Raw genomic sequence first — 57,671 nt, forward strand, 5'->3', positions numbered from 1 at the left:
AATGTCCAGGTAAGGCAGGATTTTCCCTGCAGCCATCAACGGAATGACCTCATCCACATGAGGATAAGGATAAACATAGTGCAGGCGTACCCATACGCCCAGCTTAGCTAACTGCTCACACAGGCTGACCATACTGGTTTTGACCGGTGCGCCATTCCAGAAGCCGGTGCGGTGCCTGACGTCCACGCCATAGGCTGATGTATCCTGTGAGATAACCAGCAATTCTTTCACCCCGGCTTCCACCAGGCGTTTGGCTTCATCCAGCACTGCGCCGATCGGACGGCTGTCCAGATCGCCACGCATCGAGGGGATGATGCAGAAAGTACAGCGATGGTTACAGCCTTCGGAAATTTTCAAATAAGCATAGTGGCGCGGCGTCAGTTTTACGCCCTGTTCCGGCACCAGACTGAGGAAGGGGTTGTGCTGAGGCTTTGGCACGTACTGATGCACGTGTGACAGCACCTGTTCGTAGCTGTGCGGCCCGGTAATTTCCAGTACGCGTGGATGCACTTCACGGATCTGGTTTTCTTTTGCTCCCAGACAGCCCGTGACAATGACTTTGCCATTTTCATTCAGTGCTTCGCCTATTGCCTCCAGCGATTCCTGCACCGCACTGTCGATAAAGCCACAGGTGTTGACGATAACCAGCTCCGCGTCATTATAGCGCGGCACCACTTCGTATCCTTCGGTACGCAACTCGGTGAGGATCCTTTCAGAGTCGACGAGATTTTTTGGGCAACCGAGCGAGACGAAACCAACGCGCGGCGCCATGGTAGTATTTTGCGACATGACTCATTTCCAGTTCAGCACAGCAATTTGCGCGGGATTTTACCGATGTCGGGGAAAAATTTATACCGCTATATGAAATGTGTCGACATTTACCTTTTCCCCGGGCGAAATGCCGGTGGAAGAAGAGAAGACGCGTGACGCAAATAGCACCGGCGTAAAGCACGCTATTAGCGGCTCCAGTGACACACTTGCCAACCACGTTGCTGCGCCAACTGATGTAATGGTTCGTCGGGGTTAATTACGTGGGGGTGATCGGCATGTTCCAGTAGGGGCAAGTCGTTCATGGAGTCACTGTAAGCCCAGGTTTGCTTGAAGCGGGTGTCTTTCTGTACTGTCAGCCAGTCATTGATCCGGGTGACCTTGCCTTGTTGATAGGTCATGGTGCCGTAAGTCCGACCGCTGTAACGGTCATCAACAATTTCCACGCCGATTGCCAGTGCGCCGTGAGCTCCCAACTGCTGGGCTATCGGTACCACAAGATGCTCTCCACTGGCGGAGACCACCATGACCGTATCGCCTCGCGTCTGATGCCAGGCGATTCTCTCCCGCGCAGCAGGGTAAACCCTTGGCATAATATCGCGGTGAATAAAGCGTCTTACCCAGCCGGAAACGGTCAGCGTACCCATGCCGGTTAACGGCGTGAGCGTGGTACTCATATAGTCTTCTATCGACAGCGCCCCCTGGTAATACTGTGCCATCAGCGCCTGTTCCTGTTCTATCAGCGCGGTTGGTGCATAGCCCTGGGATGCCAGCCAGCGTAACCACAGACTCGTACTGTCTTCACAGATCAGTGTTTCATCAAGATCGAACAGCGCTAAATCCATCGTCATGACTCCTCTGGCAACCTTTAATTCAGGTTAGCGGAGTTTTGTGATCGGCTTAACTGTTTTGCGAAAAATCAGAATTTCACCTGGTTCGACTGTGCGGGATGCTTAAAAAAAACCGATCAGAACGGCATATCCCAGATTTATCTAATAAACTCTAAAAAATTTTACGTTAATGCTGTTCTTTTTCAGTAGCAGAAGCGTTAGCGTAAGTCAGGTTGTGCTGGTAAATGCTAAAGATATTTATCTTTCAAATGGATGTTTGGGTCTCGTCATGAATAAAACTCGTCTTCCTGCCAGTATCACGTCACTGGCCGCTTCTTTTTCATTGCTGTTGATCATTATGTCTCCTGTCCGGGCGGAAGATGTTCCGGCCCCTCCACAGATTAATGCGAAAGCCTGGATCCTGATGGATTATCACAGCGGGAAAGTGCTGGCTGAATCTCATGCGGATGATCGTCTCGATCCCGCCAGTCTGACCAAAATCATGGCCAGCTATGTGATTGGTCAGGCGCTCAAGGTCGGCAAGATAAACAACAACGCCCTGGTGACGGTGGGGAAAGATGCCTGGGCAACCGGTAACCCGGTCCTGAAGGGATCGTCGCTGATGTTCCTTAAACCGGGTGATCGCATTTCGGTTTCAGACTTGAATAAAGGCATCATTATCTCGTCTGGTAACGATGCCAGTATTGCTTTGGCTGATTATGTTGCCGGTAGTCAGGACGCGTTTGTCAATATGATGAACAACTATGTGCAGGCGTGGGGACTGAAAAATACTCACTTTAAAACGGTACATGGACTGGACTCTGACGGGCAATACAGTACTGCCCGTGATATGGCAATCATCAGTCAGGCCTTGATCCGTGATGTACCGGATGAGTACGCGCTGCATCAGGAAAAAGAATTCACCTTTAACCACATTAAGCAGTACAACCGTAACCGTCTGTTGTGGAGCACGAATCTGCATGTGGACGGCATCAAAACCGGATACACCGCCGGGGCCGGGAACAATCTGGTGGCGTCGGCGATCGACGGTGATCAGCGTTTGATTTCGGTGGTGCTTGGTGCGGCGACCGATGCCATCCGTTTTCGTGAAAGTGAAAAGCTGTTGACGTGGGGTTTTCGTTTTTATGACACGGTGACGCCAATCAAAGCCGACAAGCCATTTGTCACACAACGAGTGTGGTACGGTGACAAAAAAGAGGTCAACCTTGGGGTGGCTAACGATGCCGCCATCACCTTACCCAAAGGACAGGCAAAAAACCTGAAGGCCAGTTTCACCTTGTTGCAGCCGCAACTGGCCGCTCCGTTGAAGAAAAATCAGGTGGTGGGCACTATCGATTTCCAACTGGATGGTAAGACGATCGATCAACGCCCGCTGGTGGTGATGGAAGAGGTGCATGAGGGCGGATTCTTTAGCCGAATATGGGATTTTGTAATGATGAAATTGGACGGTTGGTTCGGGAAATGGTTCTGATAACGACCCGGCACCGAGGGGGGGCGGGTCGTTGGCGCCGGGGGAACCAAACCGGTCCTCAGTGAGCATTAAATTTCATCAGAAAGGATAAACGGGCAATGTTCCACTGAAACTCAATGGATTATTATTCCAGGGGGATATTTTAATGGTTAAGATCCCCTGGGGGAAATAATCATTTTTATCGCCAGGGCGGTTTATTTAAAATTTTTATCCTGTTGCGGCGTTATTATTGGGGCGGGAATCAAACTGAAGGAAGGTGGACGTTATTCCACCTTCAAAAGGTATGTCGGTGATTTAATTCTGTACCCAGCCTTTACGAATAGGGATGGCAAACACTAATCGGTACAATGAAGAGATATTCTGTAACAGTCGACGACCACAGAAATACCAGGCAACCTGAGCAAACAGACAAGAGAGCATGCCGACCAGCAGCCCACCCAGCATATCCATTGGCCAGTGCACGCCGAGATAAACCCGGGACCAGGCGATAGCTGAACCGAACAGCATCAGCAAGGTACCAGACCAGACCCGGTGCCAGCAGAGGAATGCGATGGCGAAGGTGAAAATTACCGTGCCGTGATTGCTGGGATAAGAATTATCTGCGGTATGTGACAAAAACTGATGACCTAATCCGATGACGAATGGGCGTGGATGGGGGAATAAATGAGCGAGGCACCAGGAAATCATCAGCGCATACGCCATTGCGATGCCGGTTTTCAGCACCAGTTCCCGTTGTGATCCGAGCTGGCTTCTGGGGCCCCACAGCCACAAAGCCACAATGAGCAAGGGAACGATGGCGATCAGATCCTGGGCAAAAAAGGTTGCCAGTGAAATCAGCCAACCCGGAGATTGTTCAGTGGCGTTGATCCAAAGAAACAACTGCCGGTTCAACTCTTCCAACATAATTACTTCCTCATTCTATTCATCAGAGACGAAACGCATCCGTAGGTAAAACACTGGCTCAGCCAAACCCACCAGCCAGCCCATAAATTGTGGGAAAGAAAGTGCGCACCGCGCATTATTTGGCCATATCCCATCAACATTCCCAGTACTGCACCGAGCAGCAGGGATAACCAGGCTAACCGCGGACGCTGTGGATAAAACCAGAAAAATAATGCCATAACGCCAAAACCGCTAGAAGCATGGCCTCCGGGGAAGCATCGTCCGGGGCCGCTGTTCAGTGGAATAGCGGAAAACAACGGGTACGACACCGCTTTACCACTAAACTCAATCAAATCCCAGGGGCATGAATGGGCACTGGTTGCTTTTAGTACTCCAACGACTAACGGACCGACGCCAGTCAGCAAAGCGACCAATATCAGGCGACTATTCCGCTTGATAATCCCTGTCAACAGCGCCATTACTGCGATGACAATGATAACATCCTTAGCTATTCGGTGATTAATCAGGTCCAGCCAAAAGTTATTTTTCCAGGGGAATTGCTGAGATACAGGGTCAAACCACATGCGGGTGAGGGAAAAATCCCATACCTCATTACGTGATATCCAGCTAAAGACCAGCCCAGTCACTGTCAGTAATATCAGTTGGGTAAGATAAAAGTGACGAGGAAGAAGGTAAATGGCCTTGTTCCTGGTTGAGTGGGTGATGGTTGTTTTGTTAAGAGGTAATGATGATTTCATGGCCGCCAGATGAAGGTGAAAACGGAAAACAACGCCGCATTATGGGGGCAGGCGATTAAGGAAACATTAAGAAAGTGACAACAAAAAGAAAAAACCCGCTAATCATTTGGATTCGCGGGCTCCACAATTCGGGGATTTCAAAGAAAAGCAGTGGCACTAATTATGACTACGGACGGGTATAAAAGTTCTCAGAATTTCTAAATTATTTTCAGAGTCCGATAATCGGCCAGATGATGACAATCAATGTTCCTGCTAAGGTCAGCAAAACATTAGCAATAGCATAGGTACCCGCGTAACCGAGAGCAGGAATATTGCTGCGTGCGGTATCACTGATTATCTCCATGGCCGGTGCGCAGGTACGGGCACCCATAATGGCACCAAACAATAACGCACGGTTCATCTTCAGGACGTAAGCGCCAAACAGGAAGCACAGTACCACCGGCAGCAGGCTGACCAGCAGCCCGGCGACCAGCATCATCATCCCGGTATCACCCAACCCGTGCGACAGACCACCGCCCGCGCTGAGTCCCACACCAGCCATAAAGACCATCAGGCCAAATTCTTTCACCATTGTCAGCGCACCCTGGGGAATATAGCCAAATGTCGGATGGTTGGCGCGTAGAAAACCCAGCATAATGCCAGAAAATAATAATCCGGCCGCATTACCGATACTGAAACTGAGGTTGTTGAACTGGAAAGTTATCATCCCAACCATCAAACCGATAATAAAAAAGGAGCAGAAAGCGAGAAGGTCGGTAACCTGACTGTGGATTGAGATGAATCCGATCCGATCGGCAACGGATTTTACCCGACGGGTCTCTCCGCTGATTTGTAAAATGTCGCCTTTATTAAGGATAATATTATCATCAATGGGCATTTCAATCTGACTACGGATCACCCGGTTCAGGAAACAACCGTGGTCGGTCAATTTAAGTTGGCTGAGTTTTTTATTTACTGCATTGTTATTTTTGACCACAATCTCTTCATTGATGATCCGCATATCAAGCAGATCGCGATCGAACACTTCTCTGCCATTGCGAAAGCTGGGATCGAGACGCGAATGTGCATCTGGATAGCCAACGAGTGAAATTTCATCACCCAGTTGCAACACAGCATCGCCGTCCGGATTCGCCAAAATGCCGTTACGGCGGATACGCTCAATATAGCAGCCAGTCTGGCGATAGATGCCCAGTTCCCGCAGGTTTTTCCCATCGGCCCAGGCGACCAACTCCGGACCAACGCGGTAGGCGCGAATGACCGGCAGATAGACTTTACGTTGACTGTCCGGGTCCAGACCGCGTTCGCGGGCGATCTGTTGCGCACTGGTGGGCAGATCCTGATGCTGTAATTTAGGTAAGTAACGCGCGCCGAAAATCAGGCTTACCAGGCCAATCAGATAAGTCAGCGCATAGCCGAGGCTGAGATTAGACTGAGCGGTACTGAGCACCGCGCCGGAAGGATAAGTTTGCCGCAGTGTATCTCCTGCACCCACCAGCACTGGGGTGGAAGTCATTGAACCCGCCAGCATGCCTGCGGTCAGGCCAATATCCCAACCCAAAAATTTGCCCAATCCAAGCGCAATAATGACCGCGCTGCCAACCATTACCGAAGCCAGCAACAGATAATTCTTACCATCACGAAAGAAAATAGAGAAAAAATTTGGTCCGGCTTCAACACCCACACAAAAAATAAATAACATAAAACCCAAATTAAGGGCGTTGGGATTAATGGCAAAATGTTGTTGGCCTAACAGGAGAGATATGACTAAAACGCCAATGGAATTACCCAGTTGGACAGAACCCAGTCGTAATTTACCTAAGCATAGCCCGAGAGCGAGCACGACAAATAATAACAGAATGTCATTTCCACTTAACAAATTTGCGACGTTTATATTCACGGTTTAACTTCTTGTTTACCAGTAACGTATTGAAGTAAAGGGGCTTTTGCGCTAAATTTGCCTCACTGCCAGCAGAGCAGCGGCAACATTCAGGTTTATCCGCGAATTACAGCCCAGGCCAGTTAAAACGGCCGTCATTCTAATCGCTTCATTCTTTTTCCGCCAGTAGATGCCGTAAACAGTTATAGCGGTTTTTTATTTATCATCAGGGGAAAATGGACCGGATTTTGTCTGTCCAGATGACTGGATTAATTACCGAGAGAAGCTCCTATGATGTTTAAGGGTCTGTCCTGGACTGTTATGACAGGTAGTGTTGTCATGTATAGCATTGTTTTTCTGGTGGTGCGTTATGGCATGTTCCTTGGAGGTGATGCCACAATGCAGGCATGTCCCACACTGCTGATGTTGACCATTCCCGGTGCACTGGCTGCACTGACGTCGAAAGAGTCTCCGTTGACAGTGGCGGTACTGGGAGCTTTGCTGGCGACGCCAATATGTTTGGTGATTATCCATTGTTACCCAGAATGGTGTTACGATCTGGTTCAGGAGCTGGCTTTTGATACCAGTGCGGTTTTCTGGTGTGGATCTGGCGCACTGTTGGTGATGTTGCTAAGAACGATTTTCTGGCATTCGCATAATAGATGAAGCGTTGCGGTGAAGAGGCGTATGACGGGTGGTGAACTCAGTGACTCGTCCTCAATAGCGTTGACACATTTAACTCGCACACTGAGGAAAATGTGATGAATCCAATATCAGGACGGGTCAGCCACCACCAGACTTTAACGGCTTGTCGTGTCGGAAAGAATTACTGGAACAGACCCAGGTTTTCTTTTGCATATGCTTCAAAATCCGTGCAACCACCGATGTGCTGCTGATCGAGGAAAATTTGTGGCACCGTTTCAACCGGCTTGCCAACGGTTTTTTCCAGATCCGCCTTAGTGATGCCTTCCGCATGAATATCCACATACCGGAAATTGAAATCATCGCGCTCTGCCGTCAACTTTTCCGCCAGTTCTTTGGCCCGGACACAGTAAGGACAGCCCGGACGCCCAAAAATTACTGCAAACATAAGTTTCTCCTCAAAGGTCACACATTTTGTGTGATATGAATCACAGAATAGTCTTAACTGGTTTTTATGATGCCCGTATCAATAGGGAAAAGGAAGAAGGTATTACCTGTTGATCTGATTCGTCCAGACTATACCCGTCATACTGAACGTTCCCGATGCGTTGGCAGCATTCAGTCACCCGAATCACTTACCGGAGTAAGCTCATCGGGACGCCTTCACTTGCCGCCTTGCGGGAACCCGAATTATTTAGGGTATGGGGTCGTCATACCCATCAGCAACGTCTCAGGGAGATATTATGCGTGCATTCAGTAAAATGCCCTGGCCAGTACTGGCGCTGGAAGCTTTCGGCGGCATTACGCTGGTTCTTTCTTACTTCGTGCTTCATCAGATGTTACCTTTTACACTGCCGTTTTCCGCTCCGCTGACAGCGCAAGTCATGATTTTTACTGGTATTATCCTGATGTTGCCCGCGGCGATAATGATGATGTGGCGCACGGCAAAAGCGCTGGCGCCGAACCTTTTTAAACCTATCCCACCAGGAGATAAGCATGACGCCGACCATTGATCTGTTATGTTCTCACCGCTCTATCCGGGCCTTTACTGATCAGCCCGTTGGCGAGGCTGAACGGCAGGCAATACTGGCCGCAGCACAGTCGGCATCCAGTTCCAGCTTTCTGCAGTGTTCTTCCATTATCCGTGTGACCGACTCTCAACTGCGTGAAAAACTGGTCACCCTGAGCGGTGGGCAGTCGTATGTCGGTCAGGCGGCAGAATTCTGGGTGTTCTGTGCCGATTTCAATCGTCATCTGCAGATTTGTCCGCAAGCGCAACTGGGGCTGGCGGAGCAACTGTTGTTAGGTTGTGTTGATACGGCGCTGATGGGGCAGAATGCCATGATTGCGGCAGAATCTCTTGGGTTAGGTGGCGTATTTATTGGCGGTATCCGTAACAATATCGCTGAAGTGACGACGTCGCTGGCCTTACCAAAATTTGTTTTGCCGCTGTTTGGTCTCTGTCTGGGATGGCCAGCGCAGTCGCCACAGCACAAGCCACGTATGCCGGTAGCGATGCTGGTGCATGAAAACCGTTATCAGCCGATTGATCCTGATGTGCTGGCCAGCTATGACAGCCAGCAGGAAGTGTACTATATGACCCGCGAGAGTAACCCACGGCGTGAAAGTTGGAGCCAGCATATCCAGAAGACCATAATCAAAGAAAGTCGGCCATTTATGCTGGATTATCTGCATCAGCAGGGCTGGGCTACACGTTAAGTCTTCCGGAGGCATCTGGTGAAAATTGCGCTACTCTCCCGGGACGGTTCGCTTTATTCGTGCAAACGGCTGTTGCAGGCGGCTCGTGAGCGCGGTCACAGCGTGGAAGTGATTGACCCGCTTTCCTGTTATATGAATATCAACCCGGGTTCATCGGGGATCCATTATCGTGGCAGGCGGTTGGGCCATTTTGACGCGGTTATCCCGCGCATTGGTTCGGCTATTACCTTTTACGGTACAGCGGTGCTGCGCCAGTTTGAGGTATGTGGCAGTTACCCACTCAACGAATCGGTAGCCATCACTCGGGCTCGCGATAAGCTACGTTCGCTGCAATTGCTGGCGCGGCAGGGGATTGACATGCCGGTTACCGGTTTTGCGCATTCACCGGATGATACCAGCGATCTAATTGAGATGGTTGGCGGTGCCCCACTGGTGGTGAAATTGGTGGAAGGGACGCAAGGGATTGGTGTGGTACTGGCTGAAACGCGACAGGCAGCGAAGAGTGTGATTGATGCCTTTCGGGGGCTGAATGCGCATATTCTGGTGCAGGAATTTATTAAGGAAGCGCATGGACGGGATATTCGCTGCCTGGTCATTGGTGGCGAAGTGGTCGCCGCCATTGAGCGCGAGGCAAAGGAGGGGGATTTCCGTTCCAATCTTCATCGGGGGGGAACGGCGCGTAGCGTAGAGATTACTGAGCGTGAGCGTGAGATGGCGATCCACGCGACTGCGACCCTGGGGCTGGAGGTGGCCGGGGTGGATATTTTACGTGCCGCGCGTGGACCGCTGGTGATGGAGGTCAATGCTTCGCCAGGACTGGAAGGGATTGAAAAGACCACGGGTTTGGATATTGCGGCGATGATGATTGCCTGGATTGAAGATCAGGCGCAGCCCGGATTCTGTCTGAAAACGGGAGGATGACAATATATTTCTGTGGCAATCATGGTGTTTCAGGGCATTTTTCCGTAAGATATAGCGCAATTTTAAGGCAGTATGAGATAAATTTACATGGATTCACTCATCGTTCCAGATATTGATGTCATTCGTCGTTGGCTGGATATGCAAAATATTACCTGGTTTGAGTGTGACTCCTGTCAGGCGCTTCATCTGCCGCATATGCAGAATTTTGACGGCGTGTTCGATGCGAAGCTCGATTTGCTGGAGAATGTTATTCTGTTTTCTGCCTCAGCTGAGGTGAAGCCTACCGCGTTAATCCCGTTAGTTGGTGATCTGTCGCAGATCAACGCCAGTTCGCTGACGGTTAAGGCGTTCGTCGATATCCAGGATGACAATTTGCCTAAATTGATCGTCTGCCAGTCGTTAAGTGTGGCGGCTGGGCTGACGTATGTTCAATTTGTTCATTTTATGAAGCAAAGTGAAGAACAGATTTCAATGGTGGTAATGGAAGCCTTTGCCAATCATTTGCTGCAACTGGGAGAAGAAGAAGACCGCAGCGAGTTTATCTCTTCACAACAACCGATCCTGCATTAAACACTTTTTATGTCCGGGTCAGCTCCGCATTGGCCCGATGGATATTCTGCCTGGAACCTGTTTCTCCGCTTACCGTTTGCGGCTATTTTCCCCAACCTCACCCCGCGATGATTATTTTTTTACGCCCGGATCTGGTCAGACTCTGAGAGTGAGATTATTCTTGCGAAGCTGTTTTTCACTTGCAACATCGTTACAGATATAGGTTTTTTATATTTAACAGTAAGGCGAATAATCATTCATTGTATTGTATATCCGTCAGACTTCGTGTTGCCGTTGTGTTGGAGCCAGCGCTGGCGCTGTTCAACAATGCTTTTGGCGTTTTGCGCCTGTAACCCGAATGATGTTGGCTATATGAGGTCTTAACAGATCCGCTGTCATGACAAGGCGTAATTATCTCTTTTAGTGAGGATGGGGAACGATGTTCAACCAAAATAAAAAATGGTTGTCAGCTATGGCTGCTGGGATTCTGATGGCAATTTCCGCTGGCTCAATAGCGGCTGATAAGACGCTGCATGTTTATAACTGGTCAGATTATATATCACCGGATACCGTACCGAATTTTGAAAAACAGACCGGTATTCACGTCGTGTACGACGTATTTGATTCCAACGAAGTGTTGGAAGGCAAACTGATGGCGGGCAGCACGGGGTATGACATTGTCGTGCCATCTTCCAGTTTCCTCGCCCGACAATTGCAGTCAGGGGTATTTCAGCCGCTGGATAAGAGTAAGCTGCCTAATTACAAGAATCTTGATCCTGATCTGCTGAAAAAGTTAGAGCAGCACGATCCCGGTAATAAATATGCCATCCCGTATCTGTGGGCGACGACGGGGATCGGCTATAACGTAGATAAAGTAAAAGCCGTGCTGGGCAAAGATGCGCCGGTCAACAGTTGGGATTTGGTGCTGAAGCCGGAGAATCTTGAAAAGCTGAAGAGCTGCGGAGTGTCTTTCCTTGATGCGCCGGAAGAAATTTTTGCGACGGTACTGAATTACCTGGGCAAAGATCCTAACAGCAGCAATCCACAAGATTATTCCACTGCGGCGACTGATTTGCTGCTGAAGTTGCGTCCAAACATTCGTTATTTTCATTCTTCCCAGTACATCAACGATTTGGCTAATGGTAACATTTGTGTGGCGATCGGTTGGGCGGGGGACGTGCTACAGGCGAAGAACCGTGCGATTGAAGCAAAAAATGGCGTGAATATTGCCTACAGCATCCCGAAAGAAGGGGCACTGGCGTTCTTCGATATGTTGGCAATCCCGAAAGATGCCAAAAATGTTGATGAAGCCTATCAGTTCCTCAACTATTTGATGGAACCCAAAGTGATCGCGGATATTTCTGACAAGATGTTCTATGCCAACGGTAATAAGGCTTCATTACCTTTTATTAAGGCTGATATTCGTAACAACCCTGGCATCTTCCCGCCACCCGATACCATGGCGAAATTGTTTGTGTTGAAAGTGCAGGATCCGAAACTCGATCGGGTGCGTACACGTGCATGGACTAAAGTTAAGAGTGGCAAGTAACTGAAAAGAGTCTGACTCTTTTTTGACTGAATAACAGAGGTGCCTGACCTGGCCTCTGTTTTGTTTTTTTACGACATGGCTGACAGTTAAACGCCGGAGAGTGATGGAAGTGAGCGACGCGATCCCCCGACCGCAGCAAAAAGCAGGTAAGGCATTAACGCCGCTGCTGGAAATCCGCAATCTGACCAAGTCTTTTGATGGGCAGCATGCGGTTGATGATGTCAACCTGACCATCTATAAAGGTGAGATTTTTGCGTTGCTGGGCGCTTCTGGCTGTGGGAAATCTACCCTACTGCGGATGCTGGCTGGTTTTGAACCACCGACATCAGGACAGATTATGCTTGATGGCCAGGATCTTGCCCACGTGCCGCCTTACCAGCGTCCAATTAATATGATGTTTCAGTCCTACGCTCTGTTTCCGCATCTGACGGTTGAGCAGAATATCGCGTTTGGTTTGAAACAGGACCGTTTGTCGAAAAGTGAGATTAGCAGCCGCGTAGCAGAGATGCTGGCCCTGGTCCACATGCAGGAATATGCCAAACGTAAGCCGCATCAGCTTTCAGGCGGTCAACGTCAACGTGTGGCGCTGGCGCGTAGTCTGGCCAAGCGGCCAAAGCTGCTGCTACTGGATGAGCCCATGGGCGCGCTGGATAAAAAACTGCGTGACCGGATGCAACTGGAAGTGGTCGATATCCTTGAACGAGTGGGGGCCACCTGTGTGATGGTGACGCATGACCAGGAGGAGGCAATGACCATGGCTGGCCGTATTGCTATCATGAATCGCGGTAAGTTTGTGCAGATTGGCGAACCGGAAGAAATTTACGAACACCCGACGACGCGCTACAGCGCTGAATTTATTGGTTCGGTGAATCTGTTTGAAGGCCTGCTGCGTGAACGTCAGGCCGATGGGCTGATCGTCGACAGCCCGGGACTTATTCATCCGCTGAAGGTGGATGCTGATACCTCCGTCATCGATGGCGTGCCGGTGCATGTGGCGCTGCGTCCGGAAAAGGTCATGTTGTGCACAGACAAGCCGGCTGATGGCTGTAATTTTGCGGTAGGAGAAGTGGTGCATATTGCCTATCTCGGCGATTTGTCGATTTATCATGTGCGTCTGCCCAGCGGTCTGATGATCAGCGCTCAGTTGCAGAATGCCCATCGCTTTCGCAAGGGGACGCCGACCTGGGGAGATGAAGTTCGTCTCTGTTGGGACGCGGACAGTTGCGTGGTGTTGACGGTGTAGTGGAGGCGTTATGAACCCGCATTCTTCAAATACGACTGAACCGCCAGGCCGTCTGTCGGGGCCGCTTCACTCTTTCCTGCGGCGGTTACAGCGTAGACATGGCCGTAAACTGGTCATCGCGTTACCTTATCTCTGGTTGATCCTGTTGTTCCTGCTGCCGTTTTTGATCGTGCTGAAAATCAGCTTTGCTGATATCGCCCGCGCTATCCCGCCTTATACTGATTTGCTCAAATGGGCGGATGGCGAGCTGACGATGGTGGTTAATCTGGGCAATTATCTGACGCTGACCGACGATCCACTGTATATCGATGCGTATCTGCATTCGTTGCAGGTGGCGGCTATTTCAACGGTGATTTGTCTGTTGATTGGTTATCCGCTGGCATGGGCGATAGCGCATAGTCCCCCCTCTACGCGCAATATCTTGCTGCTGTTGGTTATCCTGCCATCGTGGACATCCTTCCTGGTGCGCGTTTACGCGTGGATGGGGATCCTCAATGATAATGGGGTGCTTAATCGTTTTCTGTTGTGGACGGGGATAATCGATCATCCGGTAACGATTCTGTATACCAATCTGGCGGTGTATATCGGCATTGTGTACTGCTATCTACCGTTTATGGTATTGCCCATTTACACCGCCCTGACACGTATTGATTATTCGTTAGTGGAAGCCTCGCTGGATTTGGGCGCGCGTCCGTTGAAAACGTTCTTTCGGGTGATTGTGCCACTGACCAAAGGGGGGATTATCGCGGGGTCTATGTTGGTGTTTATTCCGGCGGTTGGGGAGTACGTTATACCTGAATTACTGGGCGGTCCGGACAGTATTATGATTGGCCGTGTGTTATGGCAGGAGTTCTTCAATAACCGTGACTGGCCGGTCGCCTCAGCACTGGCGGTGATTATCCTGCTGATCCTGATCCTGCCGATTATCTGGTTCCATAAGTATCAGAATAAAACGATAGGGGAGAAGGAATGACCTCGTTGCCGACTATTCGTTCGCCGTGGCGTATGGCTATTTTGGTGGTGTGTTTTTTCTTTTTGTATGCGCCCATGGTGTTACTGGTGTTTTACTCCTTTAACGCATCGCAACTGGCGGCATGGGAGCATTTCTCCCTGCACTGGTATAACGTGCTGTTCCATGATGATGCGATGATAAGCGCAGTGACGCTGAGTCTGAGTATCGCGGCGCTGGCGGCTACGGCAGCCTCCGTACTCGGCACTATCGCCGCGGTGGCGATGGTGCGTTTTGGCCGTTTTAAAGGTTCGACCGGTTTTGCCTTTATGCTGACCGCGCCGCTGGTGATGCCGGATGTAATAACCGGTTTGTCGCTGTTGCTGTTATTTGTGGCGATGGGGAATGCTCTGGGCTGGCCAGCAGATCGCGGCATGTTAACCATCTGGCTGGCGCATGTGACCTTCTGCACGGCGTATGTCGCGGTAGTGATTAACGCCAGATTACGCGAGCTGGATAACTCGATTGAAGAAGCGGCGATGGATCTGGGCGCGACGCCGCTGAAGGTGTTCTTTGTTATCACCGTACCAATGATTGCTCCCGCGATGGTGACGGGGTGGTTGCTGGCCTTCACGCTGTCGCTGGATGATCTGGTGATTGCCAGCTTTGTCACCGGACCTGGCGCGACGACCTTGCCAATGCAGATCTTCGCTACCGTGCGACGAGGGGTGAATCCGGAGATTAACGCGTTGGCTTCGCTGATTTTGTTTGTGGTAGGCATCGTTGGGTTTATTGCCTGGCGGTTGATGGCCCACGAGGAGAAACAGCGGCTGAAGGACCGGCAGAAGGTTTGGAGCGGGCACTGAGGGTAGGGCGTTGGTCACACGGACGAGGTTAAATCCACTTTATGGCGCGGTGGCGGTGAAGTGAAAACCGGCGCAGTAGATCGGCGCCGGTAAGGTAGACCTGATCAGGGACGCTGTGCATTTGGGGATCTGGGAGGGGGCTCCATACTGCAAGCACCCATCTTGCTGCGCCAAAGGGGACAACAGCGTCCAGGGGAAGACGATTATCCCAGCACCTTCACTACGCAGGCTTTGAATATCTTAATGCCTATTGGCAGCGAGTTCAGATCAAAATGCATATCCGGGTGATGCAGGCCTGGCACCAGACCGGTTCCCAACCCCCAGAACCCTGATTTGATCTGTGGACGCTGCACGGCATAGTGGAAGAAGTCTTCGCTGCCTGGTGTGGAACGTACCGGCATTACGGCGGCTTCCCCCAGAACGTCTTTGATCGAATCAGCGATCAGCGTGGTCATTTCATCATCAATTTCCGCCGCCGGCATTGACTTCAGCACCTGGATTTCCGCGTTTGCGCCGTAGGCCGCGACGCTGTGCCGGATCGCCTGCTCCACTTTCGCCTGCAAGATGTCCATATCCTGATTTTCCGCTGCGCGCAGATCGAACACCACGCGTGCTTCATCGGGAATTGAGTTGGTTACGCCGGCATCGCACAGGAAGCGCGTCGCTTTGGCGCTCCAGCTCTTACCCGGCGCCATATGCACCGCATTCACGGCCTGGACCGCACTGCTTGCCGCATCCAGGGCGTTAATCCCCAAGTGTGGACGCGCGCCATGCGCAGTCTGTCCGCGAACGGTGGCTTCAATGGTTACGCAGGCTGAGTAATACACGGCGGGAATGGCGGTCCCCACCGCGCACTCTTCCGCTGGGCGGAGGTGGAAGCCGAGGATCATATCGACATCATCAATTGCCTCGCCGGCAATCATCGCCAGCGCACCGGTGCCTAACTCTTCTGCTGGCTGGAAAATTAACTTCAGGCGGCCTTTTTTCACTGCCCCTTCGGCGATCAGTTCCTGCGCGGCGGTCAGGACCACCGAAGCGTGGCCATCGTGTCCGCAGGTGTGGCGGGCGCAAGGTTCGCCGTTGATAATATGGCCCAGCGCGTCCATATCGGCCCGTAGCGCCAGTGTTGGGCCAGCAACGCCGCTGTCGAGTACGGCTACGATCCCCGTGGTGGCGTTAAAATTATCCTGCACCTGATAACCGGCGGCTTTTAGCTGCTGGCTGATATAGGCGGAGGTTTTAAATTCCTGGAAACCCAGTTCCGGGATAGTGTGCAGGTAAGCGTAATGTTCCAAAACGTTTAACACGTTAAGCTCTCCATTTAGCCGTTATCAGGCAATAAAGCGCATCACCAGCATGGCGATAATCGCGTTGAGGATGCTGGTCAACATCAGTAGCGGCCAGTATTTCTTTGGGACATCCGACACACCGAGCAGGCGACCCATATACTGCAACTGGGCTCCCATCAAAAAAATCGCGGGTGTCAGGATAGTAATATCAGTACCGGTTAGTGCGCCTCTGGCCAGCAGGCTCACCGCTACGCCAGTGCCGGCGGAGGAAGAGAGCCAGGCGGTGAGCAGCACGGTGATGGCCTCTCCCGGCAGGCCAAACACCCCCATCACCGGGGCAAAGATTTTTCCTACCCAAGACATCACACCCAGCAAATTTAGCATTTCGGCGATGACATACGCCATCACCACATTTGGCATTAAATTATGAATGGCAATATGGAAACCTTTACGTGCCCCGATGACAAAAATATCGAAAGGATTTTGGGACAACACACCCTGAGGTTTATTCTGCATGCTGGAAATCTCCTTTATAGAAGGTATTCAGCATCAATCGGACAAACGCGGCACCGACAAATTTCAGCACGAACATGACCAGCAGAGGAATCAATACGGGTAATGAAAGTGAAATAAATAAGGCGGATCCAATCGCAAAGTAGTTATTGATTAGCCCCGCGCCGGAATATTGCCAGGCAGCCATAATGATGACATCTTTTTTGCTGATCTGTTTCTCGTCGTACAACTCTTTCGTTAATGCCGCGCCAGCATCAGTACTTTGCAGATCGGTTATTAAGGCCAGACCACAGTGGCCGGGGATCCCTAACAGGGGTTTCAGTAGTGGCGTGAGTAATTTATGCGCGGCGCGGATCGCGCCATAATGGGTGAAAATTTCCAGAAGCCCCAGTGCCAGCATGACCGTCGGAACCAGCGACAGGGCAAACAAAAACCCCCCTTTAGCCCCCACTCCGCCTTCACCGACAAAGGTGCTGTGCGCAGCATCTTTCAGACTGCCAAATTTCCCGGCCAGGGTAGTGAAATCGAAGGCTCCCAGCCATTTGAAACCATCAACCTTAAAGAATAAACCGGAGAAAAACAACAGAGCCACAATAAGCGCGAGCCAGGCGCCAATGCCTGTGGTGTGATGTTCAGTGGGGACGAATTTTTCTTTTTGCATCATGTAAAACTCCCTGAATAAAGCTGAATGCTAATAACGTTGATAAAAATTTCCGGATAGTGGAAATATTCTCCACAATACGCTAAAAATAATGTATTGCTATTGCAAAGAGTGATTAGCAGGGATCGTGCCAGAACAGGGAAATAAAGTGATAGTGCTGAGAATGAACGGAATAAACCTGTATTGACGGTTTGTAAGGTGCCCAAAAAAAATTATCGTTTCATTTTACTGCTTATTTATTATCCTGGCCTTTCTTTCATGGTGGCGGAAGCCGGGAGCAAAAATGCCATGGCAGCGCAGTTGCACTACCATAGGGCATTAGCAGGAGGAAGCCATGTCAGAGATGCTGCGAGAACATAAAGTGGTCCTGTCCTCATCCCCGGCTATTCCAGTACCCGTTATGGTTGCGGGGATTGGTATCATTGCTGTTCGCTGTATCGGGGTTGGCTTGCAGATGCACGAGCTGGGATTAAGTGAACTGATGAGCTTTGTCTATCGCAGCGCCCGGGCCTGGGACTCGACGTTGATCTTTATTGCCAGCCAGTTGCTGTTCTTTGTTCAATTACGCTGTGCACTGGCCCTGATGCAGGGTCACCGTTGGGGACGGTTGGGCTATGCTTTCGCGCAGGCGATCGTGGTGTTTTATCTGTTTATGGCTTCAATGGGCTGGGTTTATCCGGAATTGTTCAATATTAGTAGCGGCAATAACGCCCGTATTATTCCCCGGCTTGTTTCCCTGACATTACCCGATTTGCTGATTCTGTTATTACTGTTTGTTCCTGCCAGTAGCCGGGAATTTTTTCGGCAACGTTAAACGCACAGTGATACAATCGCCGCCCGCTTTTGGAAAACGGAACAATCATCTGTCACATGTACTGCGCCCTCTATGATGCCAACCGCTGTCGTTCCTGCCAGTGGCTGGATATTCCTTATTCCCGTCAGCTTGAAAATAAGCAGGAACAGCTTCGTCAACTGCTGGCGGAGCAGGCTGTTGGGCAGTGGTTTTCCCCGGTGACATCGCCTGAGCAGGCGTTTCGCAACAAGGCTAAAATGGTGGTTAGTGGCAGCGTTGAGCGCCCGGTACTGGGCATCATGCACCGTGATGGTCATCCGGTCGATCTCTGTGACTGTCCACTTTATCCCGCCAGTTTCGCTGATGTTTTTGCCCGGCTGAAGCCCTTTATTGCCCAGGCCGGTTTGACGCCGTATAACGTCGCCCGCCAGCGGGGTGAGCTGAAATTTATCCTGTTGACAGAAAGTACCCGTAACGGCGAGCTGATGTTGCGTTTCGTGCTGCGCTCAAAACAGAAGCTGGCACAATTGATACGGGCGTTGCCAACTTTACAGCAGCAGTTACCTCAACTGAGCGTCGTATCCGCCAATATCCAGCCGGTTCATATGGCGATTCTTGAAGGGGAAGAAGAGATCCCGCTGACGGAAAATCAGGCGTTGCCCGAACAGTTGAATGATGTGCCGCTGTGGATCCGTCCGCAAAGTTTCTTCCAGACCAATCCTGTGGTGGCGGCAGCGTTGTATGCGACCGCGCGTCAGTGGGTTAGCGAACTTGGTGTAAACAGCATGTGGGATTTGTTCTGTGGCGTAGGAGGCTTCGGTTTGCATTGCGCCACTAAAGAAATCAGTTTAACCGGTATCGAAATCAATGCTGAAGCGATTGCTTGTGCCAGACGATCGGCAGCGGCGATGGGGAAGGATAAGGTACATTTTGCCGCCCTGGATTCGACCATGTTTGCCACGGGTGAAACTACGGTACCCGATTTGGTGCTGGTCAATCCTCCTCGGCGGGGCATTGGCGCCCAGCTTTGCCACTACCTCAGCAACATGTCGCCCGCGTGGATCCTCTATTCCAGTTGCAATGCGCAAACCATGGCCAGTGATATCGCCCGAATGGCGGATTACACCGTGGAAAAAGTACAACTGTTCGATATGTTTCCGCACACTGCCCACAGTGAAGTACTGACGTTGTTAAGGCGCCGCTAAGCGGCGCTATTTTCGCGGGTTTATCAGTGGCGACGTTCGAAAGCCAGCGCACGACGTTCAATTAAGCGCATGATCAGCGTCAACAGGCCATTAACGCACAGGTAAATCAGCCCGGCGGCGGCAAACACCGTGACGTCATAGGTCCGCCCATACAGCAACTGCCCATGTCCCATCACTTCCATCAGCGTGATGGTATAAGCCAGCGAGGTGCTTTTAAACACCAGTACCACCTCGTTTGAATAGGAGGAGAGGGCGCGTTTGAACGCATACGGCAGCAGAATGCTTAAGGTGTCTTTACGGTTCATCCCCAGCGCGGCACAGGATTGCCACTGGCCGGCAGGGATTGCCCGTACCGCACCATAAAATAGCTGTGTGGTATAGGCCGCGCTGTTCAGCGCCAGCGCCAACAGCGCGCACAGCCACGGTTGGGAGAGAAAATGCCACAGCCATGGGATCGACTGAATTGACGGGAATTGTCCCGGCCCGTAGTAGATCAGGAAGATTTGCACCAGCAGGGGGGTGCCGGTAAACAGGGTGATATAACCGCGTACGATCAGTCTCAACACCGGAACTTTAAGCGCCAGGAGCACTGTAAACAGCAGCGAGAGCAATAACGCCAAAATCAATGAAGCGCCGGTCAACGTCAGACTGGTATGCAGCCCTTTCAGTAGTTCAGGTAAATAGCTCAGCATCCGTTATTTCCCTGCTCAAATCGGGTGGTATGCGCATCAATCCGTTTCAGAACCTGCTGACTGAGCAAGGTAATCACCAGGTAAATTGCTGCGGCAATCATGTACCAGGTAAACGGTTCCTGGGTACGGGTGGCGATACTTTTGGTCTGCAGCATGATGTCGTTAACGCTAATCAGTGAAACCAGCGCTGTATCTTTCAGCAACACCAGCCACTGATTACCGAGACCGGGCAACGCATGGCGCCACATCTGCGGTAGGATCAGGCGAAAGAAAATCGCCGGGGTCTTCATTCCCAGCGCCTGGCCCGACTCCCACTGCCCCATTGGTACGGCTTTCAGCGCGCCGCGTAGTGTCTGCGAAGCATAAGACGCATAGAGGAGCGACAGCGCGATAACCCCGCAAAGAAACGGACTGACGTCAAAATTCTCGATGGTCATTTTTATCGGGATTGTCACCAGCCCCAGGTTAATCGTGAATCCATCGGACAGAGTCAGCAGCAGCTGCGAGGCGCCGAAATAGACAAAAAGCACCACGAGGATTTCCGGCAGGCCGCGAAATAGCGTCACCAGAGCGGTGGCAAGCCACGCGACAGGTCGCCAGCGAGCTGATTCCATGACGGCAAAAACCATTGCCAGTATCAGGCCCACGACCAGGGCCGAAACGGCAAGGCCGACGGTCATCCCAGCGGCGCTTGCAAGAGGATAAAATTCGCTCATTCAGAATTTACTGCTGGAACCATTTTTTATAGATGGTTTGGTAGGTACCATCCGCTTTCACTTTGTCCAGCGCCGCATTGAACTGGCTCTGTAGCTCGCTGTTACCCTGACGAACGGCAATACCCAGACCGGTGCCAAAGTAGGATTTGTCGGTCACTTTCTCACCGACAGGGGCCAGACTGGCGTTCTGTTTTAACCATTCATTGACGACGGCGGTGTCGCCGAAGACCGCATCGATTCGGCCGTTTTTCAAATCAAGGATCGCGTTCTGGTAGCTGTCATAAGGCACGATACTGACCCCGCTCATTTTGTCCGTCAGGTATTTCTGGTGTGTGGTGCCGTTCTGTACGCCAACACGTTTGCCTTTCAGCGCCTCAACCGAGTCTACTTTGCCTTTCTGGGCGATAAACAGCGCGGAATTGTCGTAGTAGGCCTTGGTGAACAGAACCTGCTTTTCGCGTTCAGGCGTGATGTCCATTCCGGCCATCACCGCGTCGAAGCGGCGGAATTTCAGACTGGGGATCAGGCTGTCAAAAGACTGGTTGGTAAAGGTGCAGGAGGCGTTCATTTCGTGGCACAAGGCATTAGCCAGATCGACATCAAACCCCTGAATTTTGTTGTCAGCGCCAACAAACTCAAACGGCGGATAAGAGGCCTCAGTAGCGAAACGGATCGTCTGCGCGGCGCTGACGCTCAAACTTAAGCCGGCTAACAACGCAGCAAGTACGAATTTTTTCATCATTATATCCTGCAATTAGTGCGATAAATAATTGGCAAACGCGTCGGTTTGCGGCTGTGTAAAGTGGCTGGCGTCGCCCTGTTCGACAACATAACCGTTTTCCATGTATACCACGCGGCTGGCGGTTTTTCGTGCCACTTCCACTTCATGGGTCACGATAACCTGAGTGATATGAGTCTGGGCGAGTTCCTGAATAATTGACACGATCTGCGCAGTGATTTCCGGATCCAGTGCAGCAGTGGGTTCATCGAACAGCAATACGGCCGGTTCCATCATCAGCGCACGGGCGATAGCGACACGTTGCTGTTGACCACCGGAAAGATGCAGTGGAAAACGATCGGCAAAGGTGGTCAGGCGCAGGCGATCAAGCAATTTTTCCGCGCGAGCGTACGCCAGGTCTTTATTCAGCCCCAGCACACGGCAAGGCGCTTCAATCAGGTTTTGCATGACGCTCAGGTGCGGCCAGAGATTATATTGCTGAAAGACCATGCCAACGTTCTGACGCAGTTCGCGGATCGCGGGAGCGGAAGGGGGTTGGCTGAAATCAAAATGATGACCAGCGATAGCCAGTGTGCCGGAACGCGGCATCTCCAGCAGGTTCAGCACGCGCAGGAGAGAGCTTTTACCGGCACCACTTGGACCCAGCAACACCAACGTTTCACCCTCAGGGCACGCCAGTTGAATATCGAACAACGCCTGGTGGGCGCCATAAAAGCAATTAATAGCGTTAAGTTGAATACTCATGCGCAAATATTGAATAGTAATTAGTGCTGCGAATTTTAACGTTGGCGACATAGTTATGCAATCATCGCCATGAAAATTCATGAAAGCATGGTTGATAACGTGAAGAGCAGCATAATATCGTGGAAGTTGGACGGTATAGCCACAGGAGAGCCGTGGAAATGCTGGTTCGTGGCCTCAGCTGAGAGCACGAACCTGAACATTACTTCAGCAGACGCTGGCTAAGAGAACCGCCATCAATGTGCGGGGTGGGAGCGAGGTAGCGGACATCGTCCACAGCCCAACACGTTCCTTCCCGTACCATTAACACTTCATCCTGCCATTTAACTGACGAGCTACCATCCCGGCTTAGACTGACCCGCAGCGGAATATTTCGCGCGTCGGTATTCGGGATCGTTGACGCGTCTGCCACTTTGGCGGAGGAGGGACCGGCCGGCAGGCTGGAAAACAGGTCACCTTGCGACAGCGCGACCTCTTTGTTGTGTTCGCTGCTGGCTTTCAACAAGGTCTGATACAGTTTGTCGCTCAGATAAGGGCGATATTTTGCCAACAGTTGGGCATTCGGCAGACCCTGAGAAGGTTGATTGATGCGCAGATCATAAAACTGTTGTGCGACAGTATCCGGACCGCCATCTATACATGGACTCGCACGGGTACCGATGTCCTTATAGGCAGGTTGAACAGTGGTACAGGCACTGAGCAATAGCGCTAATGGTGCCAGTGCAGCAATCGCTTGGTATTTCATCTTGATATCCTTATTGTTTCTGGATGGCGTTTTTTAGCATAAAGTATAGCCGCCCAGCTTAACCACAAGGGCTCCCCCTGGAAAGAACCATTTAAGGAGAAAAATCGATGCAATTTTCAACCACTCCGACCCTCGAAGGCCAGCCCATCACTGAATACTGTGGTGTGGTGACTGGTGAGGCTATCCTTGGTGCCAATATTTTCCGCGATTTTTTTGCCGGTATTCGTGACATTGTCGGTGGCCGCTCGGGGGCTTATGAGAAAGAACTGCGCAAGGCGCGGCAGATTGCTTTTGCTGAGCTGGAAGAGCAGGCAAAAGCGTTGGGGGCTAATGCGGTAGTTGGTATTGATATCGACTATGAAACCGTAGGTAAAGACAGCAGTATGCTGATGGTCAGCGTCAGCGGCACCGCAGTTAAAACCCAACGCTGATGCGTCTGCTGCTCGCTCTGGCAGTGGCGATACTGCTCAGTGGTTGTGTGTCATCCGGGCTGGAGAAGTATGATGGCTACGTGGTGGATACACGCCATCCGGCGTATGGTGCGCGGCCACGGGTCAAGGTGCTGGTGATTCACTACACTTCTGAGGATTTACCCCATTCGCTGGCGATCCTGACGGGGCGTGAGGTCAGCGCGCATTATTTGATCCCGGCGAAACCGCAGGGGCAGGGCAATAAGCCGGTCGTGCTGCGTCTGGTGCCGGAATCTCAACTTGCCTGGCATGCCGGGTTCAGTTTCTGGCGAGGTGCGACACGGTTGAATGATACTTCAATAGGTATTGAACTGGAAAATCAGGGCTACAGGCATACGGCGACCGGGGTCATGTGGTATCCGTTTAATTCACAGCAGATGGCCGCGTTGTTGCCGCTGATGCGCGATATCGTCACGCGTTACAATATTCAACCGCAGGATGTGGTTGGGCACAGTGATATTGCGCCGCAGCGTAAGCAGGATCCGGGACCGATGTTTCCGTGGTACTGGTTGTATGAGCATGGGATTGGCGCCTGGCCAGATACGGACCGCGTGAGGTATTTTCTGGCCGGGAGAGCGCCAGATCAACGAACTGACCCTACTCATTTGCTTAATTTGCTGGCGCGCTATGGCTATGAAGTTACGCCGGGGATGACGCCAAAGCAGCAACAACAAGTGATTGCAGCATTTCAGATGCACTTTCGCCCGGCGGATTATCGCGGCCTGGCGGATGCGCAAAGCGAAGCCATTGCCGGGGCGTTGCTTGAGAAATATGGCGCGGCTTTCTGACTTTACTGATTGGCTAAAAACGACCGCCATTCAGCCACCAGGGTTTCCAGCGCCTGACGATCAACATCCAGATGCGTGACCAGCCGGGTGACGCGAGCGGTATTGAGCAGAATACCTTTTTCATGCATCCACTTTTTCAGCGGGGCGGTTTGATCCTCCGGTAAGCGCACAAAAACCATGTTGGTATTCTGACTGATAACGTCCATACCAATCATTTTTAGTTGGCTGGCTAACCAGGCGGCGTTGTCGTGGTCGTCCTGGAGTCGGGCTACATGGTTATCCAGCGCATAAAGACCTGCGGCGGCGAGAATGCCCGACTGACGCATCGCGCCTCCGGTCATTTTCCGCCAGCGCCGTGCACGCTGGATATATTCCGCACTGCCGCACAGCATTGAGCCCACCGGCGTCCCCAGGCCTTTTGACAGACAGAGGGTCAGTGTGTCGCAATAGCGGGTGAGCGCATCCAGATTGACGCTCAGTGCCACGGCAGCATTGAAAATTCGTGCGCCATCGATGTGTAACGCCAGTTGGCGTTCCCGGGTGAAATGCCAGGCCTGTTCCAGGTAACTCAGCGGCAGGACTTTACCCTGATGGGTATTTTCAAGGCTGAGTAGGCGGGTCATGGCGAAGTGGAAATCGTCGGGCTTGATAAACTGCGCGATAACATCCAGTGGCAGGGTGCCGTCTGCGTCCGCATCGACAGGTTGCGGTTGAATACTGCCTAATACCGCGGCACCGCCGGCTTCATATTTGTAGTTATGCGCCTGCTGACCGACAATGTATTCTTCACCACGCTGGCAGTGACTGAGCAGGGCAACCAGATTAGCCTGGGTCCCTGTCGGCAGAAACAGCGCCGCTTCTTTGGCGCTGAGTCTGGCTACTTTCGCTTCAAGGGCGTTGACCGTGGGATCATCGCCATACACGTCATCGCCGGTTTCAGCCGCCATCATAGCAGACAACATGGCGGCACTCGGACGGGTTACTGTATCACTGCGTAAATCGATCACGGTCATGCCCTCTGAAGAAAACGGACGCAGGGGCGTCCGTAAAATAAAAAAGACTGCAACATGTTTTACCGCAGCCAGTTGGTTTTTGCCAGTTCGACGACTTCATCGCCGCGTCCATTAATAATGGCGCGCAGCATATAGAGGCTGAAGCCTCTGGCTTGCTCCATTTTTATTTGCGGCGGCATCGCCAGTTCTGTTCCGGCTGTCACCACATCTATCAGCGCCGGGCCATCGTACGCCAGGGCCTGCTGGAGAGCGGAATCCAGTTCAGAAGCTCGCTCAACACGAATGCCTTTTACGCCACAAGCGTTAGCGATATCGGCAAAGTTCGGGTTCTGGAGCTCAGTACCATCGGTCAGATATCCCCCCGCTTTCATTTCCATCGCCACGAAACCCAGCACGCTATTGTTAAACACCACCAGCTTAACCGGCAGTTTCAACTGGGCGACGGAGAGAAAATCTCCCATCAACATACTGAACCCGCCATCGCCACACATGGCGATAACTTGTCGCTGGCGGTCAATTGCTTGTGCGCCCAGCGCCTGAGGCATGGCGTTAGCCATTGAACCATGATTGAACGAACCAAGCAGGCGACGTCTGCCGTTCATTTTCAGGTAACGTGCGGCCCAGACCGTCGGTGTTCCCACGTCGCAGGTAAAGATTGCGTCATCGTCAGCATACAGACTGAGTCGTTGTGCGAGATACTGTGGATGAATGGGTTGTTTGTCATTGGCGGTCGCCAGTTCATCAAGGCCTTTGCGGGCATCCGCGTAATGTTCCAGTGCTTTATCGAGAAAGTCGCGTTCCTGTTTTACTGCTAATAACGGCAACAGGGCGGCCAGTGTGGCTTTGATATCGCCAATCAGTGCCATATCGACATGACAGTGGGCTGCAATACTGACGGGATTGAGATCGATTTGGATGATTTTTGCCCCTGTCGGGTAAAACGCGCGATATGGGAAGCGTGTCCCCAGCAACACCAGAGTACTGGCATTCAGCATGGCGTGATAGCCAGAAGAGAAGCCGATCAGGCCGGTCATACCAACGTCATAAGGGTTATCGTATTCAACATATTCTTTGCCGCGTAAAGCATGAACCACTGGCGCTTTCAGGGTTTGCGCCAACCTGACCACTTCGTCATGCGCACCGGCACAACCACTGCCACACATCAGGGTGATATTCTGTGATTCATTCAGGAGCGCGGCCAGCTTTGCCAGCTCAGCGGTCGTTGGCTGAATCACCGGAAACTGAGGGGGATACCAGTCAGCGCGGGCTTCTTCCGGTGCGGGCTTCAGAGCCACATCACCGGGTAAAACCACCACCGACACGCCGCGATGCAGGATTGCGCTACGCATGGCTATCCCCAATACTTGCGGCAGTTGTTCAGGATTGGAAACCAGCTCGCAGTAGTGGCTGCATTCCTTAAACAATGTTTGTGGATGAGTCTCCTGGAAGTAGCCGCTGCCAATCTCACTGGAAGGAATATGTGCAGCAATGGCCAGCACCGGAACGTTATTGCGGTGGCAGTCAAACAGTCCGTTAATCAGATGCAGGTTACCTGGCCCGCAGGACCCCGCGCATACCGCCAGTTCGCCGCTGATTTGCGCTTCCGCACCGGCGGCGAAAGCGGCGACTTCTTCGTGTCGGGTCGGCATCCATTCGATAGTCCCCATGCGATTTAAACTGTCACTCAGGCCGTTAAGTGAGTCACCGGTTACACCCCAAATGCGCTTGACGCCTGCATTTTCTAATGTTTTCGCCACCAGAGTGGCTACGGTTTGCTTCATGTTGTACTCCTTTTTCCATTCTTATCCCAATTTAAAACTAACGGGGAAAGCATAGTCGAAGGCGGCGAGAAGACCGGGAATAGCCGTGGTGAAAAATGCGGTGACGGGCAGCGCGCAGTGGCTGCCGGGGCATTCAGGAGGAGAATAGCGCGATAAGGAGAGGTGCAGCCAGACTGAGCAGAAAGCCATGCACGATAGCTGCAGGGACCATCTCCATGCCGCCGCTGCGTTGCAACACGGGCAACGTGAAGTCCATCGAGGTTGCACCACACAGGCCGAGTGCACTGGAGCGGTGGTGAGTAATCAGCGCCGGGATCAGCATAATCGCCAGCAACTCGCGTAACAGATCGTTAAAAAAGGCGGCACTGCCGATCACCGGGCCAAACGATTCGCTCATCAGAATGCCTGAAAGGGAATACCAGCCAAAGCCCGAAGCCAGCGCCAGCCCGGTTTTCAGCGGAAAATCCAGCACCAGTGCGGCGATTATTCCGCCGAACAACGCACTCATCAGAACCACCAGTGAGACCATCAGGCCACGGCGGTTGAGGATTATCTGCTGTAACGTCATGCGACTGCCGCGCAATTGCAGCCCGACCAGAAAAAGCAGTAATAGCAGTGCGTAATTGCTGGCTTCAGAGGCGTGTTTCAGTGGGGGCCAGTGGCTGAGACCCGTTACAAAACCAGCAACCACCACGCCACAAAGCTTGAGGGATTCCAGTGCCATATGCAGCCGGGAAGGCAGCGACTCCTGGTGGTGATTATGATGCCATGGGTGGCGGCATTCCAGCAGACGCAGAGCCAGCAGATTACAGATCAGTATGCAGGCAGCGCTGATCAGACAATAATAGAAGATCGCCTGCAGGTTGGTAGCCAGATTGTCGAGAAAAGCCAGGCTGATCCCCATAAAAAACAGGATCACATACACCATCCAACTGAGTAATTTATTCACCAACTTTTGTAGAAAGCGGCTTTTGGCCGGTAACGAATAGCCGACAATAAGCGGCACAAGAATGATCAGTAATCCTGAATACATGAAACGGTTCGTCCGTGGAAAAAGGGAAGACGTTATCCTGACGAAAATTTCACTTTGAGTAAAGCGATGTTCAGGCCGGGATTTAGCGGGTAAGACGAGGGGGAGCTTATCTCCCGGGACTTCCTGGAGTTTGAACATCCAGACAAGGATTTTCAGGGGGTTATCAGCGTACTAACCGGTAAAGTCTGCCCATTCCAATGAATACGCAGCATATTAATGACACATTCAATTGACTTGAAAAATGACAAGGCAACCCAATCTTACTATTGTTAATAAAAATGCCAGTTGGGACGACTGGCATTTTACACCAGGGTTGGTCAGAATGAGTGCAGGAAAGGTCAGGCACTGACTGCCATTGTGGTTCCCACTGGAACAATAAGGCTGGCATGATTGCCTTTTGGTCCCTGGTGCACATCAAACTGGACTTGCTGCCCGGCTTTCAGCGTTCTGTAACCTTCCATCTGGATGGTAGAGTAGTGGGCGAAGATGTCCTCGCCGCCACCGACAGGACAGATAAAGCCGAAACCCTTGGCATTATTGAACCATTTAACAGTACCCGTCTTCATGCTTTTATATCCCTCGCAATCTGTTCGAATGAGTGAGGTGAATTTAAGCTGGTTAAAACGTATTCAGCTTAATGTCTGTACTGTAGAGAAATGGTATAGAGCGTCAAGTGATTGAGCGTCAGGGCGGAGAAAAAAACGGCAAAATTTGAGGTAGTTAACGCTATTGCCAATTTTGTGATGGAAGTCTCATGGCTGCGATTTGTAGCAAAAATTCATCGGCGCTGACCAGTATTTATAGGGCGTGTTAAACTTAACTCTCAGTAATGTTAGCTGATGCGGGTAAGCAACGTTTTCATATAGCGGATACGTATGGGAAACACTAACGATTGGCTTAACTTTGAACATCTTGCAGATGATAAACTCCGTGAAGAGCTCAAGCCACCTTCGATGTATAAGGTCATTTTGAACAATGATGACTATACACCCATGGAATTTGTTATTGACGTATTGCAAAAGTTCTTTTCTTATGATGTTGAACGTGCAACGCAACTGATGCTTGCGGTCCACTACCAGGGAAAGGCGGTCTGCGGTGTTTTCACTGCCGAAGTGGCAGAGACCAAAGTCGCTCATGTAAATAAGTACGCTCGGGAGAATGAGCATCCGTTGCTGTGTACGCTAGAAAAAGCCTGAATGAGGGCGATTTATTGGGGGAGGTGCCTATGCTCAATCAAGAACTGGAACTCAGTTTAAACATGGCTTTCGCCAGAGCGCGTGAGCACCGACATGAGTTTATGACCGTCGAGCATTTGTTACTGGCATTGCTCAGTAACCCATCGGCCAGAGAGGCACTGGAAGCCTGCACGGTTGATATCGTGGTTCTTCGACAGGAGCTCGAAGCCTTCATCGAACAAACTACCCCGGTCTTGCCGGTCAGTGAAGAAGAGCGCGACACTCAGCCAACACTTAGCTTTCAACGCGTTTTGCAACGTGCCGTGTTCCATGTGCAGTCATCGGGGCGCAGTGAAGTGGCGGGCGCCAATGTGCTGGTCGCTATTTTCAGTGAGCAGGAATCACAGGCGGCTTATCTGCTGCGTAAGCATGAAGTCAGCCGTCTTGACGTGGTGAATTTCATTTCCCACGGCACACGCAAAGATGAGCCGGGCCAGGCGCCAGGTGCAGAAAACCCAGTTAACGAAGAGCAAGCCGGCGGGGAGGAACGTATGGAGAACTTCACCACCAATCTGAATCAGCTTGCTCGCGTGGGCGGCATTGACCCGCTGATCGGGCGCGATAAAGAGTTGGAGCGAACTATTCAGGTGCTGTGTCGCCGCCGTAAGAACAATCCGTTGCTGGTTGGTGAGTCCGGCGTGGGAAAAACCGCGATTGCGGAGGGGTTGGCCTGGCGTATCGTCCAGGGTGACGTGCCTGAGGTGATGCAGGATGCGACGATTTATGCGTTAGACATCGGTTCACTGCTGGCTGGCACCAAATACCGCGGTGATTTCGAAAAACGTTTTAAGGCGTTGCTCAAACAACTGGAGCAGGACAGCAGCAGCATTCTGTTTATTGATGAAATCCATACGATCATCGGTGCAGGCGCCGCTTCCGGCGGTCAGGTGGATGCCGCTAATCTGATTAAGCCACTGCTCTCCAGTGGGAAAATCCGGGTGATGGGGTCCACCACCTATCAGGAGTTCAGTAATATCTTTGAGAAAGATCGCGCGCTGGCGCGCCGTTTCCAGAAGATTGATATCACGGAGCCTTCCGTCGACGAAACGGTGCAGATCCTTAACGGTCTGAAGCCGAAATACGAAGCGCATCACGATGTGCGTTATACCGCGAAAGCGGTGCGTGCCGCCGTAGAGCTGGCGGTAAAATACATCAATGATCGTCATCTGCCGGATAAGGCGATTGATGTCATTGATGAGGCGGGGGCTCGTGCGCGTCTGATGCCGGTCAGCAAGCGTAAGAAAACGGTGAATGTGGCTGATATCGAATCTGTGGTGGCCCGCATTGCGCGTATTCCAGAGAAGAGCGTATCCGCGACTGATCGTGATACGCTGAAAACCCTCGGCGATCGTCTGAAAATGCTGGTGTTTGGTCAGGATAATGCGATCGAGGCATTAACTGAAGCGATTAAGATGAGCCGTGCTGGTCTGGGACAGGAGCGTAAACCTGTCGGTTCTTTTCTGTTTGCCGGGCCTACCGGTGTCGGGAAAACCGAGGTGACTGTCCAACTGGCGAAAGCGTTGGGTATTGAACTGCTGCGCTTTGATATGTCCGAGTATATGGAACGCCACACCGTGAGCCGTCTGATTGGCGCACCTCCAGGCTATGTTGGTTTTGATCAGGGTGGGTTGTTGACCGATGCGGTGATAAAACACCCGCATGCTGTGGTGTTGCTTGATGAGATTGAGAAAGCGCATCCGGACGTGTTTAACCTTCTGCTACAGGTGATGGATAACGGTATGCTGACGGATAATAACGGTCGTAAAGCCGATTTCCGTAATGTGGTCGTGGTGATGACCACTAACGCCGGCGTGCGGGAAACCGAGCGAAAATCGATTGGTTTGATCCAGCAGGATAACAGCACTGATGCCATGGAAGAGATCAAGAAGATCTTTACGCCGGAGTTCCGTAACCGACTCGATAATATTATCTGGTTCAAACACCTTGATACCGAGGTGATTCATCAGGTGGTGGACAAGTTTATTGTCGAACTGCAGGCACAGCTGGATGCGAAGGGCGTGTCGCTGGAAGTCAGCGATGAAGCCCGCGACTGGCTGGCAGATAAAGGTTATGACAAGGCGATGGGAGCCCGCCCAATGGCGCGAACGGTGCAGGAAAACCTGAAGAAACCGCTGGCGAACGAACTATTGTTTGGTTCCTTGGTGGATGGCGGATCGGTTTCGGTCGCTCTTGATAAAGAGAAGAACGAGCTGGTCTACCATTTCCTCAGCGCCGAGAAACGTAAAACCGCAGGCACAGTCCATTAATAAAATCAACGGATGTCCAGCAGATTCCTCCCTTTAAGGGGCTGGAAGATGATGGACAGAAAGAAACGCGAAAGGCCGCATAGTCATCTTATGCGGCCTTTTTTATGGGACTGCGCGGTATCAGCGGCAGCACAATTAATTGATAATCATACCCTGATTCATTCAAGTTACAGGACAAAAATGCAGGAAGCATTTCTGAACAGCAACCTGAGCCAGCTTCGACGAGCGGACCATGCGGCAAGTGGCAGGCGCTCGATGAGCTTACTCAGGTAAGTGATTCGGGTGACTGAACACAGCCAGCGTACCTGCAACTTGAAGGATGATGGGTATAATTAGCGACTACGGAAGACAATGCGGCCTTTGCTCAGGTCGTACGGGGTCAGCTCTACAGTGACTTTGTCGCCCGTCAGGATGCGGATATAGTTTTTGCGCATTTTACCGGAGATGTGAGCGGTAACCACGTGTCCATTTTCTAACTCAACGCGGAACATGGTGTTAGGCAACGTATCCAGTACGGTACCTTGCATTTCAATATTGTCTTCTTTGGCCATCGAATCCTCTGGGGGTTACAACCTTAGTTTTGAACCGGCAAGATAATGCCGAATTTCAAGTATTATGTAAAGAATTGTTGGTGATTTCACCAGCATCAACACCTCTGTACGCGCTCTGCGCAGAGGTGCTCTAACTTAAAACTGAGTAGAGTAATGACGTCAGCGTGGGGATAAGCGGGCTAAGAGCGGGTCTGCATTCGCTCCTGCGCGTAATGAAAACCGAAAGACGAAGTGCGTTAATATTCCCAGCCAGGCCAATCCCGGCTCGCCAGTAACCAGAGGCGAAGGGCGGACGACATACCAAACGCGCATATTATACCATTGTTATTCACGGTTGCGTGGAAAACATCGTTAAATCGCCTCAAAAAGGATCTGTTGCCGCCAGCAGCCTGTCGCCAGTGGTTGATGTGCCAGTGAATCTATCTGTTGCAGATAATCAGATCTGGCAATTTCTTCCGCGCCAAGTGAGGCGGTATGTGGATTCAGTATCTGACAATCGATTAACTTGCCGCCCTGCTGCTGAAAATAACGGCTGAATACCAGCAGTGCCGTCTTTGAGGCATTTTCGCGGCGGCTGAACATCGACTCGCCACAGAAAATTTGTCCCAGTGCTAACCCGTACATGCCACCGACCAGCTCGTTGCCAAACCAGACTTCGATTGATTGCGCATGACCTGCCTCAAACAACGTTAGCCAGGCGCGTTTAACTTCATGGGTTATCCAGGTGCCTTCCTGGCGATCGCTGGCGCAGCCTTCGATCACCTGATAAAAGTTCTGATTCATGGTGACGACATAGGGTGAACGCTGATGAAAGCGCCTCATGCTGCGACTAAGATGAAATTTCTGCGGATAGAGTACCGCACGAGGATCGGGAGACCACCAAAGGATCGGGTCGCCGGGAGAAAACCACGGGAATATACCACGGTAATAGGCCGCGAGTAGTCGCGGAGGACTGAGGTCACCGCCCATTGCCAGCAACCCATTAGGTTCCCGTAGCGCCATTTCTGGCGGGGGGAAATTCAGTGATTCGGAAAGCTGGACCAGACGCATGGCGAATATCTCTGGCAAATGTGTGCCTTTGCACTATAGCGCAAGCTGCTGGTGAAAATACCAGTAACGGCCTCGTTTGGCGATTAATTCAGCGTGATTTCCCTGCTCGATAATGCTGCCGTTGTCCATTATGCAGATTTTATCAAAGTAATGCAGCCCTTGCAGACGATGCGTCACCATCACCAGCGTTCTGTTCTGTGCCACTTGCTGTAACAGCGCGAGGATTTGCTGTTCGGTTTCGGCATCCAACCCTTCCGTTGGTTCATCCAGCAACAGCAAGGATCCCCCATGAAGCAGGGCGCGAGCCAGCCCCAGGCGCCGTAACTCGCCTCCTGAGAGCTGACGGCCACCTTCACCTAACCAGGCGTTCAATCCCTGATCGTTGTCCAGCAATCCTTCCAGCCCAACCTGGTGCAGGACGGCAACCAATTGTTCATCATCGCTCTCCGCTGAGGCCAGGCGCAGGTTTTCTCTTAGCGTATTGCTGAATAAATGCACTCGTTGAGTCACCACGCTGGTCATGGCCCGTAATGACGGTTCATCCCAGTGTTTTATCGGCTGACCGTTCAGGATGATTTCACCGCTATCAACATCCCAGGCGCGGGTTAACAGTTGGAGCAGGGTGGACTTGCCGCAACCGGTTCGTCCGAGCAGCGCGATATGTTCACCGGCATTGAGGGTCAGTGAGATCTTCTGCAACGTGGTTCTGCCGCGTTCATAGCTGAATGTTACATCACGCAAGGTCAGTTGAGCCCCCTGAGCGATGGGGGGCATCGCACTGGGAAAGCTGACGGCAGGTTGTTGACTCATGATTTGGCTCACCCGTTGTGCGGAAGCCATCACCTGTCCGAGGTGTAGAAATGCGCCGCCCACTGGCGCCAGAGCTTCAAAAGCGGCAAGGGTGCAGAATACGAACAGGGCAATCAATGCGTCGGGCTGTGTTTCGCTGCCTGTTCCGCCCGTACAGAGCCAGAGTATGAGCACCAAAGTAAAACCGCTGATCAGCAGCAGTAAAGCCTGAGAAAGCCCGCCAAGGCTTGCCTGAGCGCGTTGAGCCTCTTGCCATTGCGTTTCAGTATCGTCCAGACAATGTCGAAAGCGGGATGCGGCGCCATACAGTTTCAGCTCGGTCTGACCTTGCAACCAGCCGGTAAGCTGGTCGCGATACTGCGCCTGCAGTCGGCTCAGCGCCGCACCAGTTGGACGCCCCATGCCATAAAAGAACGGAGGTAGCAGCAACAGCGTCAGGAGCAGCAACCCTCCCAGGGCCAGGGCCAGTTGCCAGTCGAGCCAACTGAGGCCGACTGACACCGCCAGAATAACGGCCAGAGCCCCGATCAACGGCGAAATGATGCGCAGATACAGATGATCAAGGGTATCCACATCCGCCACCAGTCTGTTGAGCAGGTCGCCCTGGCGAAAGCCAGCCAGTCCGGCAGGAGAAAGCGGCATTAGCTTGCTGAAGGTAAATACGCGCAGATGTTCAAGTACCCGGAAGGTACCGTCATGGCTGACCAGGCGCTCAAAATAACGAGCAACGGTACGGATGATCGCCGCGCCGCGGACACCTGCCGCGGGCAACATATAGTTGAAGCTGTATAAACCCGCGATACCGGCCAGCGACGAAGCCGCCAGGAACCAGCCGGATAACGTCAGCAGCCCGATACTGGCCAGTAAGGTCATTACCGCCAGTATCACTCCTAACGTCAGGCGCCAGAAATGACGACGGTAAAGAGCTAAAAAGGGCAGTAGTATTTTCATTCAACCACCTCCTGACGCCGGGAGACCAGCTCAGCAAAAGCGCCTGTAGTGTGCAAAAGCTGCTGATAGCTGCCTTGCTGAATAATGTTACCGTTACGCATCAACCAGATCTCATCCCACTGAGCGAGTTGGCTGAGCTGGTGGGTGATGAGGAGTGTACTTTGCTGGTGAGAGGCCGTCTGCAATGCCTGATTGACATGATGTTCGCTGTGGCTGTCCAGACTTGCACCGGGCTCATCCAGCAACAGCAGTTTGCAGGGTTTATATAACGCCCTGGCGACAGCAATACGTTGAGCCTGTCCTACCGAGAGGTTGGCTGCCTGTTCGCCAATGTCACTTTCCAGTCCCTGGGGCAGTAATGGCAGGAATTCAGAGACGCCAGCAGTCTCGCAAATCTGCTGTAATTTTTCCGTATCGCGGCTACCGTTCAGGGCGATATTTTCACCCAGCGTGGGCGCCGGCAGATGAGGGTTTTGCCCGACCCAGGCCAACTGCTGTTGCCAGTATTCTTGCTGAATATCACGGAGTTCCACCCCGTTCACCTGCAGTGAACCCTGATAGGGCAGGTTACCCAGGATAACATTGAGCAGCGACGTTTTCCCTGCGCCGCTTTGACCCACCAAAGCAATCCTCTGACCGGGTCTCACGCTAAAGTTCAATGGGCCAGCCAGCACAGTTCCCTGAGGAGAGACAATTCGCAACTCTTCGGCGATAAGGGTCAGACCGTTGTGGAAATCCGGCTTTTGTTCGCCATGCTGTACTGTCAACTCGGTGGTTTCAGTCAGAAAGACTTCCAGTGCATCCGCTCCCCCGACAGCCTGTGCTTTCGCGTGATAAAAGGTGCCAAGATCCCGCAGTGGCAGGAAAAATTCAGGGGCGAGGATCAGCGCAAGGAAACCGGCAAATAGGGTGATGCCGCTGCCGTAATGACCGAAGTTCAATTCGCCGAGATAGGAGAAACCAAAGTAAACAGCGACGACTGCAATGGAAAGCGAGGCGAAAAATTCCAGGACGGCGGAGGAAAGGAAAGCGAGTCGTAACACCTCCATAGTGCGTTGACGAAAATCGGTCGAGGCTGCGCGGATTTGACCCGTTTCAGCTTCCGCACGGTGAAACAGTCGCAGTGTATCCAGCCCACGCAGACGATCGAGGAAATGCCCGCTGAGTCGCGCCAGCGCCTGAAAATTACGGCGATTGGCATCGGCAGCGCCCATACCGACCAGGGCCATAAACAGCGGGATCAGCGGCGCCGTAGCCAGCAGAATCAGTGCGGCTGCCCAGTTCACCGGAAACAGGGCTAACAGGATAACGCAGGGGATAATAACCGCCAGCAGCATCTGGGGCTGATAGCGTGAGTAATAATCCTGCATGTCTTCAATTTGTTCCAGTAGCAAAGTGGCCCAACTTCCGGCTGGTTTTCCCTGGATCCACGCCGCGCCGAGAACCTCAAGTCGGTCAAGCACTGTCCGGCGCAGTGTCTGCCTGATGGTTTTACCATACTCGAAGCCGGCTTTTTCGCGCAGCCAGACCAGTAGCGCACGCAGAACAAAACAGCCGAAGAGCAGCATAAATTGAGGGATCAACATGGTGCGAGAAAGGTGCTCAACAATCAGTGACTGTAACAGACTGGCCAGTAGCCAGGCCTGGAGGAGGATCAGCAGCGCACTGCATAGCCCCAGAAACAGTGAAATCCGTAACCAGCGTTTGCCAGGCCCGCTCTGACTTTTCAGCCAGCGAAGTAATTGTTGCTGCCGTGATTTATCCATGCCTTACCAGAGACTCGGGCGTTCCGCATACGGAACCGAAACAGCCCTGTATATTCAGGGGAATTATTGGCAATGTTACAATGCAGAACGCAAAAAGGCGACCAGTGAGGGTCGCCTTTGGTTATATTGATGCAAGGATTTAACAATTTACTGTGAGTTTTTAACTAAACCATCCAGATAACGTTCTGCATCCAGTGCCGCCATACAGCCAGTGCCAGCAGAGGTGATGGCCTGGCGGTAGGTGTGATCCATGACATCGCCTGCGGCGAACACGCCCGGGATGCTGGTCTGGGTGGCGTTGCCTTGCAAACCGGACTGGACTTTTATGTAGCCATTCTCGAGTTCAAGCTGATCTTTGAAGATGGCGGTGTTAGGGATATGGCCGATGGCCACGAACAGGCCAGCAACGTTCAGCTCTTCCGTCTGGGTTCCATCCAATGCCGAGCGCAGGCGCAGAGCATTAACCCCCATCTGATCACCCATTACTTCATCCAGGGTTTGATTAGTGTGCAGCACGATATTGCCGTTGCGCACTTTTTCCATTAGCCGGTCGATAAGGATTTTTTCCGCACGGAAGCTGTCACGGCGGTGAATCAGATGCACTTCAGCAGCAATGTTTGCCAGGTACAGCGCTTCTTCCACCGCGGTGTTGCCCCCGCCGATCACCGCCACTTTTTGGTTACGATAGAAAAAGCCGTCGCAGGTGGCGCAGGCAGAAACACCGCGCCCCTTAAACGCTTCTTCTGACGGCAATCCCAGATAGCGGGCAGAGGCGCCGGTCGCAATAATCAGTGCATCGGCAGTATATTCACCGCTGTCTCCCGTCAGACGAAATGGGCGGTTTTGCAGATCGACACGGTGGATGTGGTCGACAATGATCTCGGTGTTGAATTTCTCCGCATGCTCCTGCATACGTTCCATCAGCAGTGGACCGGTAAGGTCGTGCGGATCGCCAGGCCAGTTTTCCACTTCAGTGGTGGTGGTCAACTGACCGCCTTTTTCCAATCCGGTAATCAGAACCGGATTTAAATTCGCCCGTGCCGCATAGATGGCGGCGGTATAACCTGCTGGGCCTGAACCCAGGATAAGCAATTTACTGTGTTTGGCGGTGCTCATGAGACCCTCAATTGTTGACTGGCAACCCTGTTCCGATTGTAGGGAATTTAACGGAGCAAAAAAAGCATTCTGCAATTTTGTTAACAATAGCTGTGAAAGGTTTAGCCAATTTACGCTGAACCTGGAGTAAGAGAAACGTGCGCTAAAATGAGGCGAATATTGACTCATTACGGTGCAAAATAATAAAAATACCCATTAAAAAACAGTCATGCAGAGATACATTTGGCATGTTGTACTGATTTTAGTTGTTTTGCTTTGACAATCGGCTGCTCTTTTGCGAAAACAGTGTAGGAAGCAAAGGGTTTTTCGGCGTGCAAAGCAGGTTTCCATTCCGGTTTTTTGTCTTTTTCGCCCGATAAGCCCAGCCTGTCATTGGTCATGACGCATGGTGTGGACAGACAGCATACGTCATACGGATGTGCGTTTAACATCGCAGCAGGCCTCAGTCTTCACTTATAACACCCTTGCAACAGTGAACACGTTCCAGGGTATGGCAGGTTAAAGGGAAGGTATTAAGAGAGACAATAATAATGGTAGACAATAAAAAACGACCCGGTAAAGATCTCGATAGAATTGATCGCAACATCCTGAATGAACTGCAAAAGGATGGACGTATCTCGAACGTTGAGCTTTCCAAACGCGTAGGTTTATCACCGACACCTTGCCTTGAGCGGGTTCGCCGTCTTGAACGACAGGGCTTCATTCTTGGCTATACCGCCCAGTTGAATCCACATTATCTGGATGCTTCGCTATTGGTATTTGTTGAGATTACTCTGAATCGTGGTGCGCCCGATGTGTTTGAGCAATTTAACGCTGCGGTGCAAAAACTTGAGGAAACTCAAGAGTGTCATTTGGTTTCAGGCGATTTCGATTATCTGCTAAAAACCCGGGTGCCGGATATGTCAGCTTACCGTAAACTGCTGGGTGAGACCTTATTACGCCTGCCGGGCGTGAATGATACGCGGACCTATGTGGTGATGGAAGAAGTGAAACAAAGTAACCGTTTGGTGATTAAAACGCGGTAACACAGGGCAGGTGCAAAACCTGAAAGATTTCGGTACACTCCTGTGAATTCATACAGGTTCAGCGTCGGGCTTGCCCGGCGCTGTTGCCTTCATAAGTTTACAGGCACCTGGAGATGCGCTTGAGCCAGGAATACACAGAAGATAAAGACGTTTCGTTACAACCGCTGAGCAGTGGACGTCGGCTGCTGGAAGCGTTGCTGATTATTGTTGCTCTTTTCGCCGTCTATCTGATGATGGCGCTGATGAGCTTCAATCCTTCCGATCCCAGTTGGTCGCAAACCGCCTGGCACGAACCCATCCATAATTTGGGGGGGAGTGTGGGAGCGTGGCTGGCCGATACACTGTTTTTCATTTTTGGTGTGATGGCCTATGCCATTCCGCCAGTTATTTTAGGCCTGTGCTGGATAACGTTCCGCCAGCGTCATGCTCAGGATTATATCGACTACTTTGCCGTTGCACTGCGTCTGATTGGTGTTCTTGCGCTGGTGGTGACTTCCTGTGGGCTGGCCGCGTTGAATGCCGATGATATCTGGTATTTTGCCTCGGGCGGGGTGATTGGTAGCCTGCTAAGTAGTGCCATGTCACCCTGGTTCAGTGGAGCCGGAGGCACCCTGGCGCTGTTGTTTATCTGGGCGGCTGGCCTCACCTTATACACTGGCTGGTCGTGGCTGACTATTGCTGAGAAAATCGGCGGTGCCGTGATGGGTGTGCTGATGTTTGCCAGTAATCGTTCGCGTGATGATCAGCGTTGGCATGAAGAAGAGGATGATGACGAAGAGTTGCCGGTTCCGGAGCGCAAGCAAAGCGTGCATCGTGATGATGACGATGATGTGTTACTGGTCGCGCCGAAGCACATAGCAAAAGAGCGTGAGGAATACGATGATGATGAAGAGGAAAGCGATCCCCTGCTGAGTAAGACCGAGGTTGCCACAACAACTGCTGTTGGTGCAGTGGAACCGATAGCTGAAGCCTCGCAACCGGCTATAGCCTCTGATACTGCGGTGACCTCAGCGCCGGTATTTTCTCAGCCGACTCATGAGATATCTCCTTCTGTGACGCCTCCGCCAGTCGCGACGCCTGAATTATATCGTTTTGAGATTCCGGAAGAAACGCCCCCCCCTACAGTGCCAGTGGTCGACGAAGAAGATGACGGTCCGCAAATGGGCAACTGGCGTGAAGTGTCGTCATCGCCATCTGATTTATCCTCCCCACCTCAGACCCAGCCGCTCTCGCCATCGATTGTGGCGGCAAAAGGCCTGACCGATGCGGCAAAAGTAGCGGCGACAGCTTCAATTGCCGCACCATTGATGTCAGGTCTCAGTGCCACCAGCGAAGCGGCTAATACCCAGGTGAAGCAGGGGATTGGTCCCGCATTGCCGCGTCCTAATCCGGTGAAGCTGCCTACGCGGCGTGAGTTGGCTTCTTACGGTATCAAACTGCCATCGCAGCGTATGGCAGAAGAAAAAGCGAAAAGAGAACAACAACTGCGTCAGCAAAATACATTAGCACCGTCTACTGACGCGGGGCATGAAGATGACGCGCTGGAGCAGACGAAATTGCGTGAGGCCTTTATGACTCAGCAACGGGATCGTTACGGCGAGACGTATGCTGAAGATGACGAAGACGCTCTGCAGCAAGCAATACTGGCCCGGCAATTCGCGGAGCAGCAGAGTCAACGTTACGCGCAGAAAGCGGAACTGGATGGTGGTCCGACTTTCCGCCTGGATACCTCCGGGGCGTTTGATTTTTCACCGATGGATGATCTGGTGGACGACGGCCCTGGCGAGCCTCTGTTTACATTATCAGCGATGCCGGAACCTGATGCGCGGGTCGAACAGCTGCAGCATCAGCCACAGCCGACCTCCTCGCAGCAGCCAACTGCGCCAGCATGGCAAACGCCTCCTCCTGCCCAGCCGGAGCCGACCGTAATTGTTCCTCCAGCGTCTGACGTTCCTGCTCAACCTATGGCTGACAGCCTGTTCCACCCATTCCTGGTGCGCCATGAGCAGCCATTGGAAAAACCGACCACGCCGTTGCCGACATTAGATCTGCTGACTGCACCTCCTGCGGAAGCGGAACCGGTGGATATGTTTGCTCTGGAGCAGACCGCCCGTCTGGTGGAAGCCCGTCTGGCGGACTATCGGGTTAAAGCGGAAGTGGTGGGGATTTCGCCGGGTCCGGTTATTACTCGTTTCGAGCTGGATTTGGCACCGGGTGTTAAAGCGGCACGCATTTCCAACCTGTCGCGGGATCTGGCCCGTTCACTTTCCGCTGTCGCGGTACGTGTGGTGGAGGTTATCCCGGGTAAACCGTATGTGGGCCTGGAACTGCCTAACAAGCATCGCCAGACCGTTTATATGCGTGAAGTGCTGGAGTGTGACAAATTCCGCGACAACCCTTCACCGCTGGCTGTGGTGTTGGGTAAAGACATTGCGGGTCAGCCAGTGGTGGCTGATTTGGCGAAAATGCCGCATCTGCTGGTTGCCGGGACGACCGGTTCTGGTAAGTCGGTTGGTGTGAACGCGATGATCATCAGTATGCTGTATAAAGCCACGCCAGAAGAAGTGCGCTTTATCATGATCGACCCGAAAATGCTTGAACTGTCGGTTTACGAAGGTATTCCGCACTTGCTGACAGAAGTCGTCACCGATATGAAGGATGCCGCTAACGCGTTGCGCTGGAGCGTCGGTGAGATGGAGCGTCGTTATAAGCTGATGTCGGCGTTGGGTGTGCGTAACCTGGCGGGTTACAATGAGAAGGTTGAGCAGGCCGACGCGATGGGACGGCCAATACCCGATCCATTCTGGAAACCAGGCGACAGCATGGATACCACGCCGCCGGTACTGGAAAAACTGCCGTATATCGTGGTTATGGTCGATGAATTTGCCGATCTGATGATGGCGGTAGGTAAGAAAGTTGAAGAGTTGATTGCCCGACTGGCGCAGAAAGCGCGTGCGGCAGGTATTCACCTCGTTCTGGCCACTCAGCGTCCATCGGTGGATGTGATAACCGGCCTGATCAAGGCTAACATTCCAACCCGTATCGCTTTCACCGTATCAAGTAAGATTGATTCCCGTACTATTCTCGATCAGGGAGGGGCGGAATCGTTGCTGGGGATGGGGGATATGCTGTATATGCCGCCTAACTCCTCCATGCCGGTGCGTGTACATGGTGCCTTTGTCCGCGATCAGGAAGTCCATGCTGTGGTTCAGGACTGGAAAGCGCGCGGGCGTCCACAGTACATCGACAGTATTACCGCCGGTGAAGAAAGTGAAGGTGGTGGGCTGGGGCTGGATGGTGATGAAGAGTTGGATCCGTTGTTCGATCAGGCGGTGGCGTTCGTGGTTGAAAAACGTCGGGCGTCCATTTCCGGTGTACAGCGTCAGTTCCGCATTGGCTATAACCGTGCAGCGCGCATTATTGAGCAGATGGAAGTGCAGGGGATTGTTTCTTCACCGGGTCATAACGGTAACCGTGAGGTGCTTTCTCCACCGCCACATGAGATGTGATGTCGTCACCTTCTGTGATTTCACCGTTACAGCGGGCTGGGGTGACCCGGCCCGTTGAGTTTTCAGGGGAAATCCCCATATCCAGCAGACAGGCCGGTCTCTCATTCAGGCTAATCTTCTGTTGCTATTGTTCCAGCCTGGCTACAGTTATTCACGTAAGCTTCCCTGATGGCAGGGATCTAAAAGTTTCAATAAGGATGCCGTGATGAAAAGATTAATGATCTCCTGCTGCCTGCTGGCGGTTTTCTCTTCCGCCAGCGTATTGGCCGATGCTTCTGCCGATTTGCAGCAGCGTCTGGATAAAGTGAAAAGTTTCCATGCGACCTTTACGCAGAAAGTGACTGATGGCAGTGGTCAGTCAGTACAGGATGGTGAAGGTGAACTGTGGGTCAAACGTCCTAATCTGTTTAACTGGCATATGACGGCGCCGGATGAAAGCATATTGATTTCCGATGGTAAAACCTTATGGTTTTATAATCCGTTTGTTGAACAGGTCAGTGCGACCTGGCTGAAAGACGCCACCAGCAACACGCCCTTCATGCTGATAGCCCGTAACCAGCACAGCGACTGGCAGCAGTACAATATCAAGCAGCAGGGGGACAGCTTTGAGCTGACGCCTAAATCAGCTGATGGCAATCTGAAGCAGTTCACTATTAATGTTTCCACCAACGGTACGATCAATCAGTTCAGTGCCGTTGAGCAGGACGGTCAGCGTAGTCGCTATGTGCTGAAAAGTCAGCAGAATGGCGCGATCAGCGCCGATAAATTCCAGTTTACGCCGCCAAAAGGTGTGACGGTGGACGATCAACGTCAGTGAGGTCAATGTGAGTAATCTGTCTCTGGATTTCTCCCACAATGCGTTTCAGCCGCTGGCCGCGCGTATGCGTCCGCGTTCGCTGGCAGAATATATCGGACAGCAGCACTTGTTAGCCGCCGGTAAGCCTTTGCCACGGGCGATAGAAGCGGGGCATCTGCATTCAATGATTTTGTGGGGGCCGCCAGGAACAGGTAAAACCACTCTGGCTGAGATCATTGCTCGCTATGCGCAGGCGGATGTTGAGCGTATTTCCGCCGTGACTTCGGGTGTCAAAGAGATCCGTGAGGCGATTGAACGTGCGCGACAAAATCGTCATGCCGGGCATCGTACTATCCTGTTTGTTGATGAGGTGCATCGTTTTAACAAAAGCCAGCAGGATGCTTTTTTGCCGCATATCGAAGATGGCACCATTACCTTTATTGGCGCCACGACGGAAAATCCCTCCTTTGAACTAAATTCTGCTTTGCTTTCTCGCGCCCGCGTTTATTTACTGAAATCCCTGACCAGCCAGGATATTGAGACGGTACTGGATCAGGCAATGAAGGACAGTGAAAGAGGCTATGGCGCTGATAACATCGTGTTACCTGATAATACCCGCCGGATGGTGGCTGAACTGGTCAATGGTGATGCCCGCCGTGCGTTGAATACCCTGGAAATGATGGCTGATATGGCCGAAGTAAACCGCCAGGGAAAGCGTGAATTGACGGCGCAACTGCTGAGTGAGGTATCAGGTGAACGCAGTGCGAGGTTCGATAATAAAGGTGATCGTTATTATGACCTGATATCCGCCTTGCATAAATCGGTGCGTGGCTCAGCGCCGGATGCGGCATTATATTGGTATGCACGGATCATCACTGCCGGAGGGGATCCCCTGTACGTGGCGCGTCGTCTACTGGCTATTGCTTCAGAAGATGTGGGTAATGCGGATCCACGAGGGATGCAGGTGGCTATTTCGGCCTGGGATTGTTTCACGCGTGTTGGTCCTGCGGAAGGTGAGCGCGCTATCGCGCAGGCGATAGTCTATCTGGCCTGTGCGCCGAAAAGTAATGCTGTTTATACCGCTTTCAAAGCGGCGATGCGCGATGCGCGTGAAAATCCGGATTACGACGTACCGGATCATCTGCGCAACGCGCCCACTAAGCTCATGCAGGAAATGGGCGTGGGGGACGGGTACCGTTATGCTCACGATGAACCCAATGCTTATGCCGCAGGAGAGGACTACTTCCCATCACCGATGGCGCAAACACGCTACTATCAGCCCACTTCACGGGGACTTGAAGGGAAGATTGGTGAAAAGCTGGCCTGGCTTGCTGAACTGGATCAAAATAGCCCGATAAAACGCTATCGCTGAAACGGACGTTGCGGTAAGGTTAGCAAGGAATTCAACGCATTCGCCTGTCGGATGCGTTTCTCTTTATTACTCTATAAATATTCACAGGACAAGCATGCTCGATCCCAATCTGCTGCGTAATGAGCCAGACGCAGTCGCTGAAAAACTGGCACGCCGGGGCTTTAAGCTGGACGTTGAAACGCTGCGCTCACAGGAAGAACGCCGTAAAGTTCTGCAGGTTGAAACGGAAACCCTGCAGGCTGAACGTAACGCCCGATCCAAAACTATCGGGCAGGCTAAGGCGCGTGGGGAAGATATTGAGCCATTACGTCAGGAAGTGAACGCGCTGGGTGAACGCCTGGATGCGGCCAAAGCGGAACTGGACGCACTGCAGAATGAAATTCGTAATGTCGCATTAGCGATACCGAATATCCCGGTAGACGAAGTACCTTCAGGCAAAGATGACAGTGAAAATCTGGAAGTCAGCCGATGGGGAGAACCACGTAAATTTGATTTCGCAGTGCGCGATCATGTTGAACTGGGTGAAATGGCCTCTGGGTTGGATTTTGCCATGGGGGCTAAGCTAACCGGTTCCCGCTTTGTGGTGATGCAGGGACACATTGCCCTGATGCATCGTGCGCTAAGCCAGTTCATGCTGGATTTGCACAGTGAACAGCATGGCTATCTGGAAACCAGCGTACCATATTTGGTCAACCACGCGTCTTTGTATGGCACGGGGCAATTGCCTAAGTTTAGTGAAGATCTGTTTCATACCCGCCCACTGGAAGAAGAAGCCTCCAGTAGCGACTATGCGCTGATCCCTACGTCAGAAGTGCCTCTGACTAACATGGTACGCGACGAAATCCTTGAAGAAGAATCACTGCCGTTGAAGTTCACTGCCCATACTCCTTGTTTTCGTTCTGAAGCTGGGGCTTATGGACGAGACACGCGTGGTCTGATCCGTATGCATCAGTTCGACAAGGTTGAATTGGTACAAATTACCCGCCCGGAAGACTCGATGCAGGCGCTGGAAGAGTTGGTTGGTCACGCAGAAAAAGTGTTGCAGTTGCTAAACCTGCCATACCGTAAAGTGTTGTTATGCACGGGGGATATGGGGTTCGGTTCCTGCAAGACTTACGATCTGGAAGTGTGGTTACCTGCACAGAACACTTACCGTGAAATTTCTTCCTGTTCCAACATGGGTGATTTTCAGGCTCGTCGCATGCAGGCTCGTTGCCGCAGTAAGACCGAGAAAAAGCCGCGTCTGGTTCATACTTTGAATGGTTCCGGATTGGCCGTTGGCCGCACTCTGGTTGCGGTTCTGGAAAACTACCAGCAGGCCGATGGTCGTATTGCGGTACCTGATGTGTTGCGTCCTTATATGAAAGGCCTGGCGTTTATCGGGTGATTTTCAGGTAATTATGGCGCTGAAAAACCTGCTGGCTATTCGCCCGCAGGTTTTTTGCTTCTGGCGAACGATAAATGATAAAACAGTGCTGAACTTACACAGATATTCCGTCAATGTCGTGTTAAAAGACCAAAAATAAAAATTATCGACGGGTTTTCGAAGCATATCGATAAAATCGTAATTTATCATAGAGATAATCTGTCTTTTCTGCGGAAAGACAGTTCCGCTAAGCTATTGTAGATAAAAAAATTAAATCGCTATCAGGCAAATTGTGCGGTGGCCGATTTCGGGTCGTTGACAATTAATTAGCGAATGGCATTATGCGCGCAAAATCCTCCGCCGTTTTGGTTGTTTCTGACAATGTCCATTTGCTCCCGCCCTGTTATTTTGCTGCTCTGTGGTCTGCTGATGCTGACGATCTCTATCGCCGTGCTAAATACCCTGGTACCGCTGTGGCTCACGCATGATTCACTGCCGACCTGGCAGGTCGGCATAGTGAGTTCTTCCTACTATACGGGCAATCTGGTTGGAACATTACTGGCCGGCAGGATAATCAAACACTTTGCTTTTAATTGTAGTTACTATATCGCCTCGATAATATTTGCTGTGGCTACCGCAGCCCTGGGTTTTGAACACGGTTTTTGGGCATGGTCTGTATGGCGATTTATTGCTGGTATTGGTTGTGCATTAATTTGGGTAGTAGTGGAAAGCGCCTTGTTGCGTAGTGGCACCATACATAACCGTGGTCAACTGTTGGCTGCTTATATGATTTTCTATTATGTCGGAACCGTTGTAGGACAACTGCTGGTTAGTAAGGTTTCTACTGAACTGTTGCACGTACTGCCGTGGGTCACGGGGATGGTGCTGGCTGCGATCCTGCCGCTGGTTTTCACCAAAGTGACTGCGAACGAGCATGATGAGGAGTCTGCCGCGGGACGGATGTGGCCGATGTTGCGGCGTCGCAGCGCACGCCTGGGGATTCACGGTTGTATTATTTCCGGTATCTTGTTGGGGTCTCTTTACGGCCTGATGCCGCTGTATCTTTCGCATCAGGGAATGAGTGACGCGACAGTCGGCTATTGGATGGCACTGTTGGTGAGCTCCGGAATCGTTGGTCAGTGGCCGGTTGGACGTCTGGCCGATCGTTATGGTCGTTTATTGGTGCTGCGGGTGCAGGTCTTTGTTGTTATTATCGGGGCACTGGCGATGCTGAGCAATACCGTCATGGCACCTGCGTTGTTTGTACTGGGTGGGGCCGGTTTTACACTGTATCCGGTAGCGATGTCCTGGGCGTGTGAGAAAGTTGCCCACCATGAACTGGTAGCAATGAATCAGGCGTTGCTGCTGAGTTATACCATTGGCAGCCTGATTGGCCCAGCCATGACCTCAATGCTGATGCAGAATTATTCCGATCGGGTGCTGTTTGTGATGATTGCCGCTGTCGCGCTGGTTTACCTGATGATGCTATTACGTAAAGCCGACCAGCATGCCACGCCTGTCGCTCACGCATAGTCCTTCAAATGATTCAAGGGACTCGTTACCCACATTTTCATGACTGATAACACAATAGCGATGACGTGGCACATGCACGTCATCGTGTGCATATTATTGTCGTATCACTCAATACATTACTTTGTGACCATATCCTTCCAGAATATGTTTGACCCGCTCCATCGTTTCGGCCTTGGGGGGGTGAACGTCATTCAGCTTATATTCTTCGCCCATCGCTACCCACTTATGTTTACCCAGTTCGTGATAGGGCAGCAGTTCGATTTTTTCTATGTTAGCCATGTCTCGGGTGAATTCGCCCAAAAGATGCACTGACTTATCATCATCTGAGTAACCAGGAACCACGACGTAGCGGATCCATGTGCGGACATTTTTCTTTGCCAGATAGCGGGCAAAATCAAGTGTTCGATGATTGGAGACACCAACCAGAATCTGATGAATATCATCGTTGATCTGTTTCAGATCCAGCATCACTAAATCGGTCACTTCCAGCAGTTCGTCAATCACCGGATCATAACGACGCACAAAGCCGTTGGTATCGAGGCAGGTATTGATCCCTTCGGCATGGCAGGCACGGAACCAGTCACGTACAAACTCAGCCTGCAAAATTGCCTCGCCGCCGGAAGCTGTGACGCCACCGCCGGACGCATTCATAAAGTGACGATAAGACACCACGTCTTTCATCAGTTCTTCGACGGTGACTTCTTTGCCTCCGTGGGTATCCCAGGTATCTCGGTTGTGACAATACAGGCAGCGCATCAGGCAACCCTGGAAGAAGGTAATAAAACGGATACCGGGACCGTCAACGGTTCCACAGGATTCAAATGAATGGATACGGCCTTTAATTGACATCGCGATGAATTCTCCACGTTAAACCCGCCTTTGGCAGGAACGCAGTCTTTAGCTGCGTTAAGTCTGTTTTGCCAGCTACCTGAGAAAAATAGAGAGCTGGCAAACAAGGCTATGAAAAGGCTCCGGTTAAGGAGCCTTTTATGTGTCAAAGTATCTATCCGTCATACTTCAAGCTGTAGAGGCATTAACCACACGAACATACTCAGTCACTTGAGTTTTGCTCGCGGGTCACCTTCTTTCTGTAGCGTGGAGGCCCGGCCTATATCGTCTGCGTGAAGGTACGGGTAATGACATCCTGCTGCTGTTCTTTAGTCAGTGAGTTGAACCGAACGGCATAACCGGATACACGAATAGTCAACTGAGGATATTTCTCCGGATTGTCCATCGCATCCAGCAGCATTTCACGGTTCATCACGTTAACGTTCAGATGCTGACCCCCTTCAATGCTGGCTTCATGGTGAAAATAACCATCCATCAGGCCGGCAAGGTTAGCTTTACGCACATTATCATCTTTACCCAGCGCGTTTGGCACGATGGAGAAGGTGTAGGAGATACCATCTTTGGCGTAGGCAAACGGCAGTTTCGCTACAGAGGTCAGTGAGGCGACAGCACCTTTTTGATCACGACCATGCATTGGGTTGGCACCGGGTCCGAATGGTGCGCCAGCACGACGACCATCTGGAGTATTGCCGGTTTTTTTACCATACACCACGTTAGATGTAATAGTCAGTACTGACTGAGTTGGTATCGCGTGGCGATAAGTTTGCAGTTTCTGAATTTTCTTCATGAAACGTTCAACCAGGTCACAGGCAATATCATCCACACGAGCATCGTTGTTGCCAAACTGCGGATATTCACCTTCGATTTTGAAGTCGATAGCCAGACCATCTTCATCACGAATGGTGGACACTTTGGCATACTTGATAGCAGACAGGGAATCAGCTGCTACTGATAAACCAGCAATACCACAGGCCATGGTACGGTAAACGTCACGATCATGCAGCGCCATCAGTGAAGCTTCGTAGCTGTATTTGTCGTGCATGTAATGGATGATGTTCAGTGCGGTGACATACTGTTTTGCCAGCCAGTCCATGAAGTGATCCATGCGATCCATCACTTTGTCATAATCCAGCACATCATCCATCATTGGCGCTTCTTTTGGACCCACCTGCATTTTCAGTTTTTCGTCTACACCACCGTTGATGGCATACAGCATGGTTTTCGCCAGGTTGGCACGTGCGCCGAAAAACTGCATTTGCTTACCGACTACCATTGGGCTGACGCAGCAGGCGATAGCATAGTCATCATTGTTGAAGTCCGGACGCATCAGATCGTCATTTTCGTACTGAATAGACGAGGTATCAATGGACACTTTAGCGGCGAATTTCTTGAAGTTCAGCGGTAGCTTTTCAGACCATAGAATGGTCATGTTTGGCTCCGGAGACGGTCCCATAGTGTAGAGAGTGTTCAAGAAACGGAAGCTGGTTTTGGTCACCAGAGTGCGACCGTCCAGTCCCATGCCAGCCAGTGATTCAGTGGCCCAGATGGGATCGCCTGAGAACAGTTCATCGTACTCTGGGGTCCGCAGGAAACGAACCATACGCAGTTTCATCACCAGGTGGTCAATCAATTCCTGAGCCTGCTGCTCGGTGATTTTACCCGCCTGCAGGTCGCGTTCGATATATATATCGAGGAAGGTCGATACGCGACCAAAGGACATCGCGGCACCGTTTTGGGATTTCACTGCGGCCAGGTAGCCGAAATAGGTCCACTGGACAGCTTCCTGTGCGGTGGTCGCCGGACCCGAAATATCACAGCCGTATTTAGCGGCCATTTCTTTAATCTGTTGCAACGCCCGGTGCTGATCGGCAATTTCTTCACGCAGACGAATGGTGGCTTCAAGATTTACACCATTTTCCAGATCGCTTTGCAGTGAAGTGAACTGGGCGAATTTGTCTTTCATCAGCAGGTCGATACCGTACAGCGCGACACGACGATAGTCACCAATGATGCGACCACGGCCATATGCGTCTGGCAGACCCGTCAATACACCGGATTTACGGCAGCGCAGAATATCTGGGGTATAAACATCAAATACCCCCTGGTTGTGAGTTTTACGGTATTCAGTGAAGATTTTTTTCAGGCCCGGATCCAGTTCGCGACCATAGACCTTACAGGAGCCTTCCACCATTTTTATCCCGCCGAATGGGATCAACGCACGTTTCAGTGGGGCTTCAGTTTGCAAACCAACAATGGTTTCCAGTTTTTTATTGATGTAACCCGCATCGTGAGACGTGATGGTCGAGGCCAGGTCAGTATCAAAATCGACAGGGGAATGGGTACGGTTCTCCAGCTTGATGCCTTCCATAACCTGGTTCCACAGCGCGGTGGTAGCTTCAGTGGCACCACTCAGGAATGTTTCATCACCTTCATAAGGGGTGTAGTTTTTCTGGATAAAGTCACGAACATTAACACTGTTCTGCCATTCGCCTTGTGCAAAGCCTGCCCAGGCCGCAGCCTGTTTTTCATTGAGTTCGCTCATTTGAACCTACCTTAATTACGTTGAGTTCTTTCGTTCCCGTTGCCCGATTTCAGGCGACGGACGCCAAATCTTATTGTTGCTGTCAGTGATGATCGCCATCGCGCAGATAGATAACCCAGTACGTCAGACCGACTAATAATCCGCCACCAATAATATTCCCAAGTGTGACCGGGATAAGGTTATTCATCACAAAGTTACGTACTGTCAGCTCGGAAAAGTGGGCGGCAGTGGCGCCCGTCGTCTGCCAGAATTCCGGGGAAGCAAAATCTTTGATAACGATAGCCATTGGAATAAGAAACATGTTGGCAATGCTGTGTTCAAATCCGCTGGCGACAAACATCGCTACTGGCAATACCATGGCTAACATTTTGTCCGTCAGGCTGCGACCGGAATAGCTCATCCACACCGCCAGACATACCATCAGATTGGCCAGCGTACCCAGGCAGACTGCTTCGAAGAAAGTATGGTGCATTTTATGGTCAGCTGTCTGCAGAACATTTAATCCCCATGCACCATTCGCCGACATATATTGTCCGGCAAACCAGATCAGCCCAACGAAAAACATTGCGCCGAAAAAATTTCCGATATAAACATTAATCCAGTTGCGACCAAGTTGTCCCCAACTGATACGGCCACTGGCTTTTGCCACCATGGTTAGTACGGTTGAGGTGAAGAGATCCGCACCACATACCACGACCAGCATCAACCCAAGTGAGAAGCAAATACCGCCAACCAGCTTTGCCAGGCCATAGGGGATGGTCTCTGTGCCGGTGGTGGCGGTGATATAGAAAACAAAGGCAATGGAAATAAAGACGCCCGCAGTAATGGCCAGGAAAAATGTTGTGAAGGGGCGCTTCATTGCTTTATAGACACCCGCTTCTTCGGCAACTTTGGCCATTTCAGACGGTAAAAGTAAATCGAACGGGTTGCCAGTTTTCACACTAACTACTCCCAAAATTAATCAACGCTGAAATACTAACAAAGGAGTATAGAGGGGAAATTGATGTGGATCATATTGCGCCAGCATATCGTTGCTTAATACACTGTTTTTACTGTGGTTTATTGATTTAACCAGCTGATATATAAAGACTAAATTTTTTTTAATATACTAAATAAAAGTTGAAGGGAACATACAGCACATTAAGTAAAACTGATGGCAAACAGAAAAAATATGTCCTGCTTGTTAATTGTTTGGTTTTTAAAAATATTTAACTCACCTTTTATTAACCTTTACTGAAACTATTTGTCACTTTTATTTTTTTCGCTGGATCTAAAATAGCTGGCGGTGTGCATTATCTCACACAAACCGCCAGATCAGCATTTATTTCCAGTAGCGGCGTTTAGCCTGCTGGAGTTTTTCATAAGCGGCCAGCAGGGATTGATGAGCCGGGAATGCCAGTAAATCGCCATCCACGCTCTGCAGTCCGTTGAATGGCGCTTCACCGCTGATGGCAGCCGATGCGGCGACAACAGTTTCCTGACCGTACATACGTACGAAGGCGTGGTAATATTGCAGTGGATCTCGTTCGTCTTCCATGCTCAGCAGCAACAAAGTTTGCAGGCAGCGGTAGTAGTTGGCGCGGGCTGGAGTAAAAATGGAAGCATTGAATTCCATGGTCCATTCGGTCCACACCAGTGCCTGGTCAAGGTCGCCACCGGCCAGGGCCAGCATCGCTTTCAGTTCCCCGATGCGCAAGGTGTACCAGCCGTTATCTTTACCGGTCGCCAGGCCCAGTAGTTCACGAACACGGGTGAAGTCATCAAGGCCTTCTTCATCCAGGCGCTCAATCAATGCCAGATAGTCTGCTTTTTCCCACTGACTTTCAGGCAATGCAAGGAGGACGTCACGCAGTTCGGCTCCCATATTGTTATTAGCCAGCAGTAAATCTTCCGCCGGATAGATATCAGACATGCCAGGCACGATGATCCGGCAAGCGTAAACATCCAGATGCTGATAATCAGCGACATAGACTTCCTGGCCTTCGGCATTGAAAATGGCCATCAGTGTGGCGAATTCTTCTTCGGTGGTGCCGGCGAAACTCCAGTCAGTAAATGGATAGTCCGCTTCGTCTTTAAACATATCCCAGGAGATCAGCCCGCTGGAATCGATAAAGTGTGTTTCCAGGTTAGCATGCTCAGCCACTTCTTCATCATCAAAAGTGGGGGGCGTAAACACATCCAGATCTTTCAGGCTACGACCCTGCAGCAGTTCGGTCACGGTACGTTCCAGTGCCACGCCAAAGTCAGGGTGAGCGCCAAAAGAGGCAAAACAGGTACCATTGTCAGGGTTGAACAGGACCACGCAAATGACCGGATACTTGCCGCCCAGCGATGCGTCATAAGTGAAGATAGGGAATCCTTCAGCTTCCAGTCTGGCGATGGCTTCTACCACGCCGGGGTAACGGTTGAGTACGTTATCAGGGATGGCTGGCAGGCTGATGGACTCGGCGATGATACGGTTTTTAATGTAGCGCTCAAAGACCTCGGACAGACCCTGTACACGAGCTTCACTGGCCGTGTTACCGGCGGACATGCCATTAGACACGTACAGGTTGCCAATGATATTCACCGGAATATAAACGGTGTGTTGATCTGACTGACGAGTAAATGGCAAGGCGCAGATCCCCCGATCGCGGTTACCTGATTGCAGATCGATCAGGTCGCTGGCGTTCAGTTCCTGTTCGGGGTCATAAAACGCGCGCAGGCGCGAGTCGAGGATGCCCTGCGGCAGAGCGTTGTCCTCTGGCAGTGGGAACCATTTTTCATTGGGATAGTGAACGAATTCACTGTCAGCAATGGATTTTCCCAGCCAAAAATCGGCAAAGAAGTAGTTGGTAGACAGGCGCTCGAAGTATTCACCTAACGCGGAAGCCAGCGCGGCTTTCTTACTGGCGCCTTTACCGTTAGTGAAGCACAGTGGGCAGTCACGATCGCGAATATGAACGGACCAAACGTGAGGAACCGGATTAAGCCAGGACGCTTCTTCAATATTGAAGCCCAGATCCTGTAATTTTTGCTGAAAGCGTGCGATGGAATCTTCCAGCGCGGCATCTTTGCCTGGAATATAAGTTTGCGTCATAAAGCCCACTTGTTTTGGGTTGTGCCGAAAGTGCGCCATGATACGGGGTTTCTGGCCGATTCGCTATCCGGCAGGAGAATTTCATTGGTGCTATTCTGGCCGTTTTTCAGCCTGATGCGAGGCGGTATTTTTTTATTGCTGTAACGCCTCACAAAACATCGTCTTTGTTGCATTTATCCCTACAAACTATTGCGTGGCTGAGTGAAGAACTGGTCGGCTGACCGGATTAATCATTGCAGCTCGTTAAGGGCAATGATAAAACCGATAACATAGAGTCGAAATCGATTGATCTGAAAGTGGTGAGGGGAAATGAGCCAGGTTTTCAATTTTAGCGCCGGTCCAGCGATGCTGCCGGTGGAAGTACTGCGTCGTGCCGAACAGGAACTCTGTAACTGGCAGGGGTTAGGGACATCTGTGATGGAAATCAGCCACCGCAGTAAGGCGTTCATTCAGGTTGCTGAAGAGGCGGAAAAAGATTTTCGTGATCTGCTAAAAATCCCTTCCAATTATAACGTTTTATTCTGTCATGGCGGCGCTCGTGCGCAGTTTGCTGCGATTCCGCTGAACCTGCTGGGCAACCAGACTACGGCAGATTATGTCGATGGCGGTTACTGGGCGCACAGTGCCGTAAAAGAAGCGCTGAAATACTGTACGCCAAACGTCATTGATGCAAAAACCACGGTTGACGGCCTGCGGGCGATAACCCCAATGAGTCGCTGGGCACTGTCTGATAATGCGGCTTATGTGCACTATTGTCCTAATGAAACTATCGACGGTATTGCCATTAATGAAGAGCCGGATTTTGGTGATAAAGTGGTGGTGGCCGATATGTCATCAACCATCCTGTCGTACCCGATTGATGTGAGTCGCTATGGGGTGATTTATGCTGGAGCCCAGAAAAATATCGGTCCGGCTGGCCTCACACTGGTCGTCGTGCGTGAAGATTTGCTGGGTAAAGCGAAGCAAGAATTGCCTTCCATCCTGGATTACCAGGTGCTGAGTGAAAACGATTCCATGTTCAATACGCCGCCTACCTTTGCGTGGTATCTTTCCGGGTTGGTGTTTAAATGGTTGAAAGAACAGGGTGGCGTGGCTGAGCTGGATAAACGCAATCAGGCAAAAGCTGATCTGTTGTATGGTGTGATCGACAAGAGTGGTTTCTATCGCAACGATGTGGTTATCAGCAATCGTTCGCGGATGAATGTTCCTTTCCAGCTGGCGGATTCCGCCCTGGATAAGGTGTTCCTTGAGGAGTCATTTGCTGCGGGTCTGCATGCGCTGAAAGGTCATCGCGTTGTCGGGGGGATGCGTGCATCTATCTACAATGCGATGCCTCTGGAAGGTGTGAAGGCGTTGACCGACTTTATGATCGATTTCGAGCGACGTCACGGTTAAGCGTGAATTATCGACTGAAATATCTGAAACCTCGCGAAGCTGCGGGGTTTCATTGCATTTTATTTGGAGAATAAGTTTCACATGCAGGAATCCCTGACGTTACAACCTGTTTCACTGGTGAATGGCACTGTTAACTTACCCGGTTCCAAAAGCGTTTCGAATCGCGCTTTGTTGCTGGCTGCGCTGGCTAAAGGCACCACGCGTCTGACTAATTTGCTGGATAGTGATGACGTGCGTCATATGCTCAATGCATTGCATGCATTGGGGGTCAGTTATACTTTGTCGGACAATCGTACGGTGTGTGAAGTGACCGGTAAGGGGGGCGCTCTGCATGCGGACAAACCTCTGGAACTGTTTTTAGGTAACGCTGGAACGGCGATGCGTCCTCTTGCTGCCGCGCTTTGCCTGGGGAAAAACGACATTGTGTTGACCGGTGAACCAAGGATGAAAGAACGTCCCATTGGCCATTTGGTTGATGCGCTTCGTCAGGGAGGAGCGCAAGTGGATTATCTTGAACAACAGGATTATCCACCATTGCATCTCCAGGGCGGTTTCGTTGGAGGAGAGGTTTCTGTCGATGGCAGTGTATCAAGCCAGTTCCTGACGGCGTTGCTGATGACTGCTCCGCTGGCCCCGAACGACACAAAAATTATCATTAAGGGGGAACTGGTTTCCAAACCTTATATTGATATCACCCTTAATCTGATGAAAACTTTTGGCGTGACGGTTAAAAACGAAGGCTACGCCATTTTCCATGTCGCGGGTAATCAACAGTATGTTTCTCCGGGTGCATATTTGGTTGAAGGCGACGCATCCTCTGCTTCTTACTTTTTGGCCGCAGCGGCAATCAAAGGCGGTACGATCAAAGTTACCGGTATTGGTCGCAACAGCATGCAGGGCGATATCCGCTTTGCCGACGTACTGGAGAAAATGGGCGCGAGCGTTGAATGGGGTGACGACTATATTGCCTGCACCCGCGGTGAACTGAAGGCTATCGACCTGGATATGAATCATATTCCGGATGCGGCAATGACGATCGCCACGACGGCGTTGTTTGCTAAAGGTACGACGGTAATGCGTAATATTTATAACTGGCGTGTAAAAGAAACCGACCGTCTGGCTGCCATGGCGACTGAGTTGCGTAAAGTGGGGGCTAAAGTGGAAGAGGGGCATGATTACATTTGCATTACGCCACCGGAAACTATTCAGTTTGCGGAGATTGGTACCTATAATGATCACCGCATGGCGATGTGTTTTTCGCTGGTGGCGTTATCTTCTACCCCGGTGACTATTCTTGACCCCAAGTGTACTGCTAAAACCTTCCCAGACTACTTTGAGCAGTTTGCTCGTCTCAGCCAGTCGGCATGATCATGATTCTGCAAAACCGCTGCATAACCTGCAGCGGATTGTGAACTGGCTCACACATTCGCCAGCGGAATTTGCGTTGAACCCCACCCGAATGGGTTGATTAATTTTGAGTATGTCTATGTTTAAGGGGTAACGATCAGGGCTGTTGCAGCGTATAATACGCGTCGATATTTGTCTGAGCAGGTTAAACAGACATCCTACCGACAGGAGAACGACATGACGGCTTTAGCTCCAGTGATCACCATTGATGGCCCCAGCGGTGCTGGTAAAGGGACCTTGTGTAAAGCACTGGCAGAGGCGTTGCAATGGCATCTGTTGGATTCAGGCGCGATTTATCGCGTATTGGCGCTGGCTGCTTTGCACCACCAGGTGGATATTACCTCGGAAGAGGCTCTGGTACCTATCGCCGCTCATCTGGACGTACGCTTTGTTTCCACCAATGGTGAGATGCAGGTGATCCTTGAAGGCGAAAACGTATCGGCTGAAATCCGTACGCAAGATGTGAGCAACACCGCGTCAAAAGTTGCTGCATTTCCTCGTGTTCGCGAAGCGCTGTTGCGCCGTCAGCGAGCCTTCCGTGATATGCCGGGCCTGATTGCGGATGGACGAGATATGGGGACGGTGGTTTTCCCTGATGCGCCAGTAAAAATCTTTCTTGATGCCAGTTCAGAAGAGCGTGCTCGCCGTCGTATGCTACAGTTGCAGGAGAAAGGCTTTAGTGTTAACTTTGAGCGCCTTTTATCTGAGATAAAAGAACGTGATGATCGCGATCGTAATCGCGCTATCGCGCCGCTGATACCGGCAAGTGATGCGCTGGTGCTGGATTCAACCAGTATGTCAATTGAGCAAGTTATTAAAACTTCTCTTA

Annotated in this window: 52 protein-coding genes and 2 pseudogenes (2 of these 54 running past the window's edge); 26 read left to right on the top strand and 28 right to left on the bottom strand. The window is 51.5% G+C overall.

Annotated elements, in window-relative coordinates; translation table 11 throughout:
* Positions 1-789: the 5' portion of a 30S ribosomal protein S12 methylthiotransferase RimO gene (gene rimO, locus EH228_RS03160; protein WP_152320239.1), read on the bottom strand. The gene continues 540 nt to the left of window position 1, outside the view; 789 of the gene's 1,329 nt are visible here — the first part of the coding sequence; it begins with the start codon at positions 787-789; its stop codon lies off the left edge, out of view.
* Between the two features lie 167 nt (positions 790-956).
* Positions 957-1,613, bottom strand: a complete 657-nt coding sequence (locus tag EH228_RS03165; RefSeq protein ID WP_152320240.1) for an HAD family hydrolase — start codon at positions 1,611-1,613, stop codon at positions 957-959.
* Positions 1,614-1,887: 274 nt separating this feature from the next.
* Here EH228_RS03165 and EH228_RS03170 point away from each other — a divergent pair, with 274 nt between their 5' ends.
* Positions 1,888-3,090, top strand: coding sequence for a serine hydrolase (locus tag EH228_RS03170; protein ID WP_152320241.1), 1,203 nt, complete (start codon positions 1,888-1,890; stop codon positions 3,088-3,090).
* Positions 3,091-3,384: 294 nt separating this feature from the next.
* On the opposite strand, the gene ybjG is transcribed toward EH228_RS03170, so the two are convergent.
* From ybjG to EH228_RS03185, 3 genes are all read right to left on the bottom strand, one after another.
* Positions 3,385-3,990 carry an undecaprenyl-diphosphate phosphatase gene (ybjG, locus tag EH228_RS03175; RefSeq protein WP_152320444.1) on the bottom strand — a complete coding sequence of 202 codons (606 nt, stop codon included), beginning with the start codon at positions 3,988-3,990 and terminating at the stop codon, positions 3,385-3,387.
* A gap of 5 nt (positions 3,991-3,995) precedes the next feature.
* Positions 3,996-4,730 carry a phosphatase PAP2 family protein gene (locus EH228_RS03180; protein WP_152320242.1) on the bottom strand — a complete coding sequence of 245 codons (735 nt, stop codon included), beginning with the start codon at positions 4,728-4,730 and terminating at the stop codon, positions 3,996-3,998.
* Positions 4,731-4,938: 208 nt separating this feature from the next.
* On the bottom strand, positions 4,939-6,627 hold the full coding sequence (locus tag EH228_RS03185) for an aspartate:alanine antiporter (RefSeq protein ID WP_152320243.1): 1,689 nt from the start codon (positions 6,625-6,627) through the stop codon (positions 4,939-4,941).
* A gap of 300 nt (positions 6,628-6,927) precedes the next feature.
* On the opposite strand from EH228_RS03185, the gene ybjM reads away from it, so the two are divergent.
* Entirely contained in the window at positions 6,928-7,272 is a 345-nt protein-coding gene (ybjM, locus tag EH228_RS03190) for an inner membrane protein YbjM (RefSeq protein WP_275065351.1), read from the top strand.
* Between the two features lie 160 nt (positions 7,273-7,432).
* On the opposite strand, the gene EH228_RS03195 is transcribed toward ybjM, so the two are convergent.
* Positions 7,433-7,696, bottom strand: a complete 264-nt coding sequence (locus EH228_RS03195) for a GrxA family glutaredoxin (protein ID WP_152320244.1) — start codon at positions 7,694-7,696, stop codon at positions 7,433-7,435.
* Between the two features lie 295 nt (positions 7,697-7,991).
* Between EH228_RS03195 and EH228_RS03200 the strand changes: the two genes are divergently transcribed.
* The 8 genes from EH228_RS03200 to potI all read left to right on the top strand — a co-directional run bounded on the left by EH228_RS03200 (position 7,992) and on the right by potI (position 15,044).
* Complete coding sequence (locus EH228_RS03200; protein WP_152320245.1) at positions 7,992-8,261, top strand: YbjC family protein; 270 nt, start codon at positions 7,992-7,994, stop codon at positions 8,259-8,261.
* Positions 8,245-8,967: an oxygen-insensitive NADPH nitroreductase gene (gene nfsA, locus EH228_RS03205; protein WP_152320246.1), complete on the top strand. Its 723-nt coding sequence runs from the start codon at positions 8,245-8,247 to the stop codon at positions 8,965-8,967. Before EH228_RS03200 ends, nfsA begins: the two co-directional genes overlap by 17 nt.
* Before the next feature lie 18 nt (positions 8,968-8,985).
* Positions 8,986-9,888 carry a 30S ribosomal protein S6--L-glutamate ligase gene (gene rimK / locus EH228_RS03210; RefSeq protein WP_152320247.1) on the top strand — a complete coding sequence of 301 codons (903 nt, stop codon included), beginning with the start codon at positions 8,986-8,988 and terminating at the stop codon, positions 9,886-9,888.
* A gap of 87 nt (positions 9,889-9,975) precedes the next feature.
* Positions 9,976-10,458 carry a YbjN domain-containing protein gene (locus tag EH228_RS03215; RefSeq protein ID WP_152320248.1) on the top strand — a complete coding sequence of 161 codons (483 nt, stop codon included), beginning with the start codon at positions 9,976-9,978 and terminating at the stop codon, positions 10,456-10,458.
* Positions 10,459-10,876: 418 nt separating this feature from the next.
* Positions 10,877-11,986 carry a spermidine/putrescine ABC transporter substrate-binding protein PotF gene (potF, locus tag EH228_RS03220; RefSeq protein ID WP_152320249.1) on the top strand — a complete coding sequence of 370 codons (1,110 nt, stop codon included), beginning with the start codon at positions 10,877-10,879 and terminating at the stop codon, positions 11,984-11,986.
* 109 nt (positions 11,987-12,095) lie between these two features.
* Positions 12,096-13,229, top strand: coding sequence for a putrescine ABC transporter ATP-binding subunit PotG (potG, locus tag EH228_RS03225; RefSeq protein ID WP_204902648.1), 1,134 nt, complete (start codon positions 12,096-12,098; stop codon positions 13,227-13,229).
* A gap of 10 nt (positions 13,230-13,239) precedes the next feature.
* On the top strand, positions 13,240-14,202 hold the full coding sequence (gene potH / locus EH228_RS03230) for a putrescine ABC transporter permease PotH (RefSeq protein WP_152320251.1): 963 nt from the start codon (positions 13,240-13,242) through the stop codon (positions 14,200-14,202).
* Positions 14,199-15,044: a putrescine ABC transporter permease PotI gene (gene potI / locus EH228_RS03235; protein WP_152320252.1), complete on the top strand. Its 846-nt coding sequence runs from the start codon at positions 14,199-14,201 to the stop codon at positions 15,042-15,044. Before potH ends, potI begins: the two co-directional genes overlap by 4 nt.
* 203 nt (positions 15,045-15,247) lie before the next feature.
* Here potI and EH228_RS03240 read toward each other — a convergent pair whose 3' ends face one another.
* The 3 genes from EH228_RS03240 to EH228_RS03250 are packed head-to-tail and all read right to left on the bottom strand — an operon-like array spanning position 15,248 to position 17,510.
* Complete coding sequence (locus EH228_RS03240) at positions 15,248-16,351, bottom strand: amidohydrolase (RefSeq protein WP_152320253.1); 1,104 nt, start codon at positions 16,349-16,351, stop codon at positions 15,248-15,250.
* A 24-nt stretch (positions 16,352-16,375) separates the two neighbouring features.
* Positions 16,376-16,849, bottom strand: a complete 474-nt coding sequence (locus EH228_RS03245; RefSeq protein WP_152320254.1) for a YjiG family protein — start codon at positions 16,847-16,849, stop codon at positions 16,376-16,378.
* The gene (locus EH228_RS03250) at positions 16,839-17,510 is read right to left on the bottom strand and encodes a nucleoside recognition domain-containing protein (RefSeq protein WP_152320255.1); all 672 of its coding nucleotides are present in this window, start codon (positions 17,508-17,510) and stop codon (positions 16,839-16,841) included. Before EH228_RS03250 ends, EH228_RS03245 begins: the two co-directional genes overlap by 11 nt.
* Positions 17,511-17,841: 331 nt before the next feature.
* On the opposite strand from EH228_RS03250, the gene EH228_RS03255 reads away from it, so the two are divergent.
* Both EH228_RS03255 and rlmC read left to right on the top strand, forming a co-directional pair.
* Positions 17,842-18,321, top strand: coding sequence for a YbjO family protein (locus EH228_RS03255; RefSeq protein WP_152320256.1), 480 nt, complete (start codon positions 17,842-17,844; stop codon positions 18,319-18,321).
* A gap of 56 nt (positions 18,322-18,377) precedes the next feature.
* A complete protein-coding gene (rlmC, locus tag EH228_RS03260; RefSeq protein WP_152320257.1) occupies positions 18,378-19,505 on the top strand; it encodes a 23S rRNA (uracil(747)-C(5))-methyltransferase RlmC in 1,128 nt (375 codons plus the stop codon).
* Positions 19,506-19,528: 23 nt separating this feature from the next.
* On the opposite strand, the gene artM is transcribed toward rlmC, so the two are convergent.
* From artM to EH228_RS03285, 5 genes are all read right to left on the bottom strand, one after another.
* Positions 19,529-20,197, bottom strand: a complete 669-nt coding sequence (gene artM / locus EH228_RS03265) for an arginine ABC transporter permease ArtM (protein WP_152320258.1) — start codon at positions 20,195-20,197, stop codon at positions 19,529-19,531.
* A complete protein-coding gene (gene artQ / locus EH228_RS03270) occupies positions 20,191-20,913 on the bottom strand; it encodes an arginine ABC transporter permease ArtQ (RefSeq protein ID WP_152320259.1) in 723 nt (240 codons plus the stop codon). Before artQ ends, artM begins: the two co-directional genes overlap by 7 nt.
* Positions 20,914-20,920: 7 nt before the next feature.
* Positions 20,921-21,652: an arginine ABC transporter substrate-binding protein gene (gene artJ, locus EH228_RS03275; protein ID WP_152320260.1), complete on the bottom strand. Its 732-nt coding sequence runs from the start codon at positions 21,650-21,652 to the stop codon at positions 20,921-20,923.
* A 15-nt stretch (positions 21,653-21,667) separates the two neighbouring features.
* Positions 21,668-22,396 carry an arginine ABC transporter ATP-binding protein ArtP gene (gene artP / locus EH228_RS03280; RefSeq protein ID WP_152320261.1) on the bottom strand — a complete coding sequence of 243 codons (729 nt, stop codon included), beginning with the start codon at positions 22,394-22,396 and terminating at the stop codon, positions 21,668-21,670.
* A gap of 199 nt (positions 22,397-22,595) precedes the next feature.
* Positions 22,596-23,138, bottom strand: a complete 543-nt coding sequence (locus EH228_RS03285) for a lipoprotein (protein WP_152320262.1) — start codon at positions 23,136-23,138, stop codon at positions 22,596-22,598.
* Between the two features lie 107 nt (positions 23,139-23,245).
* On the opposite strand from EH228_RS03285, the gene EH228_RS03290 reads away from it, so the two are divergent.
* Positions 23,246-23,569: a heavy metal-binding domain-containing protein gene (locus tag EH228_RS03290; protein WP_152320263.1), complete on the top strand. Its 324-nt coding sequence runs from the start codon at positions 23,246-23,248 to the stop codon at positions 23,567-23,569.
* A complete protein-coding gene (locus tag EH228_RS03295) occupies positions 23,569-24,396 on the top strand; it encodes an N-acetylmuramoyl-L-alanine amidase (protein WP_152320264.1) in 828 nt (275 codons plus the stop codon). The genes EH228_RS03290 and EH228_RS03295 overlap by 1 nt, the downstream gene beginning before the upstream one ends.
* Positions 24,397-24,398: 2 nt before the next feature.
* On the opposite strand, the gene ltaE is transcribed toward EH228_RS03295, so the two are convergent.
* From ltaE to cspD, 4 genes are all read right to left on the bottom strand, one after another.
* Positions 24,399-25,403 (bottom strand): low-specificity L-threonine aldolase, encoded by a 1,005-nt coding sequence (gene ltaE, locus EH228_RS03300; protein WP_152320265.1) that lies wholly within the window; start codon positions 25,401-25,403, stop codon positions 24,399-24,401.
* Between the two features lie 65 nt (positions 25,404-25,468).
* Positions 25,469-27,190, bottom strand: coding sequence for a ubiquinone-dependent pyruvate dehydrogenase (gene poxB / locus EH228_RS03305; protein ID WP_152320266.1), 1,722 nt, complete (start codon positions 27,188-27,190; stop codon positions 25,469-25,471).
* A gap of 133 nt (positions 27,191-27,323) precedes the next feature.
* Positions 27,324-28,223, bottom strand: coding sequence for a LysO family transporter (locus EH228_RS03310; protein ID WP_152320267.1), 900 nt, complete (start codon positions 28,221-28,223; stop codon positions 27,324-27,326).
* A 338-nt stretch (positions 28,224-28,561) separates the two neighbouring features.
* A complete protein-coding gene (gene cspD / locus EH228_RS03315; protein ID WP_152320268.1) occupies positions 28,562-28,789 on the bottom strand; it encodes a cold shock-like protein CspD in 228 nt (75 codons plus the stop codon).
* Between the two features lie 309 nt (positions 28,790-29,098).
* On the opposite strand from cspD, the gene clpS reads away from it, so the two are divergent.
* Positions 29,099-29,419 carry an ATP-dependent Clp protease adapter ClpS gene (clpS, locus tag EH228_RS03320; RefSeq protein ID WP_152320269.1) on the top strand — a complete coding sequence of 107 codons (321 nt, stop codon included), beginning with the start codon at positions 29,099-29,101 and terminating at the stop codon, positions 29,417-29,419.
* Positions 29,420-29,448: 29 nt separating this feature from the next.
* Positions 29,449-31,725, top strand: coding sequence for an ATP-dependent Clp protease ATP-binding subunit ClpA (clpA, locus tag EH228_RS03325; RefSeq protein ID WP_152320270.1), 2,277 nt, complete (start codon positions 29,449-29,451; stop codon positions 31,723-31,725).
* A 332-nt stretch (positions 31,726-32,057) separates the two neighbouring features.
* Here the strand turns inward: clpA and infA are convergent, their stop codons facing one another.
* From infA to EH228_RS03355, 6 genes are all read right to left on the bottom strand, one after another.
* Positions 32,058-32,276, bottom strand: coding sequence for a translation initiation factor IF-1 (infA, locus tag EH228_RS03330; RefSeq protein WP_002211347.1), 219 nt, complete (start codon positions 32,274-32,276; stop codon positions 32,058-32,060).
* 351 nt (positions 32,277-32,627) lie between these two features.
* Positions 32,628-33,326: a leucyl/phenylalanyl-tRNA--protein transferase gene (gene aat / locus EH228_RS03335; protein ID WP_152320446.1), complete on the bottom strand. Its 699-nt coding sequence runs from the start codon at positions 33,324-33,326 to the stop codon at positions 32,628-32,630.
* 33 nt (positions 33,327-33,359) lie between these two features.
* Positions 33,360-35,087, bottom strand: a complete 1,728-nt coding sequence (gene cydC, locus EH228_RS03340) for a heme ABC transporter ATP-binding protein/permease CydC (protein ID WP_152320271.1) — start codon at positions 35,085-35,087, stop codon at positions 33,360-33,362.
* Positions 35,084-36,853, bottom strand: coding sequence for a heme ABC transporter permease/ATP-binding protein CydD (cydD, locus tag EH228_RS03345; protein WP_152320272.1), 1,770 nt, complete (start codon positions 36,851-36,853; stop codon positions 35,084-35,086). The genes cydC and cydD overlap by 4 nt, the downstream gene beginning before the upstream one ends.
* 147 nt (positions 36,854-37,000) lie before the next feature.
* On the bottom strand, positions 37,001-37,969 hold the full coding sequence (gene trxB / locus EH228_RS03350) for a thioredoxin-disulfide reductase (protein WP_152320273.1): 969 nt from the start codon (positions 37,967-37,969) through the stop codon (positions 37,001-37,003).
* 206 nt (positions 37,970-38,175) lie between these two features.
* Complete coding sequence (locus tag EH228_RS03355) at positions 38,176-38,400, bottom strand: hypothetical protein (protein ID WP_152320274.1); 225 nt, start codon at positions 38,398-38,400, stop codon at positions 38,176-38,178.
* A gap of 99 nt (positions 38,401-38,499) precedes the next feature.
* Between EH228_RS03355 and lrp the strand changes: the two genes are divergently transcribed.
* The 7 genes and pseudogenes from lrp (at position 38,500) to EH228_RS03385 (ending at position 47,570) form a co-directional block, all read left to right on the top strand.
* Positions 38,500-38,994, top strand: coding sequence for a leucine-responsive transcriptional regulator Lrp (gene lrp, locus EH228_RS03360; protein WP_006118610.1), 495 nt, complete (start codon positions 38,500-38,502; stop codon positions 38,992-38,994).
* A gap of 119 nt (positions 38,995-39,113) precedes the next feature.
* Positions 39,114-40,751: pseudogene (locus EH228_RS20770) on the top strand (DNA translocase FtsK 4TM domain-containing protein); the annotation flags it as partial.
* A 195-nt stretch (positions 40,752-40,946) separates the two neighbouring features.
* Positions 40,947-42,503: pseudogene (ftsK, locus tag EH228_RS20775) on the top strand (DNA translocase FtsK); the annotation flags it as partial.
* A 205-nt stretch (positions 42,504-42,708) separates the two neighbouring features.
* On the top strand, positions 42,709-43,320 hold the full coding sequence (gene lolA, locus EH228_RS03370; protein ID WP_152320276.1) for an outer membrane lipoprotein periplasmic chaperone LolA: 612 nt from the start codon (positions 42,709-42,711) through the stop codon (positions 43,318-43,320).
* Between the two features lie 7 nt (positions 43,321-43,327).
* Positions 43,328-44,671: a replication-associated recombination protein A gene (locus EH228_RS03375; RefSeq protein WP_152320277.1), complete on the top strand. Its 1,344-nt coding sequence runs from the start codon at positions 43,328-43,330 to the stop codon at positions 44,669-44,671.
* A gap of 94 nt (positions 44,672-44,765) precedes the next feature.
* A complete protein-coding gene (serS, locus tag EH228_RS03380; protein WP_152320278.1) occupies positions 44,766-46,058 on the top strand; it encodes a serine--tRNA ligase in 1,293 nt (430 codons plus the stop codon).
* A 360-nt stretch (positions 46,059-46,418) separates the two neighbouring features.
* Positions 46,419-47,570: an MFS transporter gene (locus EH228_RS03385; RefSeq protein WP_152320279.1), complete on the top strand. Its 1,152-nt coding sequence runs from the start codon at positions 46,419-46,421 to the stop codon at positions 47,568-47,570.
* Between the two features lie 108 nt (positions 47,571-47,678).
* On the opposite strand, the gene pflA is transcribed toward EH228_RS03385, so the two are convergent.
* The 4 genes from pflA to ycaO all read right to left on the bottom strand — a co-directional run bounded on the left by pflA (position 47,679) and on the right by ycaO (position 54,040).
* On the bottom strand, positions 47,679-48,419 hold the full coding sequence (gene pflA / locus EH228_RS03390) for a pyruvate formate lyase 1-activating protein (protein ID WP_152320280.1): 741 nt from the start codon (positions 48,417-48,419) through the stop codon (positions 47,679-47,681).
* Between the two features lie 259 nt (positions 48,420-48,678).
* Positions 48,679-50,961 (bottom strand): formate C-acetyltransferase, encoded by a 2,283-nt coding sequence (gene pflB, locus EH228_RS03395; RefSeq protein WP_152320281.1) that lies wholly within the window; start codon positions 50,959-50,961, stop codon positions 48,679-48,681.
* An 82-nt stretch (positions 50,962-51,043) separates the two neighbouring features.
* The gene (gene focA / locus EH228_RS03400; RefSeq protein WP_152320282.1) at positions 51,044-51,901 is read right to left on the bottom strand and encodes a formate transporter FocA; all 858 of its coding nucleotides are present in this window, start codon (positions 51,899-51,901) and stop codon (positions 51,044-51,046) included.
* Between the two features lie 381 nt (positions 51,902-52,282).
* On the bottom strand, positions 52,283-54,040 hold the full coding sequence (ycaO, locus tag EH228_RS03405) for a 30S ribosomal protein S12 methylthiotransferase accessory factor YcaO (RefSeq protein ID WP_152320283.1): 1,758 nt from the start codon (positions 54,038-54,040) through the stop codon (positions 52,283-52,285).
* A gap of 309 nt (positions 54,041-54,349) precedes the next feature.
* Between ycaO and serC the strand changes: the two genes are divergently transcribed.
* The 3 genes from serC to cmk all read left to right on the top strand — a co-directional run.
* The gene (serC, locus tag EH228_RS03410; protein ID WP_152320284.1) at positions 54,350-55,435 is read left to right on the top strand and encodes a 3-phosphoserine/phosphohydroxythreonine transaminase; all 1,086 of its coding nucleotides are present in this window, start codon (positions 54,350-54,352) and stop codon (positions 55,433-55,435) included.
* Between the two features lie 81 nt (positions 55,436-55,516).
* Positions 55,517-56,803 (top strand): 3-phosphoshikimate 1-carboxyvinyltransferase, encoded by a 1,287-nt coding sequence (gene aroA, locus EH228_RS03415; RefSeq protein ID WP_152320285.1) that lies wholly within the window; start codon positions 55,517-55,519, stop codon positions 56,801-56,803.
* A 216-nt stretch (positions 56,804-57,019) separates the two neighbouring features.
* Positions 57,020-57,671: the 5' portion of a (d)CMP kinase gene (cmk, locus tag EH228_RS03420; protein ID WP_152320286.1), read on the top strand. Its footprint extends 35 nt past the window's final position; only the first 652 of its 687 coding nucleotides appear in the window; its start codon is at positions 57,020-57,022; its stop codon lies beyond the right edge, outside the window.

The sequence above is a fragment of the Erwinia endophytica genome, assembly GCF_009295515.1.
In the GTDB taxonomy this organism is placed as follows: Bacteria; Pseudomonadota; Gammaproteobacteria; order Enterobacterales; family Enterobacteriaceae; genus Erwinia; species Erwinia endophytica.

Bases quoted from the DNA above. Each gene is read 5' to 3' on its own strand.
- EH228_RS03165 (WP_152320240.1), bottom strand. From the start codon at position 1,613: ATGGATTTAGCGCTGTTCGATCTTGATGAAACACTGATCTGTGAAGAC.
- EH228_RS03170 (WP_152320241.1), top strand. From the start codon at position 1,888: ATGAATAAAACTCGTCTTCCTGCCAGTATCACGTCACTGGCCGCTTCT.
- EH228_RS03180 (WP_152320242.1), bottom strand. From the start codon at position 4,730: ATGAAATCATCATTACCTCTTAACAAAACAACCATCACCCACTCAACC.
- ybjM (WP_275065351.1), top strand. From the start codon at position 6,928: ATGACAGGTAGTGTTGTCATGTATAGCATTGTTTTTCTGGTGGTGCGT.
- EH228_RS03195 (WP_152320244.1), bottom strand. From the start codon at position 7,696: ATGTTTGCAGTAATTTTTGGGCGTCCGGGCTGTCCTTACTGTGTCCGG.
- EH228_RS03200 (WP_152320245.1), top strand. From the start codon at position 7,992: ATGCGTGCATTCAGTAAAATGCCCTGGCCAGTACTGGCGCTGGAAGCT.
- nfsA (WP_152320246.1), top strand. From the start codon at position 8,245: ATGACGCCGACCATTGATCTGTTATGTTCTCACCGCTCTATCCGGGCC.
- EH228_RS03215 (WP_152320248.1), top strand. From the start codon at position 9,976: ATGGATTCACTCATCGTTCCAGATATTGATGTCATTCGTCGTTGGCTG.
- potF (WP_152320249.1), top strand. From the start codon at position 10,877: ATGTTCAACCAAAATAAAAAATGGTTGTCAGCTATGGCTGCTGGGATT.
- potH (WP_152320251.1), top strand. From the start codon at position 13,240: ATGAACCCGCATTCTTCAAATACGACTGAACCGCCAGGCCGTCTGTCG.
- potI (WP_152320252.1), top strand. From the start codon at position 14,199: ATGACCTCGTTGCCGACTATTCGTTCGCCGTGGCGTATGGCTATTTTG.
- EH228_RS03245 (WP_152320254.1), bottom strand. From the start codon at position 16,849: ATGCAGAATAAACCTCAGGGTGTGTTGTCCCAAAATCCTTTCGATATT.
- EH228_RS03250 (WP_152320255.1), bottom strand. From the start codon at position 17,510: ATGATGCAAAAAGAAAAATTCGTCCCCACTGAACATCACACCACAGGC.
- EH228_RS03255 (WP_152320256.1), top strand. From the start codon at position 17,842: ATGTCAGAGATGCTGCGAGAACATAAAGTGGTCCTGTCCTCATCCCCG.
- rlmC (WP_152320257.1), top strand. From the start codon at position 18,378: ATGTACTGCGCCCTCTATGATGCCAACCGCTGTCGTTCCTGCCAGTGG.
- artM (WP_152320258.1), bottom strand. From the start codon at position 20,197: ATGCTGAGCTATTTACCTGAACTACTGAAAGGGCTGCATACCAGTCTG.
- artQ (WP_152320259.1), bottom strand. From the start codon at position 20,913: ATGAGCGAATTTTATCCTCTTGCAAGCGCCGCTGGGATGACCGTCGGC.
- artJ (WP_152320260.1), bottom strand. From the start codon at position 21,652: ATGAAAAAATTCGTACTTGCTGCGTTGTTAGCCGGCTTAAGTTTGAGC.
- artP (WP_152320261.1), bottom strand. From the start codon at position 22,396: ATGAGTATTCAACTTAACGCTATTAATTGCTTTTATGGCGCCCACCAG.
- EH228_RS03285 (WP_152320262.1), bottom strand. From the start codon at position 23,138: ATGAAATACCAAGCGATTGCTGCACTGGCACCATTAGCGCTATTGCTC.
- EH228_RS03290 (WP_152320263.1), top strand. From the start codon at position 23,246: ATGCAATTTTCAACCACTCCGACCCTCGAAGGCCAGCCCATCACTGAA.
- EH228_RS03295 (WP_152320264.1), top strand. From the start codon at position 23,569: ATGCGTCTGCTGCTCGCTCTGGCAGTGGCGATACTGCTCAGTGGTTGT.
- poxB (WP_152320266.1), bottom strand. From the start codon at position 27,190: ATGAAGCAAACCGTAGCCACTCTGGTGGCGAAAACATTAGAAAATGCA.
- EH228_RS03310 (WP_152320267.1), bottom strand. From the start codon at position 28,223: ATGTATTCAGGATTACTGATCATTCTTGTGCCGCTTATTGTCGGCTAT.
- cspD (WP_152320268.1), bottom strand. From the start codon at position 28,789: ATGAAGACGGGTACTGTTAAATGGTTCAATAATGCCAAGGGTTTCGGC.
- clpS (WP_152320269.1), top strand. From the start codon at position 29,099: ATGGGAAACACTAACGATTGGCTTAACTTTGAACATCTTGCAGATGAT.
- clpA (WP_152320270.1), top strand. From the start codon at position 29,449: ATGCTCAATCAAGAACTGGAACTCAGTTTAAACATGGCTTTCGCCAGA.
- infA (WP_002211347.1), bottom strand. From the start codon at position 32,276: ATGGCCAAAGAAGACAATATTGAAATGCAAGGTACCGTACTGGATACG.
- aat (WP_152320446.1), bottom strand. From the start codon at position 33,326: ATGCGTCTGGTCCAGCTTTCCGAATCACTGAATTTCCCCCCGCCAGAA.
- cydC (WP_152320271.1), bottom strand. From the start codon at position 35,087: ATGAAAATACTACTGCCCTTTTTAGCTCTTTACCGTCGTCATTTCTGG.
- cydD (WP_152320272.1), bottom strand. From the start codon at position 36,853: ATGGATAAATCACGGCAGCAACAATTACTTCGCTGGCTGAAAAGTCAG.
- trxB (WP_152320273.1), bottom strand. From the start codon at position 37,969: ATGAGCACCGCCAAACACAGTAAATTGCTTATCCTGGGTTCAGGCCCA.
- EH228_RS03355 (WP_152320274.1), bottom strand. From the start codon at position 38,400: ATGTTAAACGCACATCCGTATGACGTATGCTGTCTGTCCACACCATGC.
- lrp (WP_006118610.1), top strand. From the start codon at position 38,500: ATGGTAGACAATAAAAAACGACCCGGTAAAGATCTCGATAGAATTGAT.
- lolA (WP_152320276.1), top strand. From the start codon at position 42,709: ATGAAAAGATTAATGATCTCCTGCTGCCTGCTGGCGGTTTTCTCTTCC.
- serS (WP_152320278.1), top strand. From the start codon at position 44,766: ATGCTCGATCCCAATCTGCTGCGTAATGAGCCAGACGCAGTCGCTGAA.
- EH228_RS03385 (WP_152320279.1), top strand. From the start codon at position 46,419: ATGTCCATTTGCTCCCGCCCTGTTATTTTGCTGCTCTGTGGTCTGCTG.
- pflA (WP_152320280.1), bottom strand. From the start codon at position 48,419: ATGTCAATTAAAGGCCGTATCCATTCATTTGAATCCTGTGGAACCGTT.
- pflB (WP_152320281.1), bottom strand. From the start codon at position 50,961: ATGAGCGAACTCAATGAAAAACAGGCTGCGGCCTGGGCAGGCTTTGCA.
- ycaO (WP_152320283.1), bottom strand. From the start codon at position 54,040: ATGACGCAAACTTATATTCCAGGCAAAGATGCCGCGCTGGAAGATTCC.
- serC (WP_152320284.1), top strand. From the start codon at position 54,350: ATGAGCCAGGTTTTCAATTTTAGCGCCGGTCCAGCGATGCTGCCGGTG.
- aroA (WP_152320285.1), top strand. From the start codon at position 55,517: ATGCAGGAATCCCTGACGTTACAACCTGTTTCACTGGTGAATGGCACT.